This window comes from Ferrimonas lipolytica, from assembly GCF_012295575.1.
GTDB classification, from domain to species: domain Bacteria; phylum Pseudomonadota; class Gammaproteobacteria; order Enterobacterales; family Shewanellaceae; genus Ferrimonas; species Ferrimonas lipolytica.
The window spans coordinates 1,268,773-1,326,443 of record NZ_CP051180.1 but is presented as its reverse complement, the minus strand read 5'-3'; the positions used below and the strand labels follow the sequence as shown (position 1 = coordinate 1,326,443).

Here is a 57,671-nt window from a genome sequence, read left to right as displayed (position 1 = left end):
TGTCTTTAGTGAAGCCACTAGTTATAAAAAACTGTGCCATTTGCAGATTTTCAATAGCGCCATCATGCTCATATCTAAGTCGGTAGATAGTGGCTAATCCAGTATCTATCGCGGCATTACTCTCCATCTCATTCGCTTTAATCAATATTGACTCAAGGTGCGTAAGCTGGTCCAAATCGGTAATAAGTTGCTGCTGAATAGCCGCCAGCTCACCATTAACTTGGGTCATAAGCTTAAAGGCTTCGAGGCTAGCAAAAGAAGCGCTCGGTGTAAGAGCGACCGCCTGTTCTAGTGGTATCTCGAGAAACAAGGCTAATTCACTACGAAGATCTTGCAGCACTAGATTTGGATGAACCGATGCAGTGTGTCGTAACCAACGGCGATAGGGCTGCTGCTGGTCGTTAGTCGCAGTCAACTTAGCAGTGAAACCCGCTTCTAGGTGCTGCACCGATAGAGTAAGCCGAACATTCTCACCCTCCAGTGGTTGCTGATTAGATTCGATACCAAGATAACTGAGCTTAGGGCTATTGCCGTCAACAAATTTGAGCCATTGGTTGAGTTCGAATATGAACGCTTGCTCAGCTTTAGTCGGCTTAGCTTCAACATAAAGGCTAACCACTTTGTGGCTTGGGATCGGCGTTTCAACTGGTTCCAGCGCTAGCGCGCTAATCGATATAACCACGGCAGCAACAGCGGCTGAATACCAAGGTCGTATATTAGCGAACAGTGCCAACAACACACTAGCGCTAGGTTTACTAATCGCCGCGGGTGTCGCAACTCTTAGCTCAGCATCTAAAATCAACAGTTGGTTTAATAGCTGCTGAAGCCATTGCGGCCCACGATTGCTACTAATCGCCGGATTCTGCGCCCAGGTATACGCGTTAACCCTATCAAGCCACCCCACCGACACTGCTAATTCCAGTAACACCACACCCGCAGACCACAAATCAGTCGCGTGGGTTATTGGCTGCAGGCGGATCTGCTCGGGACTCATATAGGCGGTGGTGCCTTCGCCTTGTCGCACGGCCCCATCATTGCCATTTATCGCTAATCCAAAATCTAGGATCCTAATGCTGCCATCTTCGGTAACCATAAGATTGCTTGGCTTAATATCGCGATGAATGAGCCCATGCTGGTGCGCATGTTTGAGGCCAGACAACAGCTGCAGTACCCAAGCGTGAATCTTCGCTGGTTCAATACTGTTGTTATCGAGTTTTTGTTGAATAGTCTCGCCACGGTAATACTCCATCACCATAACGTCTTGCTGACGCTCAGATGATGTTATGCCGTAAGTGATACCAATATTTGGATGACTTAAACGGCTAACAGCACGGGCTTCTCGTAGTAATTGTTGCCGGCCGACTGCGTTATGGCCATCGGTGCTGATAAGTAGCTTTAGTGCCACGGGGCGCTGCAACTGCATATCCAAGCCGCGATATACAACCCCCATACCGCCGCTGGCTATCACTTCAGTTACGCGATAATCGCCGATGCTCGATCCACATAGATCAAAAGGATCGGCCTTGATCACCTCTTCGGCTCCAAAAATAGATTCCGAAACAGACTGAAAATACGCCCGGGAGCAGGCACTTTGATCGACCAGCTGTTGCACCTCATCACGGATATCCACTGGTAGTGCATCCAAAAAAGGAGCTTGCTGCTCAGCGGTAAGCGCAGCCACTTGCTGGAAGTATTTCTTTATCAGTGCCGGCTGTGACTCAATATCCACGGCGTTGGGCTTCAACAGCGAGTGATATTCTTATAAAGCCAACTTTGCGCAAACGCCCAATCGCGTTTTACCGTTGCGATTGATACCCCTACAACATTAGCAACCTCAGCCACGGTCAATCCACCGAAGATACGGTAAACCGCAACATCGTGCTCACGCTTGTAATGGTGTTCAAAACGTTTAAGGGCATCGTCGATTTCAGCAATTTGATCTAATTGGCTCTCGCCAATGAACTGGCTGAGATCGACCCCTTCACTATCACGTTTACTCGCTTGTTTTTGACGAAGGTAATCAATAAGTACATGTCTCATCGCCGTGCTGGCGACCGCAAGAAAGTGGTTTTCATCGTTATAACGGCGACCATTGACCGCAAACTTAGCGTACGCCTCATGAATGAGCGCCCGCGAATCGAGTGTGGCACATTGTGGCAGCCGACTTTTAACTGAACGCGCTCGCAGCCGCAGTTGCTGGTACAGCAATACAGCCATTTGTTGACCATCGTCGCCGTTAGTTGTTTGCGACGCTAGACCGAGTTGGGAGTCTTCCACTGATGATAAGTTAATCATGAACATTCCTTGTCACTTGATTAAGTTAACATCTTGGCAACATTATCGGTAATGTAAAGTACTATTTTTAAGTGGATTTAACTGGTCATAGGTTGCCCAAGCGGATTTATAATGTGCGATCTCTGCTGCAATATGCCATTAAGGTGATGGACATCACGTTTGAAGGCCATTACATTTCGCCGGTTAATCTATTATTCGGAACGCAGTTCTTCGCAGAGAACGGTTCGACACAGAGGTAGCTCCCATGATCCACGTATTCGGCCACTTAAGCCCAGACAGCGACAGTATTTGCAGCGCAGTAATCGCCGCACATTGGTTAAACCACCGCGGTATGGACGCAACCGCGTTTCGTCCAGGCGAAGCGAGCCGTGAGACCCAATTTATCTTCGAAGCTGCTGGCCTAGAACTGCCGCCGGTTCTTGATAAACCATTGGCCGGTGAAAAGGTATACTTGGTCGATTTCTGTGAACAGGAACAGGGCCCTAGCGATTTGCCCCAGGCGCATATCGTTGGTCTGGTCGATCACCACCGCATGGGTACGCTGCAAAGCCATGGCCCATTGGAAGCATGGATGATGCCACTTGGCTCTACCGCTTCTGTACTGCACGAGTTGTACCAGATCCACGGCGCACAGCTAACTCAACCGTTGGCAGTGTTGATGCTTGCGGCATTGCTATCCGACACCGTTGGTTTGAAGTCGCCTACCACCACCGCTCGTGACGTTGAGTTAGTTGACCTGATCGCGCCAATCGCACAAGTTGACGTTGAGCAGTTCACTGCTGATCTGTTGGTTGCCAAAACTGATCTAAACGGCATGAACGCCAACGAGTTACTCGATAAAGACGTTAAGAGTTTTGAGTTTGGTGGTAAAACATTGACCGTTGGTCAATTAGAACTGGCTGATTTCGCACAAACTGCGGCGATGGAAGCAGATCTGCAAGCGGCACTGGAACAGCGTGTCGCTGCTAACGGCAAAGACGTTGCAGTACTGATGCTGACAAATATCCGTAGCGAGCAAACGCGCCTACTAGTTGCCGGCCCAGCAGCGCAGATGCTAATCGATGCGAACCCAGAGTTGACCTTTGACAACTGCCTGAGCCGTAAAAAACAGATGTTACCGTGGCTAAACGGCGTATTTACTGGCTAACCACTCACTTTGATTCTTAGTTAGCCCAGCAGCTAGCAACCGTTAATGAGTCACAGTAATAACAACGCACACTCCGTTATGGTTTGTGCGTTTTTTGATCTTGGCGGCCGTATTAGCCATTCAATACCGAATTCCACCTGGTTACAGCCCAATTCGATGCTAAACTAAATCTAAGTATGTAGGCATCTACGTCACTCTAATCTGCTGCTTGAAGTAATATTAATGATAACGACAATCAACTCCCCCATACTCACTGCCATCGACTCGCAGCAATTGCATGATAAGTTTGCTGCCAGCCAACAACTGCGACAGCGACTGGTCGAGACATTGGCCCAACGAGCGCCATTGCAGCAACTGTTGTGTAAACTCCCTGGCAGTTTGCAAACGCAACCACTGCATCGGTTTGAACAGATCAACGTCGCTGCAATAAACAACAGCTCTGCTCACGGGCTTATCACCGATGCCATTAAGGATCTGTATCGCAACGGCGATGATGTGCAAAGTCAACGTGTAAGACGTTACCCCGGATTAATTCGTTTTAACCCATCCCCAAACAGCAAGCTAGCTGAGCTTTGTCAGCAACTAGATCAAAGCATTGATACCTTTAAAGCCTCGCTACACCGCATTACCGCTGCGGCACCAAACAAGCAGGATCTGCGTTTCGAAATTCTTCACGATATCGCCCCAAACCTAATCACCATGCACTACTACCGTAGTCCAATGATGATCGGCCAAGGGATCAAACGAGTAAGGTTTGGTTGGGTCGCAAAGCGAATTGTCGCCAAAACCAGTAAGCATGAAATCCTTACCCGACTGCACAACAGCCTTAGCAGTCCAGGCAAAGTTATCGCCGATATGCCGGCCTGGCGGCAAAACATTGAGCAGGAGTATCGTGCTGTAGATTCGTTGCCCGCGAACGTTGAACTTCGAATCGACAGAGAAGGTGGACTGCGACCAACCGCGTTTATCCAGTTTAGCCAAGGGGGGCGAACCCAAACCCCTGCCAATCTGCCGCTGCTTATTGAACAAGCAGAACCGATCGAGGTTGTGCCGTTACCGGATTGGCAGCAAAGCGACTACCCACCTGCTAAAGGCGAACTGCTTATTCCACGGCTACATTTATATCGGATCAACTGAGTGGTTTTGTTGAAACCGCCATAACTTAGTGTACGCCCCATCGCGTTCAAGCAGGCTGTGATGATCGCCCTGCTCTATTATCTGGCCCTCACCAATCACTAAGATCTGATCCGCATCAACAATGGTTGATAATCGGTGCGCTATCACTAGGGTAGTTTGCCGTTGCGATACATCCGCCAGCGCCGCAAGAATGCTTTGCTCGGAACGACTGTCAAGTGACGAGGTTGCTTCATCAAATACCATGATCTTGGGGCGTTTCAATACAGCGCGGGCAATAGCAACACGCTGCTTCTCACCACCGGAAAGCTTCAAGCCCCGTTCGCCAACCTTGGTTGCTAAACCATCCGGTAAGGTTTTAACAAACTCCTCAAGATGGGCAATTTTAAGCGCCGCCATTACCTCTGCGTCAGTTGCATCGAGGCGACCGTAGCGAACGTTTTCAAGAATCGTGTTATTAAATAGCACCGTATCTTGTGGCACCACACCGATCGCCTTGCGTAACGAATACTGACTAACATCGCGGATATCTTGGCCATCAATCTCAACACTGCCACTATCCACATCGTAAAAGCGCAGTAGCAATTTCGATATGGTTGACTTACCGGCGCCACTGGCACCGACTAGGGCAACCTTTTGCATCGGTTTAGCGGTAAAACTCAACCCAGTAAGGATTGGCCGTTGGGCTTGGTAACGAAAAGAGACATTGTTGAAAGTGACGCTACCATCATGAGCGTTAAGCTGGCTAGCCTTGGGTTTATCTTGCACCGTAGGAGCAACCGCAAGTAAACCAAACATCTTTTCAATATTGGCCATGCTGCCTTTCATCTCACGGTACACAAACCCTAAGAAGCCTAACGGCATAAACACTTGCATCATAAAGGCGTTAATCAGCGCAAAATCACCAAGGGTCATCGCCCCATTAAGGACATCACTAGCTGCCAGCACCATGGCGCTGGTCATGGCAATAGCGATGATCAGTGATTGGCCGCCATTAAGCGCAAACAAACTGAGGCGGTTTTTACGACGCGCTTGTTCCCACTTAGCTAGACCCTCGTCATAGGCGTCGGCTTCATTTTGCTCATTTGCAAAATACTTTACCGTTTCGAAGTTAATCAAACTATCGATGGCCCGGGTACTGGATGCGGACTCTGCTGCATTCATCTGCCGCACAAAACTGGTACGCCATTCAGTCGCCACTACTGAGAAACTGATATAAAGCACCACCGCGATAAAAACGATTAAGGCATAGCCGCCTTGATAGTTCTTCCACAGCAAGCCTATAACTAAGCCAACCTCTAGTAACGTTGGGCCGATGTTGAACACCATAAATCGCATCAAGAAGCTGATGCCATTAACCCCGCGTTCGATCTCTCGAGATAAACCACCGGTTTGTCGATTAAGGTGAAAGGCAAGATCAAGGTTATGAAGATGACTAAAGACCTTGAGGCCGACTCGGCGCATGGCTCGTTCAGTTACCCGACCAAACAGCGTGTCGCGCAATTCACCAAAAAGGACATTAGCAAAGCGAACTACGCCGTATGCCACTAACAGTGCCAGTGGCATCGCCACCACTTCCAATGTGCGCTGGCCATCAAGGTTGTCGATAACCTCTTTGAGGATAAACGGTAAGCCCACACTGGCGACCTTAGCTGCTACCAGACATAACAGCGCCAACAGCACTCGGCCACGAAACTCCATCAAATAAGGCAACAAACTGCCCAATGTGCGCCAGTTCACCTCAGAATAGTGAACATAAGTACCGCTTCCGCGCATGGTAAATCCCTTTCTACTGCTTATAGCACCACGTTATCACACCAACCGTGGCGCCCGCATCGGCGCCATGCAACATAAGCGGTCAAGGAGACTCGTTTTTGGCAACTGAGCGGGCATGATCGACAGCAACACAGATCTGTTCTAGCCCATCGAGAGAACGTGGCCCGCTGCGATGTACCCAATCGGCATTGATCTCAATCATCATCTCATTCTTTACTGCAGGCAGTTCCGGCCAATCACTCCATAGATCAACCTCACTTCGATACTGGCTCGCTGCTACCGGCAGTAAAATCAGTTGCGGCGATCGCACTATCACCTGCTCTAAACTGACCTGGGGATAATCGGCAATGCTTTGAGCAAAGACATTACGGCCACCACATCGATTGATCATATTATCGATCCAACCAGAGGATACCGTTGTCAGTGGCTCTGGCCATACCTGATAAAACACCGACACTGATGGCTTATGCTGATATTTTTCGGTGATATGTTGCAATCTTCGCTTAAATTGCTGTGCCAGTTGCTCACCATGTTGTGGCATGTCCGTAAGCTGAGCCAACTCAACTAAGCGCTGCGGTAACTGGTTTAACTCGGTTACGCTCGAATCAATAATAGGAACCCGCAGCATTTGTAACTGCCCCAACAACTGTTGATTGGTGTCAGCAAACGCAACTACCACTGCATCAGGCTGCAATAACAGTAACCGCTCCATATTAAAATGATCATAACTGCCAACGCGTTCGATCTGCTGTGCTTGTTCGGGGTAATCGGCGTACTCGACGGTAGCAATGATGTTGTCACCAGCGCCAACAGCAAACAGCAACTCAACCGAACTTGGCGTCAACGCCGCAATCTTAATCGGCGCCGCCAGTACCGATTGGCTTAACAGCATCACGACAATGAATACAAAATTAGCTCGTCTCATTAGGGCCTTCGTCGTTTAGCCAGCAACACAATAAAAAACAGGCTGCCCATAATCGCGGTAACCACACCAACGGGTAACTCCTGCGCCGGTAACAGTTGCCGTGCCAACAGATCTACCCAAACCATCATCACCGCTCCGAACAACGCGGTCACTAGCAGAGATACACGACTGGCACCACCAATAAGCATGCGGACAATATGGGGCACCATTAAACCAACAAAGCCGATGCCACCGCAGTACGCAACAAGTGATGCGGTAACTAACGCCGTAATCAACAACATCCCGAGCCGCAGTGGTACCACCGCAACCCCTTGGGTATGGGCGCTTTCATCACCGGCCAGTAAAGCGAGCAAGTGACGTTGAAACATCGACACCAGCGCTAACGCTACGGCCACCGCAATAAATGGGTACGGAAGAATCTCCCAACTGGCTCGGGCAAAGCTACCAAGGCTCCAAAATAGAACCGCTTGGGTTGCTTGGCTGTCACCAAAATAGAGCACTAAACTGGCTAACGAAGAGAGCAAGAATGAGATCGCTACACCGGCTAGGATTAACCCTTCGATTTCGCCATCACGAGCCATCACCATCACCACTGCAACCGCTACCAGTGAACCGAGAAAAGCACACAATGGCAAACTAAAGCCGGCAAAACCAAAACTGATGGCGACAACAGCCCCCAATGAGGCTCCAGCAGAGATACCAAACAAATAAGGGTCCGCCAACGGGTTGCGAGTGACACTTTGTAGCACCGAACCTGACAACGCTAAACCGGCACCACAGATGAGCGCGAGCAACACCCGTGGTAACCGCAACTCAATGACAATTCTATCTGAAATAGCCATAGCGGCAGGATCGCTCAAGCCACGCCAGAGCGCCATTGCCACCTGAGTCAATGTTAGTTCAGCACTGCCAATCGATATTGCCACCAACGGAGATACGACTAGGGCAGTAAGTAACAACAGTAATAGCCAACGAGGATTAACCATTGGCGTCACGATTTGGCTTAGGGTGGTATTGAAAAGTAACTCGTTGATACCTTTGAGTAGGGTGCTGATCGACAATGGCATCAACATGATAGATCCGTTGCAGGTTATCGCTGGTCAACACTTGCTGCGGTGTACCTTTAGCAACCAACCTCCCCTGTTGCAGCAACAGCAGTCGATCACAATAGCCCGCCGCAAGATTTAGATCATGAATCGAAGCGATCACGGTGATCCCTAATGAGCGAACTAACTGCAAGATCTCGATCTGATAGTAAACATCAAGGTGATTAGTTGGTTCATCGAGGATCAGGATCTGCGGTCGCTGCAGCAATGCCCGAGCGATAAGTAATCGTTGCTGTTCGCCGCCAGAGAGGTGTTCATATCTCTGCTCCGCCAACTCTAATAAGCCCACACGAACAAGAGTGGCATCAATCTGAATTCGTTCCGCCCGTTCATTACGACGGTGCCAAAAACGCTGTTGGGCCAGCAATCCGGTCGCCATAAATTGGCGCACCGACATCGAAAACCCCAACGGTGTATGTTGAGTCACCACCGCAACCCGCTGTGCCAATTGTTGCTGCGATAGCTGCGACAACGGCTGACCATTGAGCCGTATCCCCCCGGTGGTTGGCTGGAGGTACCGGTAAAGGCAGCGTAACAACGTGGATTTGCCGGCACCATTAGGACCAAGTAAGCCCACAAATTGGCCAGCTTGCACACTGAAGCTCACATCCGCCAGCACCAACTTTTGCGGACAAGCCCAGCTTAGTTGCTCAACCTCGATAACTGGTAGATCTTGAGTCGATTCGGTTCTTACCGCGTGCAGCATAAGCTTACCGTTACATTACGTAATAGCTAAGACTGAGATACCATTCTCGCCCGGGGGCATGGTAGCCCTCGACGCTGGTTGTCTCTTGATCAAATACATTGTTGAGTTTGGCACGAACGATCAGTTCGTCTGTTAGTTGGTAGCCAAAGCTTAGATCCACTTTGTGGTACGCTGATAAGAAGTCACCGCTGCCATCATAGTTACTGTCACCAGCAAAACGCTTGCCTTGATAATGGTAATCAAGACGCCCATCGAGTTGCTGCCATTGATACGAAACGGCGTAATCAGCTTCATGCTCAGAGCGGCTAACCAATTGCTCTCCAGACGATTTATCCTCAGTGTCTAAGTAGGTGTATGCCAACTCATGAGTTAAACCCCAAAACTGAAATTGGCTGCCAAACTCAACCCCACGCATTTGCGCATCAGCAACATTACTCGGCCGGTAGATCTCCCAACCAAACTGATCAAACTCACCGCTACCAGCCCAATCAATAAGATTTTCAATCTCGTTTTTGAACACGCTCAGGTACGCGCTAGCGCCGATTCGACTGTAATTAAGGGTAATTTCGGTATTTTTCGAGGTTTCCGACAACAGATCCGGATTGCCAAGCTCAGGCCAGAATAGGTCATTGAAGGTCGGCGCCTTAAAGCCGGTGCCGTAACTGGCACTGATCCGCCAATGAGAGCTGAGGTGATAGGCACTACTTAGATTGTATGAAGTTTCGCTATCAACATCTTCGACGTCATCAAAGCGGACTGCCGCTTCCAGTAACCATCCACCAAAGCGAGCACGCGCCAACCCATACACACCAATAAGATCACGGTCGCTAGTGGCATAATCACCATTGACCGACTCATTGTTATAGTCAACTCCGCCTATCGCCGTAACAGTGTCGTTAAAATGATATTGGTTGGTAAAATTGAGTTGGTCACGATCGGTTTGAAAACGCGATTTAGCGGCGACGCCATCTCGAAACTGGTCATTCCGATCACGGGACTGACCCACGCTAAATTGTGATTCAAACTGCTGTCGCTGATAGCGACTGGCTATATTCCAAAAGAAGTTATCAAAATCCGATTGGTCTGGACCCGTCGCAGCAAATATGTCGTCGTATTCGCTGTTGCCACTATTGTATTGGCCCTGCCACGCTATGCTCCAGCTTTGATTTAATGGCTGTTCACCGTTCAAACCAACAGTAATCCGATCGTAACCATCATCATCTGCTTCATCGGTATCCCGATACACATCAAAACCATCACTTGCTTCAGCGGCAACAGTCACGCTAGTTTGCCCTTCACCATGGCTAACCCCTGCACCAGCAGCCAAACGGCCATAATTGTCACTGCCAAGTTCAGCGGCAGTAAAGTACTGACCACTTTGCAGCTGTCGAGTGAAAATCTGAATCACACCACCGATGGCATCACTGCCCCACACTGATGCCCGTGGGCCTTTAACCACCTCAATCCGCTCAATCTGTTCCGGTGATACCGCTGAGAAATCGGTGCTGCCTAATGTGGCGGAACTCACTCGAATGCCATCAATTAGCACTAACACATGATCAGAATTGGCACCACGAACACTCACCGAAGCGGTTTGTGCACTGCCGCCACTTCGAGTAACACTTAAACCCGGTAAACGTTCAAGTAGATCCACCACTGATTTGGGCTGCAGAATTTCGATTTCAGCTCGTTCGACCGTATTTACCACCGCCAGCTGATACTCAGCGGCAGTGTCGAAACGAGAGCCTGTCACAGTAATGGTTTCTATATCAGCAGCGAACGCCGCAGATGAGGCAGCTGTGGTAATAGCAACAGCTGCAAAGCGCGTTTTTAAACTCATGATGTTCCCTATTAATTGAGTTAAAAGCGCGGGAAATGGTTTGAGGTAGCAATCACATCATGGTGACAGCAACAGAATAGCGTCGTCTTTATTGTTTAAGCACAACAGTGCGTACAGCAAAATTCAACCACCTGCTCAAGTAACCCGCTTGAGTCAAATCGGCAAATTTAGGCAGGTATCCTGGCTTTCAGCGTCTAGGGGCGCCCCTTCCCAGCGTAAGCCAGTGGTAACGACACCCCGCTCTGATCACAGTTGCGAGTACAGCCGCGGAATTTAACCGCGTTCCCTATTAGTCCCATTGGGCACCAAAATTCGAAGCGTTTGTTAACACTTAGTGCTAAGTGTGACAGAGTTGGCCATCAACTCAAGCAGAAACTCATAGGATTTCAGCAGGGTTCTGCAAACCGGTTAATTCGCATCGGCGCAGCCAGCTCCGCTAATGGCATGACATTAGTGCTGCAGTACTAACGGCCAATAACTCAGCAGTCGCTCACGAAATTACTAACTAATAACAGTAATTGGCGCAGTCTATTGCTAGCATTAAGCTACTTTACCCAATGAACGAAAACGATGATTGAGCAAACTTTTACCCCGAAAGCTAAAGATGAACTTATCTGCCTGATCCTGCACGCGCAGCACCTGATCAACGCTCAAACACTCTATCGTCAAGATGTGTCGGAGCAATTTGAACAAATCTTCCAGCCTGAAGGTGATACGGTTACCTGCCCGATTAGTGACGAAATCGTCAAAGCAGAACAGTTGGAAGCTTGGCTTAACGACAACCTCAATAGCGAACAGCGCGCCGAACTCGGTGACATCACCTTCGTAGCCATTGGCACAATTTTGCAGCTCTGGGCAGTTTGTAGTTAAGCCTCATAAGGCTGCTCAATAAGCCCGCTATCGCGGGCTTTTTAGTGGCTGAATGCCAACGCCGAAGCAAACTTCTACGACAAAATTTCGTTTGTTCCTCAGGAAAAGATGAAGTCGACTACAACTGTAAGTGAAGTATCTTCCAAACCAGTCACTATTACTGCAGTCACGGCCGTTTTCTAATATAATTTAGGATGACTATTGGCACGGATCGCCAATAACACAAGGTAGCAAGCTACCTTAGAACCATCAGATAAACGTTTGGAATGGAATGAATCCTCTACTCAACTATAGCCAGAGCGATAATACTCAAGGCGCCGACTTTGTCGAACATGAAATTGAACAGATAATTGTCACATTCGCAGTTATTGGCATCGTGGCGGTGGCATTAATGGGAACGCTATGTGCTTATTTAGGCAACTATCAATTAGTGTTCTTTGATTTAATTGCCGGAACCATTTTTCTGCTGGTATTGAAATTTCGTTCGAACTATCGTCTCGCCTCAACGATACTACTATTTAACCTTTATGGGTTATTAATTACGTTAATATACTCCGGCGGTTTTGGCGGTACTGGCCCTATCTGGATGCTGATCGCGCCACCGGTCACCTTTTTCCTCTCTGGCTTAACCCTTGGCGTAGTTAACATCAGCTTATTCCTAGTTGGCGCTATCGTTGCCTACTTCTTCGGTTATGTTGGCCAAGCCAACCAAATACTCTCGCCGGAACTAGCGTTACGAGTATTGCTATGTTTCATTCTTGTTACGCTACTCAGCGCTACCTATGAGTATTTCAAGCACAAATACAGTTCACGCTTATCACAGCTGGTTAAGTATAATGAAGCGCTCGCTAATCTTGACCCATTAACTAACCTAAGTAATAGGCGTTTCACCCTAAAACGGCTCGAAGAGCTATTTCAACAAGAGAAAGACTCCACGGCTTCGTTCGCATTGCTGTTGATTGATGTTGATAATTTCAAGTCAATTAATGACCGCTTTGGCCATGACGTCGGTGATCAGGTCCTTATACAATTAAGTAGCATCTTTCAAAAAGCCGTTCGAAAAAGTGACATCGTGTGCCGCTGGGGGGGCGAAGAGTTTCTGATAGTACTAACCGATGCCAGTAAATACAGTGCGGTGCAACTCACCGAACGGTTGCACCATGCAGTTAACAGCCATAACTTTATCAATGAACAGCAACTGGCGGTCACGGTAAGTGTAGGCGTACAACTGGTAGAGGAAGCCGATGCCAGCATTACTGAGAGCATTAAACAAGCGGATCTGCACCTATATAAAGCCAAGGCGATGGGCAAGAACACCAGCAAATATAACTTTGAAAATGCCTAATTATTGGCTGTGTCACAGTTAAGTATTGAAGTTTATCTCAAGCCTTCGGCTTCACCGATTACGGTGCTTTAGGCGAGGATGTCGCAGTGGCGACGGCACATTCTTGTATGCATTAGGGGGGAGCTCCGCCCCCTTTGGAATCCCCCTTACCATTATTCAACTAGCCAACCAGCCAGCCAGCGTTGCGCCATTTACGTGGTTTGATATAAAAGTCGTACTATTGTTGCCTCTGTTGGTTTTACTTGGTTACCACTCGACTAGGCCATTTAACCCACATGTATTCAGGACGTGCTCTGATATAATCCGTGCATAACGCTGATCCTATGGATCGTACTCCCCTAGCTAGCTGAGACCCTTATGCCATTCTCCCGCCTTGGACTTATCGAACCGCTCGTGCAATCAGTTACCGATGCCGGCTATAACAAACCTACTTCGATTCAAGAGAAAGCCATCCCAGTCGTTTTACGGGGTGACAACCTTATCGCTGCCGCACAAACCGGTACCGGTAAAACAGCCAGCTTTGTATTGCCAATCTTGCAGCAACTATCAAGCGCTGAAACCAAGCGAAAGAAACGCATTAGAGCGTTGATCATCGCCCCAACCCGCGAGCTAGTGGTTCAAGTTGCGGCCAGCGTAAACACCTACGCTAAGCACCTCAACCTAACCGCTTTAGCAATGTATGGTGGCGTTGATGCCAAACAACAACGGCAGGCATTGGTCGACGGTGTTGATATCCTAGTGGCCACACCTGGTCGGCTACTGGATATGTACACCCGCCGCGCGGTTCATTTCGACGAAGTGGAAGTATTGGTACTCGACGAAGCCGACAAGATGCTCGATATGGGCTTTATCGACGACATTGACGATATTGTTGCCAAGCTGCCAAGCGAACGTCAGTCATTGCTGTTTAGCGCAACATTATCCAAAAAAGTCCGCGCATTGGCGAAGAATGCGGTTGATCACCCGGTAGAGATCAGCATCGCCGCGGCGCAGGCCAGTAAGCCAAATATCGAACAATGGCTTACTACCGTTGATAAAGACAAAAAATCTGCCCTACTGAGTCACCTAATCCAAACAACGCCTTGGCAACAGGCACTGATCTTTATCGAAACCAAACACGGCGCCGCCAAATTAGTAAGCCAGTTAGAGAAACGCGGGATTGTTGCCGACTGTATCCACAGTGGCCGCACCCAAGAGATCCGTGAGCAGATCTTGGCGGACTTTAAAGCTGGCAAGATAAACTATTTAGTGGCTACTGGGGTTGCTGCGCGCGGTATCGACATTGATAACCTAGAGCGAGTGGTCAACTACGATCTGCCTTTTCCTGCCGATGAATACGTCCACCGTATAGGACGAACTGGCCGTGCCGGTGCCCAAGGTGAGGCGGTATCGTTAGTGTCTAAAGATGACTTCAAGAACCTGTGCATGATCGAAAGTCGTCTGGATCATTTGATTGAACGACGCCAAATAGAAGGTTTTGCACCACGCAAAGTGGTGCCAGTTTCGGTACTTAACTTCGTCCCGAAGGCTAAACGTAAGCCCACCGCCGAGTAAACAAAGCTTTTTATTCACAATAAAAAAGAATGCGTCGTAGTTAGCTGTTGAAGTTTATCTTAAGCCTTCGGCTCTGCCGGCTGCAGTACTCTTAAGGGGTTATGTCGCAGTGGCGACGGCACATGCTTGTATGCATTAGGGGGGAGCTTCGCCCCCTTTGGAATCTCCCTTGCCTTAAATCGCCGTCCAGAACGCTTCGCTGAACTGCTCCAATGCGGCAAAAGATCGGCGACGGTCGTGCTTTGCCCTTGTATCAACACTCACCTAGCCGGTGCTTAACAGCATAGGAAAGAACAACACTTAGTTGCTACACAGCCTAAAAAAATGCCACCGCATTACTGCGGTGGCATTAACTGACTTATCGCTAAGACAAACGGCCTGAGGATGATGAGAGTCGAGCCATACGCCTTAGGTTGCTAGTCGGTATCAGTACTGAACCTTAACTGGCCACTCTTTCTGCACACGCTCTTCTAAGAACTTCTTCTTTTGCGCGTCTAATTTGGCTTTATCCAAACCAACCAATACCTGCGCTTTGGCTTTAGTGGAGTAATCCGGGTAGGTCACTTCATTAACGCCGTGCTTAGCCAAGATAGCCTTCAGTTTAGCGCGGGCTTGCTCGCCAATCGCTTTCGCTTGAGCCAACTGCTCCAGCGCTAAGCTTGGGTTGTGAGCGTGGATGCCATGCGAAGCAATAGCGTAATCCCAACGCCACTGAGCATGACGAATATCCATCAACGATGCCTTCATCTCTGCTTCATCAGCACCAGCTTCCCAAGCGGCAGCTGCATCGAAGTGAGCCTTAGTAATTACCACTTCAGCCGCAGCTTGAGCAGAGTGAACTTCAGCTTTGTTAGCACGTAGCAGCTCAACCATGTCAGCCTTGGTATCATGACAATCGGCACAAACCGCTTCAAAGTTACCAATGGCATTACCAACGTTGTGGTTGCTGAACTCAACACCCTTTGCGTTTTCCTGTTTCGGCATATGACAATCGATACAGGTAACGTCCATTTCGGCGTGTACTGAAACCTTCCAAGTTTCCCATTCTGGGTGCTGGGCTTTCAGCATTGGAGCTTTAGAGATCTTGTGGGTCCAATCTTTAAAGTTCTTGGCGTCGTAATAAGCCAACATCGCATCAGGGTTTTGACCGCCATCCCAAGGGAACTTCACTTTCTTGTGGTCGGCGCCATCAAAGTGATATTCGACGTGACATTGGGCACAGGTCATTGCCGCTTTAATGTTGTCTTCTTGGTCTTCAAACTTTTCGCCCGCAGCTTCAAAACCGCGCATCGCAAATGGACGAGCCGGTGTTGGCTTGCCCGTTTCAGCATCGTGACAATCGGCACAACCGATGCTGTTGCTCATTTCGTGGCCCCAAGCGCCCCACTTTTTATCGGAGAAGTCAGCTTCGCCCACTTGGTCATACATACGGATCATGTCTGGTGTTTTACAACCCCAGCAGCTTGCAGCCATCGGTCCTTCGCTGCTATCCATTGGCCCACCAGTACGCAAACTGCGGGTTAGATCGGTAACAGCGTATTGGTGACCGCGAGGCTTGTTGTAGTCTTTTGCGAAGCCATAGCCGCCAAACAGAATTACCGCATTCGGGTTATCAGCCAGAATATCGCCCTTATCGGTCGATTCTTCTGTGCTCGCCCACGACGCGTACTGCTCTGGGTATTTATCTTTCCAGGTTGGGTTGCTGTAATCAGCAGGACTATTTTTGGCTATCGCGCTACCACAAATGGCTGCGATGGCTAATGATAAAGCAAGCTTGTTAAGGCGCTTCATGATCATCTCCGTTGTTAGTATGTGAGGCATACTAAGCGGGCTGACTTTAGCACCATATACCCCCAAAGGAGTAGGTGAGCAAAACTTAACTGTAGCTCCAATATTTGCTCTACCACAACGAAGCTTTTTGCTTTTCTTAAATAGAGTTAAATTTTAAACAAAAAACTCAAGACACTGATTAATATAAATTAAATCACCAACAACTTATTTATTACCAGTTCTGATGGCGCTATTTCATGGTGTTTCCCAGCCAAGTTCAGAGTTACAGCAATGATTGAGTAAACCGTTTCACCCAAGAGGCACCAAGTAGCTGCACTGCCCACAGTAATGAGCCGTAACCAGAGTTAGCCCCATCGGTTTGGTGCAGCAATGTTGGCAATGATAGCGATCAAAAAGCCAATTGCATTGCAATTGGCTTGGATATCAATATCAACACCTTGTTGCAGATAAACGCTAGCCAAAACGACCGCTGATGTAATCGGTTGTCAAACGATGTTTAGGGTTGTGGAACACCTCTTGGGTTGAGTTCACCTCGATCAAATCACCCAAATGGAAATACGCGGTTCGATCCGACACCCGCAGCGCTTGCTGCATCGAATGGGTAACCATCACTATACTGAACTGCTGTTTCAAGTCGTAAATCAACTCTTCAATAACCTCAGTTGCAATGGGATCCAACGCCGAGCAGGGCTCATCCATAAGAATAACCTCGGGGCTAATCGCGATGGTACGGGCGATACACAAACGCTGCTGCTGACCACCTGAAAGGCCGGTGGCCGGTGTATCTAACCTATCTTTTACCTCGTTCCACAATCCCGCTTTGGTTAATGACTGCTCCACCAGTAGATCAAGATCTGCCCTCGCCTCCACCAATCCGTGCAGCTTAGGCCCGTAGGTGATGTTGTCGCGGATAGACTTCGGAAATGGGTTGGGGCGCTGGAACACCATGCCGACTTGCGAGCGCAGCTCGACAATCTCCTGCTCTTTGCTATAGATATCTTTGCCATCAAGAGTAATTGACCCTGTGACCCGACAGCCGTCAACGGTGTCATTCATCCGGTTCAAACAGCGCAACAGGGTTGACTTACCACAGCCTGACGGACCAATCATTGCCAATACTTCACGCTCACCGATATCCAGACTGACGTGATTGATCGCCTGTTTTACTCCATTGTCGTAAAACACATTGACGTCTCGCACCGCCATTCGCGGGTTTTCAATAAACGGCACACCAACGGTCAACCGTGACTCATCGGTGCGATGGTGTACTGACGACTTAGGCTTTACCTTAGCCATTATTGGGCTCGGCATCGCTCGAATAATTTCACTCATAAACAATAACTCCTACCAACGACGCTCTAAGCGTTTGCGCAGCAGCACCGCACAAGTATTCATAAAGGCAAGGAACGCCAGCAATACCATAATTGCCGCCGACGTATTCTCTGCAAATCCTTTTTCTGGGTTTTCTGCCCATAGGTAGATCTGCACTGGCAATGCGGTAGCAGCGTCGAGTGGCCCCTGCGGTACATCGACGATAAAGGCCACCATACCGATCATAATTAGCGGTGCGGTTTCACCCAGTGCCTGTGCCATTCCGATAATAGTACCGGTGAGCATGCCCGGCATCGCCACCGGTAACACATGGTGTGTAACCGACTGTACCTTCGACGCACCAACCCCTAAAGCGGCGTCCTTGATTGATGGCGGTACCGCTTTAATTGCCGCCCGTGACGAGATGATAATCGTTGGCAAGGTCATCAACGACAGTACCAATCCACCAACCAATGGGGCTGAGCGTGGCAAATCAGCCAAGTTCAGGAAGATTGCCAACCCCAATAGACCAAAGACAATCGAGGGCACTGCTGCAAGATTGTTGATGTTTATCTCGATCATTTCGGTCCACTTATTCTTCGGCGCAAACTCTTCCAAATAAGTTGCCGCAGCAACGCCGATAGGAAAGCTTATTAAGAAACAGACCAACAGAGTGTAGAAAGAGCCTACAGTGGCACCCCAGATCCCAGCTAATTCAGCATCACGACTATCACCATTAGTGAAGAAGTTACGGTTAAAGACCGTACGCACCCGTCCCTCGTTAGCCAACTGTTTGTACCAACCAATCTGTTGGTTTTTGAATGAACGAGAGCCCTCTTCGACGCTGGCATCAACATTACCTTTGTTATATTGGTTAAACAGATCGCCAGCTTGGGCCCAATAACTGAGGTTTTGGCCTAGCAAGGAAGGCTGTGCAACCACCATGTCACGCAAGTCATATTCAGCCCCAGTTGAGATAAACGAATACAGTGCCTTGCGCTCTTTACGGCCTGAGATTGCGATCTCCTGTTTTATCGCCTCTCTTAACACCCTACTGTAATCAGCTTGGAACAATGCCTGTTGAGTTAGTTCTCCCTCAGCAAGATCCAGCGTCTCTTTATCTAACGAGATGTCTAATTTTATCTCGGTGGTGTAGAACGCAGTGTATCCCTGCGAAACGATAGCGCTTAATAACACCACTAGAAACAGGATCGCGGCGCTGATAGAGATAATGCCGTAGTAACGAAATCGACTCTCTTGCGCTTTTCGCTTAGCCAGTGAAGCACGAACCTTTTGCTGCTTGGTCTTGGCTATTTGGTTCAAAATATCAGTCATATTGTTCTCGATACTTTTTGACGATGCGCAATGCCACAAAATTCAGAGCCAACGTCACCACAAATAGCGATAAACCCAGAGCAAACGCCGCCAAAGTTTTAGGGCTATCAAACTCCTGATCGCCAATTAGCAAGGTGACAATTTGCACGGTGATGGTAGTGACCGACTCAAATGGGTTAGCAGTAAGATTGGCCGACAAGCCTGCAGCCATCACCACAATCATGGTTTCGCCAATAGCACGGGACACGGCGAGCAACAAGCCACCGACAACACCGGGCAACGCCGCCGGTAGCACCACGCTCTTAATGGTTTCTGAGCGTGTTGCTCCTAAGCTCAGAGCCCCGTCTCGCAGCGACTGCGGTACAGCGGTGATAACGTCATCAGATAGTGACGAAACGAACGGGATGATCATTACCCCCATAATCAAGCCGGCGGCCAACGCACTCTCTGACGACACCGATTCGATGCCAATGGCGGTGGCACTATCGCGGATTAGCGGGGCAACCACCAAAGCAGCGAAAAAGCCGTAAACAACGGTTGGGATCCCAGCTAACACCTCTAGCAGCGGTTTACAGATGCTCCGCACTCGGGGCGACGCGTATTCCGCTAGGTAAATTGCACTCATCAGCCCAATCGGTGCCGCAATGGACATCGCGATGAATGAAATCATCAGCGTTCCGGTCAATAGTGGAATAAAGCCGAATGCGCCGCTGGCACCCTGTTGGTCAGCTCGCAATGCCACTTGTGGCGACCACTGCAAGCCAAATAGAAAGTCCGTCAGCGGAATAATATTGAAAAAGCGGATCGCTTCAAATAACACCGAAAGAACGATGCCGAAGGTGGTGAGGATCGCCAAAATTGAACAGATCAGTAGGAACCCGCGCATAACGCTTTCTACGTGGGGCCGAGCCCGTAACTTCGGTCCCACCAGCTTCCAGCCGAAAATGAGCCCCGCTACGGCGAGTGCAATTAAGGCGGCAAATTTGATGTTGTCACCTAAAGCGAGCAGATGTTGATAATGCGCCGACGCGTTGATTAGCCAAGCGTGGTCGGTCACCTTGATGCCACTGGCAACATGTTGGATCTGGCTATAGATGAGTGAGTGGTTGGTTCCATCGCTGAGCACCGAATCAGGAACGCCCGCCATCACCAGTGACTGAATAATACTCGCTGAAGAGATGCTCCAGACAAACAGTATGAGCAGCGCCGGGAGCGCTGTGACAATGGCCGCGAGCATGCCGTAATAGCTAGGCCGGGAATGGAGGTATCGAAGACCGCCATTGGCGCTGGCTAGTTGCTGGGCGCGCTTGCTGGCGATCACGTATGCACATACGGAAATACATACCAATATGACTAGAAGCAATGAATTCATAAAACCTCAGACTAGTCATGGGACGACTACCGAAGTAGCCGTCCCGTATCCTAAACAACTGCTGGTTTAGCTAGCAGCCGTTACAGGTTTGGGGTCAAGCTTTTGCCAGCCGAACGCACCAGCTTCCACTCATCTGCAGCCAGTGGAATCAGCCCACGGTCGGTTAGGTAACCCTCATCACCAATCGCTTTCTTGGAAGTGAACGCATCGACGTACTCTTGCAGCCCAGGAACGGTATCTTTGTGGTCTTCTTTAACGTAGAAGAATAAAGAACGAGAGATCGGATACTCTCCGGAACCGATACTGTCAAAGGTAGGTGCTATCCCCTTGATGATTGAAGGCTGTACTTTGTCGGCATTCTCTTCAAGGAAGGAGAAACCAAATACCCCGACTGCATTGGGGTTTGCAGCCAGCTTTTGCACAATCAGGTTATCGTTTTCGCCAGCTTCGATGTAGCCACCATCTTCACGCACAGAGCGGCAAACGGCTTTGTACTTTTGCTTATCGGTTTTCTTAAGTGCTTTGATCTCTGGGTAGGTTTTACAGCCGCCCTCTAACGCCAATTCGGCAAATGCGTCACGGGTGCCAGAGGTGGGTGGCGGACCTAATACTTCAATCTTGATGTTAGGTAGCGCTGGATTTACTTGCTGCCATGTTTGGTAAGGGTTTTCGATGAGGTTGCCGTTCGCATCAGGAACCATCTTGGCAACGCCGTTATAGACATCGCGCAACGAAAGTTGAAACTGCTGCGCCTTCTTAGAGTTAGCCAAGACGATACCATCGTAACCAATCTTGATCTCAACGATGTCGTTAACCCCATTTTTGGCACAAAGCTCAACTTCAGAGGCCTTAATCTTGCGTGAGGCATTAGTAATATCTGGTGTTTTGTCACCGATGCCAGCACAGAAAAGCTTTAAACCGCCGCCAGATCCGGTCGATTCAATCTTTGGAACGGCAAAGGCGGTTGTTCGGCCGAATCTCTCAGCAACCACCGTTGCGAATGGGAACACCGTTGAAGAACCGACGATGCTAATGTAATCACGAGATGCGGCACTTGCAGGCCCACTTGAAGCTACCGAAAGCGCTACGGTTGTCGTAGCAATTAGCGCTTTAATGTTCACATCAACCTCCTGTTGACTGGGTTTATAGAGAGAATCCGAACCACGGAACCTAATAGACCACAGCAAAATTGCAGTTTTATGACGTTAAATAGCAAACACTAACAGTTCGCATTTTGACAGCAGAAATCGATTTATCCCAGCTGGGGAACAATGAGAAAAAACATAGGATAATATAATTTAAATTAATAAAATTAGTTACTTAACCAAGTTTTCCGTTTCATTTTGGTTGAACCTAACTCAATATTGTCGGCTAATGTCGTGACCAATTGAGGCTGTGTATCGACTAAGTGTTTAGCTAATCAATTCGGTCAAGGCACCGGCTAGACAGTTCTGATACAGGGGTTAAGCACTATCGCTATTGATCTTCTGCCGCATTGGAGCAGTCCAGCGAAGCGTTTGGGGCTGCAACCTAAGGCAAAGGGGGACTTTTAAAAGGGGCAAGGCTTCCCTTTGGATACCGTCGCCACGCCATCTTGCTTAGCTAAAACAGATTAACTAGCCGTGCCTATGGCAAACCTAAACAGCGAATTACGACACAGTTAACTAAAATCGCTTAAGGCTATTACCCCTAGAACGACAAAACCCGCTAACTTATTGCTAAGTTAGCGGGTTCGCCTAAATATGGCGGAGGGATAGGGATTTGAACCCTAGAGGAGCTATAAACCCCTGCCGGTTTTCAAGACCGGTGCATTCGACCACTCTGCCATCCCTCCGGCGGAAACGAACTATAGAGATCCACTGCGCTACTGTAAAGAGGCAATTCAATACTCTTGCGCCGTTTGCTGCGGATTTAACCAGTCCAGCAGCTAAACTAAGATAAATCCGTTGTTACAAGCACAATGTTGATGAAACTAAGCGAAACTGCGATAGTCTAACGCAGTGAATCAAATTTTTACGCTAACGTCTTAGGAGCGAGTATTTATGGAAACCCGTCGTTTTGAAACGGCTCAGACCCAAGGGGTCGAAATTAACCGTGTATTGCGTAACACCTACATGCTGCTGTCAATGACACTGCTGTTTGCTGCTGTTGTTGCTGGTACCGCCATGGCATTAAACCTACCTCACCCAGGTTTGATCATCACCCTGGTTGGTTTTTACGGTTTACTCTTTTTAGTAGCTAAAACTCAAGACAGCGCGGCCGGTATTCCAGCGGTATTCGCTCTTACTGGATTTATGGGTTACACCTTAGGTCCAATCCTGAGCATGTACTTAGGTGCCGGCATGGGCGACGTTATCATGATGGCCTTTGGCGGCACCGCGTTGGTGTTCTTTGGCTTATCTGGTTACGTATTGATGACCGGCAAAGACATGTCGTTCATGGGCGGCATGATGCAGGCTGGTTTCTGGGTGATCATCGCAATGTTCATCGCTAACCTGTTCCTGAACATTCCAGCACTGAGCATGGCAATGAGCGGTATGTTCATCCTGTTCTCCTCTGGAGCCATTTTGATGCAAACCAGTGCCATCATTCACGGTGGTGAGCGTAACTACATCAACGCAACCGTTACCCTGTTTGTTTCTATCTACAACATCTTCGTTAGCTTGCTGAGCATTCTTGGCATGGGTGGCGACGACTAAGACCTGAAAAATCAGGTACAATAAGGCCCCATTAGGGGCCTTTTTTAGGCTGTGTACCAATTAAGTGTTGTTCTTTCCAGTGCTGTTAAAGCACTGGCTAGGCGAGTCGCGATACCAAGGGTAAAGCACTACCGCTATTGATCTTCTGCCGCATTAGAGCCGTTCAGCGAAGCGTTTTGGACTGCGACCTAAGGCAAGGGGGATTCCAAAGGGGGCGAAGCTCCCCTTGGGATGCCGTCGCCACCGCGACATCCTCCCCTAAAAGCACCGAAATCGGTGAAGCCGAAGGCTTAAGATAAATTTCAACAGCTAACTACGACACAGCCCTTTTTATGTCTATCCAACATTAGTTGTTGAAGACGAGCGTAATAAGTACTGTTACCAGCCTTATTGCGGCCCCGTTGGCATGGCCACATAGCCACTTAAGCTACATTTGTGGCAGTAGAGTTGGCCGCCATATGTGGTACCAACAACATATTTATGTTTTACCGGTTTTGAATCTCAATGAGTCAATTTGTAGTTTTTGTAAACGGGCCAGCCTATGGCAGTCAGCATGCCTATTCGGCACTGCGTTTTTGCCAAGCAGCAATTGCTGCCGGTCACCAGTTGCGGCAAGTGTTCTTTTATCAAGACGGCATCCACAACGCTTCTGCCTTGCTCTCGCCCGCCAGCGATGAGTTCAACATGGGTAGTGCATGGCAGCAGCTTAACCAGCAAGGGGTTGAGTTGGTTTGCTGTGTGTCTGCGGCGCTTCGGCGCGGTGTAGTTGATGATCAAGCAGCAGCGGATATTGATGCCAGCGGCGGTAATGTGGCATCGCCTTTTAGCCTTGGTGGTTTAGGTGAATACGTAACCGCAGCTGCAGACGCGGATCGGGTGGTGCAATTTGGCTAATTCAACTCAACTGACGGTGTTATTTCAGCGCGCACCCCATGGCAGTGTCAGTGGCCGTGAAGGACTGGATCTGTTGCTATTAAACGCCAGTTACGACGTGGTTAGCGCCGCTGCCTTTGTCGGTGATGGTGTCTACCAACTGCTGGCCAACCAACAACCTGAAACCGTTGCCAGCAAAAACCACATTGTTACCTTCAAGGCTCTGCCGATGTACGACGTCGATACTATTTTGGTCTGTCAGCAGTCATTGCAAGAGCGTGGCATTAGCGCCGACCAGTTAATTGTCGACGCCACCATTGTAGCGCCAAGCGAAATCGCTGCGCTGCTTGGTCACAGTAAAGAGGTGCTAACATTTTGAGTTCCTTAGCTAGCTTGCCAACACTGCATACGTTAAGTCAGATCTGCGCTAACCCCGACGCATTGATGCAGCAGCTGCGCTACCGTAATAATGGCGACCCAGTATTACTGCTGCAAGATGCAGTATTGATGGCGCAACAGCCTCGATTCAGCGACAGCCTTAACCAGCTGCAGCTCTATATTTTAAATGATGATCTGGTCGCACGCGGTGTCACTATTGCGCCTAATGTAAACGCGACCATCATCGACTATTCCCAATTTGTTCAACTAACGTTGAACACCCAGCAACAAGTAGCATGGTGAAACAATGATCTTTAACGGCGAAGAGTTCGCAACAGACAAGCAGGGCTACCTGCTAGATAGCAGTCAGTGGGTCGAAGCAATGGCGCCGATATTGGCCGCTGAGGAAAACATTGAGTTATCTCCAGCACACTGGGAAGTAGTAAACTTTGTTAGAGAGTTTTACCTCGAGTTTAATACCAGCCCCGCCATCCGAGTGCTGGTAAAAGCCATCGGCCAAAAGCTAGGCGAAGACAAAGGCAACAGTAAGTACCTGTACAAGCTGTTCCCTAAGGGCCCAGCTAAGCAAGCGACCAAGATCGCCGGGTTACCCAAACCCGCTCGTTGCATCTAATCGCAACTTCATCCAAACGCCGGCCATTGCCGGCGTTTTTGTTATCTGCAGCGGTAATCACGATCCTTTTATCATTCCGCCGCGTTTCAACTGCTATGGCCGCAGTTGTTTAAGCGGCCTCAACTCACCAAACCATATTCGAATAGTCATTCTACACTTAGAGCTAAACACGTGAATTGAGGTCGATTATGGAGTACCACGTCACTAGCCTGATCCTGCAACTGCAGCCAGATCAACGTGACTCGGTGTTGCAATACCTCCACTCCATTGAAGGAGCTGAAGTCCATGCCGAATCTATTGATGGTCAATTGGTGATTACGCTTGAAGGCGAAGGTCATCACCCTGGCATTGAGTCGCTTCACACCATACCCGGTGTTCTTTCAGTCAGTTTAGTTAGCCACCATATTGAGCCGTTGAAATAACCTGTGAGGACATTAATGAGCATTGATCGCCGTCAGTTTCTCAAAGCCAATGCCGCTGCCGCCGCCGCATCCGTTGTTGGCATCTCCCTTCCCAGTGCAGCTGCACAAGCTCCCAGCGCAATGAAATGGCAAAAAGCACCTTGCCGCTTTTGTGGCGTTGGTTGCTCGGTATTAGTTGGTACCCACAACGACAAGGTTGTCGCTACCAAAGCCGATCCCCACTCACCGGTTAACCAAGGCAGAAACTGCATCAAAGGCTATTTTTTGCCAAAAATCATGTACGGCAACGATCGCTTAACCCAACCACTTTTGCGGATGAAAGATGGTCAGTTCGACAAGTCTGGCGAGCTAACACCAGTAGATTGGGACACCGCCTTCGATGTGATGGCCGACAAATGGAAGACTGCACTAAAAACCAAAGGCCCAAGCTCAGTCGGCATGTTTGGTTCTGGCCAGTGGACTATTTGGGAAGGTTACGCGGCCTTGAAGCTGATGAAAGCGGGCTTTCGCTCAAATAACTTAGAACCCAATGCGCGTCATTGTATGGCCTCGGCTGCCGTTGGCCTGCTGCGCTCGTTTGGCATCGATGAACCAATGGGCTGTTACGACGATTTTGAACACGCCGATGATTTTGTGCTGTCGGGATCAAACGCCGCCGAAATGCACCCTGTGCTATGGCAACGTTTAGTTGCCCGCCACCTCAGCAACCCCAATGGGCGGGTGCATGTGTTGTCCACCTACACCAACCGCAGCTTCGATCTTAACGACAACAACATGGTAATGAAGCCGCAATCGGATTTGGTGATCCTTAACTACATCGCCAACTACATCATTGAAAATGACGCAGTAAACGTCGATTTTATTGAAAAGCATACCGCTTTTAAAACCACAGCCACCGATATTGGTTATGGCTTACGGCCGGAGGATCCCCGTGAGCAAGCGGCCAAAAATCCCGGCAGTGGCGAAATGTCGTATATTAATTTCGCCGCATACCGCAAACAGATGGCCGGTTACACCCTCGACTATGCCCATGAAATCTCTGGTGTACCCAAACAAGCACTGGAGCAGTTAGCTCGGGCCTATGCCGATCCAGATCGCAAGGTGATGAGCCTATGGTGCATGGGCTTCAATCAACACGTCCGTGGTGTCTGGGCCAATAATTCGGTCTACAACCTCCATCTGCTCACCGGCAAGATATCGCAACCTGGCAACTCACCGTTCTCACTTACCGGCCAGCCCTCAGCCTGTGGTACCGCCCGCGAAGTTGGTACCTTTGCTCACCGCTTACCCGCTGACATGGTTGTCACCAACGAAGCGCACCGAGCCAAATGTGAAAAAACATGGAATGTACCTGCTGGCACCATTGATGCTAAGCCCGGCTATCACGCGGTGTTGCAAACCCGCATGCTCAAAGACAGTAAACTCAATGTCTATTGGATCCAGTGCAATAACAACATGCAAGCAGGGCCGAATACTAACGACGAAGCCCTACCAGGCTACCTCAATCCCGACAACTTCATTGTGGTCTCCGATCCCTACCCAACAGTTACCGCGATGGTTGCTGATCTGGTGTTGCCAACAGCAATGTGGGTAGAAAAAGAGGGCGGCGTGGGCAACGCCGAGCGCCGTACCCACTTTTGGCACCAGATGGTTAACGCACCGCGAGGGGCTAAATCCGATCTATGGCAGCTAATGGAGTTTTCCAAACGCTTCACCACCGACGAAGCATGGCCGCCAGAATTACTCGCTAAGCAGCCAGAGCATAAAGGCAAAACCCTTTACCAAGTGCTGTTTGCTAATGGCACCATCGATCAATATCCACGCTCCCAGTGTAAGTCGCCTCTTAACGACGAAGCCGATCATTGCGGTTTCTATGTGCAAAAAGGATTATTTGAAGAGTACGCCAGCTTTGGTCGAGGCCATGGCCACGATCTGGATAAGTTCGATAATTACCATGAAAATCGCGGTAAACGCTGGCCAGTGGTCGACGGTCGCGAAACTCGTTGGCGCTACACCAACGCTGATGATCCTTATGCCAAAGCTGAGTTCGACTTTTACGGCCAAGGGGATCATAAAGCGTTGATCATTGCCAACCCCTATGAACCCGCGGCGGAGGAACCAGATAAAGAATACGATTTATGGCTACAAACCGGCCGCGTGTTAGAGCATTGGCACACCGCCACCATGACCGGACGGGTGCCAGAACTGCGCAAAGCGATGCCAAACGCCCTGCTCTATATGAGCAAAGCCGACGCCAAAGATCGCAAGCTAAAACATGGCGATGAGGTAATTATTACCAGTCGCCGCGGCAGTATTCGTAGCCATATCAGTACTAAGGGTCGAAATAAGCCGCCGCAAGGACTGGTGTTTATCCCGTTCTTCGATGCGACCCAGTTAGTCAACAAGCTGTTACTGGATGCCACCGATCCGATCGCCAAGGAAACCGATTTTAAAAAGTGTGCCGTCAACGTGAGGAAAGCCTAATGCAGCGATTAACGTTAACCTCAGCTGTGGCCGCCAGCTTGTTGCTATTGGGTTGCAACAACCCCAATGCCGTGGACCCATTTCATCCGCCAGAATCGATTGAACCGGTCTACTCCCAGCGCGGCCCAACAGCAGTAGCGGATCCATCACCGTCGCTACCGATGGCAAACTACCCCAATAAAGGTCATACCCTGCCACGGGCTTTCGAGAATCAACCACCATTAAATCCGCATAAGCCGAATTACCAGATCAGCGCCAAGCGTAACACCTGCCAAAGTTGTCATGGTATCAATGCCAAAGCCGATGTACCGGTAACCCACAGCTCCCATCGGCTTGATAATGGCGAGCTAGATCCGCACTACTACTTCTGCGTGCAGTGCCATGTTGGCCAAGCTGACAACATCGAACCTATGGTTGGTAATAGCTTCAGTGCCCCGGGTTACCCCAATTAAGGGCTGTGTACCAACTAAGTGTTGTTGTTCTTTCTAATACAGTTAAAGCACTGGCTAGACGAGTCGCGATATAAGGGTAAAGCACTACCGCTATTGATCATGTGCCGCATTGGAGCAGTTCAGCGAAGCGCTTTAGACTGCGGCCTACGGCAAAGGGAGAGTCCAAGGGGGCGAAGGCTTAAGATAAACTTCAACAGCTAACTACGACACAGCCCAATTAAGCTAAACCTTAGCGGCGATATACGCCGCCAGCCTGCTATCAAAAACAGTGTTATATTTGATTAATTATCAAATAAAAGAGCACTAATTATGTTGCTGGAAGATCTAATAGTGGTTCTAAAGGTTGCTGAATTTCGCAGCATCACTGCCGCGGCGACCAACTTAGATATGCGAACCGCTACCGCCAGCGCGGCGGTAAAACGGGTAGAAGCGTATTTAGGTGCAGAGCTGTTTGTACGAACCACTCGTCATCTGCGGGTATCTAGTGCTGGCGAGCGATACCTGCCCCAGTGCGAACAAGCCCTAAAGGTGCTCGAACAAGCAAAGCTAAATATTCGCGCTGATCTCGATATTATCGATGGTGAGCTGCGCATCTCAACGTCATCGGATCTTGGCCGCCACCTTGTTACGCCGTGGCTAGATGAATTTATGGATACTTACCCAAAGGTGTCCCTTCGCAGCGTTATCAGCGACAGTAATCTCGACTTTTATCGCGATGCGGTTGACGTGGCATTACGCTACGGCTCACCGACGGACTCCAATATGTTTGGCTTCAAAATCTGTAACGTGCCACGGCTGTTATGTGCCAGCCCCGCCTATATTAAGCAATTTGGTGAACCAACCAATCCCGATGAGTTAGCCAGTCACAATGGCTTGTTCTACCAGCTTCACGACACACTGCAAGATGTGTGGACGTTCAATCAGGGAAAGCAGCAACAAAAGGTTCGTCTCACAGGCAATCGCGCCTCCAACGATGGTGATCTGGTTAGACGTTGGTGTGTTGGCGGTAAAGGGATCGCGGTTAAATCCTGCCTAGATATGTCGACGGATCTGTTAGCAGGTCGGGTCGTGCCAGTAATGCAAAACTACCAACCTAGCGCCACCGAGCTGTGGTTGATCTGTCCGAGCAGACAAACCATTACCCCTGCGGTGCGAGAGTTACGGCAACTGTTCCGTGCTAAAACCGAATCGATTTTACAGCAACTGCTGCAGCAAAAAATGATTGAACCTAGCGCATTACTACTCAATGGTTAATGGCACCCACGGTATTGTCTTGTTATAGACGCGACCAATGAAAGCGCCTCGCGCTAGCCGGTGCTTGGCAACATGATGGTTACCCGCAACCCCGGGTGATTGTCTGCCAGTGTGATTTCGCCATGATGCAAACCTGCCACCGCCTTAGCCAACGACAGGCCAATTCCCAAACCGCCATCGGTACGGCTTTTATTAACCCGATAGAGGCGTTCGAACACCCGCTCTTTCTCCGTATCAGTAATACCCGGGCCGTTGTCGGCTACTTGCAATATCACCGTTCCTGTTGAGCTATCATAACCACTAGTTAAGTTGATCTTGGCTCCCGCCGAGCAATAACGCAGTGCGTTTTCAATTAAGTTAGCAAGCTGCTGGGTAAGCAGTTCTCGGTCGCCATTGAGCAGCAACGGTGTAGCAGTGCTATCGACACTAAGCTCCATCCCCGCATCTTCGGCAACGTCGGTGTAGATTTCGGCAACGGTAGCAACAACCTTGTTGATGTCTATCTCGCTAAAGCGACTGCGCCGAGCACCAGACTCAATTTGACTTATCCGCAACAGCGCATCAAAGATAGCCGCTAGCCGTTGCGATTCAATCAACGCTAACTCCAGATCGTCAACCAACTGTTCCGAACCGCAGTTGTTCTGCGCGTCCAGCTTTAAGGTAATCAACTGATGTTGTAGCCGGGTAATTGGCGTTTTGAGCTCATGGGCGATGTTCGCGGAGATATCACTCATGGCGGCAACTGAACCTTGCAAGCGTGATAGCATCTCGTCGGTTGCCACGGCTATCCGTGCTAGATCATTGTGGGAGTTTTGCTCGCCAGTGCGCTGGGATAAATCACCATCAGCAGCAGCTGCGAGTACCTGTTCGATACGACTAATGCGGCGCTGACTCCGGCGTGTAACCGCCACCACAATGGCAGCAGTAAACAGGGTTACCAGCACCCCAGAAAGAACAAATGCGGTCGTTAACACCGCAAGGATCTCGTCGTCCTCAATAGGGTCGTCGTCGACCTTGCTCTGCTTGCCCCGCACCAGCTTTTTCGATTCTTTTACAATCTGTTTGTTTTGCTGCCCTAGCTCGTAGTCTACGTAAACAAGGCTGGCGCTGGCCATCAGCACAATACTGAGTAAGGAAACCAACACAAACATCAGCCCTTGCTGAGTTGCTGAGCTGCGGAGCCACTGCGGCAGCTTTACATAGCGCTGCAAACGCAAGCTGACTGCAGCAAACGCTGCAATCACAGCCTCTGTAATACGCATCTATTTGTCCTCGTTCGGGCGCAGTTCCAATTTGTAGCCTGCACCACGAACGGTTTGAATCACGCTGTCGCCAAACGGCTTCTCAAGCTTATTGCGGAGACGACTAATGTGCGTTTCTACCACGCTGGTTTGTGGGTCGAAGTGGATGTCCCAAACGTGTTCCAACAACATGGTGCGGGTTATCACTCGGCCAGGGTGACGCATAAACAGTTCCAAAATCCGAAACTCTTTGGGCTGCAGATCAAGCGCCTGTCCCTGCCGCGTTGCCCGATGTTCAAACAGATTGAGCACCAGGTCGGCAACCGCCAATTCAGGCTTGGTTTCGGTTGAAGTTAATGAGGCTCGGCGTGACAGCGCGCTGACCCGTGCCAACAATTCAGAAAAAGCGAACGGTTTGGTGAGGTAATCGTCACCACCGGCTTCCAACCCTTCAACCCGATCGTCCACGCCACCAAGGGAGGTAAGAAACAGTACCGCAGTACCCACTTGGGCAGCACGCATCGCTTTAACCAACGACAGGCCGTCCAGCCCCGGTAGCATCCGGTCAACGATAGCAACATCGAACTGTTCAGTTAGGCACAACGCCAATGCATGTTTGCCGTTATCGGTCACATCAACGTGGTGGCCTGCTTCACGCAGCCCTTTCTCAACAAAACTGCTCAAGCTGACATCGTCTTCAACCAACAATAGGCGCATGCTGTTCTCTTTATCTCAAATTGGTAGCGGTAACCGAGCCTGCACTGCGGTGTGGCTAAACGGCAGCGACAGGTTCGTCGCTGCTGCGGCTATGGTCGTTGGTTGCACTGTTGGCTTTATCAGGTTGCTCAGCGGTTGCATCGATTGGGCGCTGCTGCCACTTGTCGAAGGCGACTACAATCAGCCCAACCAACAGGCATGCGCCCAGTGTAACCAGTCCAACAACAAAGAAAAGTGAAAAGGCCAGTAACCCAACAACAGCGGGTAAACCATTGTGCTTTATCGCCTTTAGGTGCTGCTGCAATCGCTGCGACAGATTTTTATAGAGGGGTAAATAACTCATTTTGGTACTCCATTGAGGAGGGGCTTACCCCTCCCCATAATAGCTATTGATTGGTTAAACGTGGCGGCCATTAGTAGTAATTACTTGGCAGCAATGTGGGCATTAATCTCGACCTCAATCTCTTTGCCGGCGGCGTTAACCAACTCGATTTCGTAGATTAAGGCATCGTCCTCATCTTCTAGCTCAATGCTGTAAGCTGTGGCGTCATACTGCGCTTGAGCTTGCTTCACCACATCCTCAACCGAAAGGTACAAGCCGCGGTTAAGACCAGATAACCACAATGCATTTTCAAGCTGGTCGTCGTTGCCTTTATGGTGCTTCTTATTGCGACTACGACGCTCTTTGGTTAGCAGTACTTCGCCGGTTTCACTGTGAATCGCGGTGTAGATGGTTTGTCCTTCGGTGCCAACCAGCTCAATCTCATAAAATGCCTGACCCATCTCGCTTTCGCGTTCTACCTCAAACGCTGTGGCACCAGTGTTGCTCTGCGCCAACGACACCGCTTGCAGCAGCGAAATCTTATCGGTAGTTGAGGTTGCAGGGGCATCGTTAGCGTAAGCCGCGCCGATGGTAAACAACGCGCCGAAACTAAACGCTGTGGCTAGAGTAATGGACTTAGATAATGATGACTTTTTCATAGTGACTTCCTTTAATAACGCTTAATCCAGCAAGCAGGTTGCTTGTCGATGGAGTCACTATACAAATACCGATTTGCAGCAAGTTTTCGCCAACTTTACATTTATGTAAGGTTGGCCTTTGCGTTCCACAATAATCGCCAAAGGGCCCACTAGGGGCCCTTTGTTGATTAATGCGCAGCGGAACAGTGCCAACAGAGTGTACTGTGTGTATTGACGCTACTCGCGACTACCGTAACCGCGGATCAGCACATCGATCGCCACGTTAAGTCGCCGCTGCTGCGCTGCCACATCCACCGGCTCATTAGGATGGGTTAAGCTAATCATATGCGACTCGTTGCGGATCAAGCCGACGAAAACCTCGGCGGCCTCCTCTGCACTGTGGCCCCCTAACGCGAGCTCATTAGCTGCTACGCCTTGGGCAAGGTACTTTGCCACCTCGGTTTTCACCACTAGAGGGCCAGTTTGGTAAAACAGCTCGCCCACCTCGGGAAAGCGTGGAGACTCAGCTACCACCAACCGATACAGCGCTAGCGCCGAATCAGATAGGGCGATATTAAGATAAGCCTGCCCCATTACCTTTAGGGTTGCTGCCAAGTCACCCGGCACAAATTGGATCTGCTGCACCGACGCGGTAAATTTTTCGCATTCACACTTAATTACCTCCAAAAACATGGTTTCTTTGTTTTTAAAGTGCGCATAAACAGTCGACTTCGATACCCCAGCTTGCCGTTGAATCATGTCGGTGGTGGCGCCATTAAAGCCGTGACTTAGAAAGATTTTACGCGCTGCCTGCAACACCACCTTCGCCTTGGGCCCAAGCGACATTTCGGTGGTTGAAATTGGAGTTGGGGCCATATTGGAATCATCAATCATGAAGGACATTACCTTGACAGCGCATTAAATTAGGTTCATTATATCGAACCGAGCGGTACAGTTCAATTGTTAATCCAGTCAAACACCCAAAGCGAAGCTGCAGCTAAGAAGCCAACTCTCTCCCATAAAGGGGTTGTTGAGTTACTTACGCCTAAACACCGAACCGAGCGGTACAGTTCGATAGATACTTGCATTATTAGGAACACAAACAATGAATCACTCCCCTATCAATCAAGGTTCAAACGGATCATTTACCAAGAAAATGATCGCCGTGCTCTCTATCGCCATTCTCTCCGGTTGTGCTGTTGGACCAAACTTCGAAGCGCCGCAGTCGCCGTTAACCACAACCAATATCTTGGCGGATATCGATTACGGCGCCCAAGCCAACGCCAATAATGATGGTACTGTGGTGCCGTGGAACTGGTGGTCGATCATCAACGATCCTGTGTTGGCGCAACTTGAAGCAACAGCACAGCAAGGCAACCTCGACTTACAAAGCGCAAGCAGCCGCATTATGCAAAGCAGAGCGGCACTGGGATTAGCCACTTCAGAGCTGATGCCAACGGTGTCTGCCAACGGCAGTTATGCTCGCGAAGGGTTGAGCGAAAACGGTCACTTTGCCGCCTTGGGTGCGCCTACCGCCGCAGATAACTTCTGGACAAGCGGACTAACCGCCAGCTGGGAACTGGACTTTTGGGGCAAGAATCAACGCGCACAAGAGAGTGCTGCAGCTACATTGGAAGCTGCTATTTATCAGCGCGAAGCAATTCGAGTAAGCCTAACCGCCGACATTGCCAATACCTATTTGCTGCTGCGCAGTAGCCAAGCCCAGCTCGACATTGTTGTTGAGCAACAGCAAATCGCCGCCACCATGGTGGAGCTAGCCAAGAGCCGCGAACGCAACGGCGTAAGCACCCATTTAGAAACCATTACCGCACAAACCAAGTTAGCTACGGTTACCGCCCAAGTGCCAACACTAACCCAACGTCGTAACGCCTTAATGAACGCGTTAGCGCTGTTGGTGGGTGAACAACCTCGGGCGTTGAACACCCTGCTGTTGGAACACAACGCTAGCCCTGAATTTCCGCACGGCGTGCCGGTGGCGCTGCCGTCCGATCTGGCTCAACAGCGGCCGGACATTCTTGCAGCCCAAGCTCGTTTACACAGCGCCGTAGCGGCCATTGGTGTAGCCGAAGCCAACTTCTACCCAAGTGTTACCCTTAACGGCAACATTGGCGTTGAAGGCTACGACAGCAGCGATCTTTCCAGCTGGGATTCTCGTGTGTTTTCCGTTGGCCCAAGCATCTACTTGCCGATCTTCCAAGGTGGCAAGCTGAAACGCAAGCTGGAGCTAACCAAACAACAACAAAAGAGCGCGGCCTTGGACTACCGCCAAACCGTGTTGCAAGCGTGGCATGACGTCGACAATGCCATGGACGCATGGTCTGCCCAGCAAAGCCACCATGAAGAGATAGCCATCGCCCACAGCTACAATCAGCAAGCACTGGCCACGGTTAGCCGTGCTTATGAACAGGGGGTAGCGGACAAACTCAGTGTGTTGAACGCCAAGAACCAACTACTGCAAAGCCAGTTAACCCTTAACGACAGCGCAACCAGTGGCTCCCTAGCGGTGGTTAATCTGTTTAAAGCAGTTGGTCGCGGTTGGGACAACAGCGCAGTAGTAACCACAGCGAGGCTCGACCAATGAGTAGCGCCAGCACAACCGCTCCAGCGGCAACACCAGCCCAACCAGCAGGCCTTTCGGCGCAGATCATCGCTGGCTTACTGGCTATCTTTATTGGCGCAATGATGTCGGGGCTAAACAACCGCGTCGGCTCCCTTGGTTTAGCCGACGTACGTGGCGTTTTTGGGGCAAGTATTGATAGTGCCTCGTGGTTATCTACCGCCTACTCTGCCGGTGAGTTGATAGCCATGCCATTTGCATCGTGGTTTGCCATCACCTTGTCGGTGCGCCGCTTTCATTTGGCGATGGTCAGCGTTTGTGCCGTTATTGCACTAATCTTGCCATTGGTCGAGCAACTCAATTTACTTATTGGCCTGCGTTTTATTCAGGGACTTGCCGGTGGTGCCTTAGTGCCTATTCTAATGATGGCCGCGCTCAAGTTTTTGCCAATAAACATTCGTTTACATGGTTTAGCCCTGTACGCGATGACCGCCACCTTCGCCCCTAACCTTGCGGTATGGCTTACCGGCCAATGGACCGACGGCCTAGCTGATTGGCGCTGGATCTACTGGCAGATCATTCCTATGTGCATCGTTGCCGCGGCGTTAATGAGCTGGGGCTTACCGAAAGAAGAGGTAAAGTACCAACGCTTTAAAGAGGGTAACTGGTTAGGCATGGTGTGCGGTGTTGCTGCCCTTGGCCTGCTTACCGTCGCACTCGATCAGGGCGGCCGCCTCGATTGGTTTAACTCGCCGATTATCGTGGTTTCTCTGGTTGCCGGCGTCGTAATGCTTGGTTGCTATCTGCTAACCGAATGGCACCACAAAACGCCGTTTATGCAGCCGCAACTGATTGGCCGCCGCAACTTAGGTATAGGCTCGATACTGCTTACCAGTTTGCTGATTGTGCTGATGTCTGGCTCGATGTTGCCATCAATGCACTTGGCCAGTCTGCAAGATTACCGCGCCTTACAAAGCGCCCCAATTGGGCTATTAATCGCGTTACCGCAGTTGGTCTTGGGTTCGGTAGTGGCGTTGCTGTTATACCGCAAGTGGGTCGACGCCCGCGTGGTGCTTGGCTTGGGTTTGTTTGTTATCGCTATGGCCTGTTTTTCAGGGGCGCAGCTAACAGCTCAATGGGCACTGCAGCAATTCGTGGTAACCCAATTGCTGCAAGCTGTCGGCCAACCGCTGGCAGTAGTGTCGATACTGTTCTTAATGACCAGCGTACTGGCGCCCCATGAAGGCCCCTATTTCTCTGGCACCATCAATACTCTGCGTGCCTTTGGCACCTTGATTGGCGGCGCCGTAGTTGGCCAATTGGTAACCGAGCGCAGTGGATTGCACAGCGACATGCTGCTCGACCACGCCGCGTCTATTACCAATAACGTAGCGGCAACGCTGGAACCTGGTGCACTGGCGCAAGTCGTTGCCCAACAGTCGTTGGTGTTGTCGATCGCTGATGCCTATATCGGCCTTGGGATCCTAGCGCTCATTTTAATCCCGTTAGGGTTAATGATGACCTACGTGCCAGCACCAGACCAACAATAAGCATTCCCTTTTTACCTAATTCGAGCAAATCACTATGGCATTACCTACCAGCATCAAAGTAACCGTTTCCGCAGCGATTATTGCCGTGATCGGCGCTAGCGCGGCGTACCTTAATCAACCGGAGTCCGCTGCGGCTGAGCAAACCACTGACAACGCCTACATCCAAGCAGACTTCACCGTCGTTGCCTCACAGGTGGCCGGTACGGTTAAACACGTTTTGGTGGAAGATAACCAACTGGTACAACAAGGCGACGTGCTAGCGACGATTGCCGACAAACAGTTTGTGGTTGCGGTTGACGCGGCCAGCGCTCAAGTTGCCAGTGCAGCAGCGGCGATAACCAGCTTAAATGCCAACTTGCTGCAACAAGATTCGTTAGTGCAGCAGGCTCAAGCCACGGTAATGGCCAGCAAAGCCGCGTTAACCTTAGCCAACGTCAACCTAACTCGTTACCGCAACCTTGCAACCGATGGCTCAGGCACCGTGCAAGCGCTGCAACAAGCACAAGCCAACCTCAATATTGAACAGGCTAATCTAAACAAAGATGAAGCCGCGTTAGCAACCCAACAGCAGCAAAGCAATATCATCAAAGCTGAAATCGAACAGGCAAAAGCCCAGTTAGCGGCAGCGCAAGCCAGCTTAGCGAATGCCAAGTTGCAGCTGTCTTACACCACTATCGTTGCGCCAATAACTGGCACCATAGGCAAAAAATCGGTGCGCGTGGGTGGCTACGTCAATGCCGGTAACCCATTGCTGATGATAGTGCCGCTGGATGAGATCTACATCGCTGCCAATTTCCGCGAAACTCAACTTGCAAAAATGGCAGTTGGCCAGCCGGTAACCATTAGTGTGGATGCGTTTCCGGGGCAACAGCTGCTGGGCAAAGTAGACAGCTTAAGCCCGGCCAGCGCCATCAGCTACTCCGCAGTAGCGCCACACAATGCAACCGGTAACTTCACCAAGATTGTGCAGCGTTTGCCAGTCAAGATAAGCATCGATGCTAACCAACTGCTGGCAACACAGCTGCGAGTTGGTATGTCTGTAGTGCCAACCGTCAAGGTTGAATCACAGCGCTAAGCGCGGCAATGGTAGCTACTGAAGTGTGCAGCCAAGGATTGCTATAAACACTAAAAAGGCGCCGTTAAGGCGCCTTTTTGATCTGATTACGCATCACTTAGCTCGGCTAATACGCTGGATCTCAGCGGAGTTGCAGTACTGCACTCCGGCTTGCGCCGTAGCGATATTGGCATTGATAGCGGTTGCAACCTGCTCAACTTGAATTGGCTTCCAGCGGTCGGCTTTGGGTAACCACGAAAATAGCCCCATTACCTTACTTGCCACGGTTTCGCCCAAACGAAACTCATCCCGTGGTGCTAGCAGCAACGATGGCTGATAGATATAGAGCGACGGCAGCCCCAGTGCAATTAGCCCCTGCTCCATCTGATATTTAGTTTGCAGGTAGAAGCCGCGAGCCTTGGCATTAACCCCAAGGCTACTAACAACGTGAAACTGCTCCACCTGCTGCTGCTTTGCCCATGCGCCAAGGGTTAGCACCGCGTCTAAGTCCACTGCGGTAAACGCCGCTTTGCTGCCTGCGGTTTTAATGGTGGTACCCAAGCAGCAGCACACCGCATCAACGCCGTTAGCCACCTTGAGTTTATTTATATCGTTGAGCGGTAGAATATGTTCAATGATTTGCGGGTGCTGTTGCCACTTGGTCGCCCGCCGGCTAAGCAAGTGAACGGTTATCTCATCGGGGTGGCGCAGCAGTAACTCAACCAGTTGTTGCCCTACTGCCCCTGTTGCTCCTGCAACCAATACTGCTTTCATCCCTAAATCTCGATTGTAGTTGTATGTAACGTACTGCTATACAACCCTGCTTGCACTGCAACATCCTGTAGTAGCCAAGCACTGAGCTGTTACTCAAGTGTTACCATTAATCATTCGCTCGATAAGGTCAATACGTTCCTCTTGGCTAATGTTGACTTTGATTAATCGGCGTACAATTACTGCCCAACTGCTGCTTTAAAGGGCTGTGTCGTAGTTAGCTGTTGAGGTTTATCTTAAGCCTTCAGCTGTACCGATTGCAGTACTCTTAAGGGGTTATGTCGCAGTGGCGACGGCACATTTTTGTATGCATTAGGGGGGAGCTTCGCCCCCCTTTGCAATCCCCCTTGCGTTAAATCGCAGTCCAAAACGCTTCGCTGGACTGCTCCAATGCGGCAGAAGATCAATAGCGATAGTGCTTTACCTTTGTATCGCGACTCGCCTAGCTAGTGCTTTAACAGCCTTGGAAACAACAACACTTAGTTGGTACACAGCCCTTTAAAGGGCTTAAACTGCAGCGCTTTCAAGCGAACGTATAGGCATATTAATTCAAACAAAGAATGGACGAACTATTCAGCTGTACGTAATTACAAAGTAAAGGTGCTCTGCACTATCGAGAGAGCAATCCAAATCGATAAATCTTGCTGATTAGCGCAGTTCGCGACCTAACATTAAAAACCTGCTTCAAACGGTCGATGTGGTAACTCACCCCTCGTTCACTAAGGTGCAATGTGCTCGCGATCTGAGCATTGTTATAATCGTCAGCCATCAGCTCAATTATGTTAAAAGACTTTTCTGACAGGCATTCAAAATTGGCGATCGGATTCAGCTGAGGCATATAAAGCTGACATAAATGACTACTATAGAGTTGTAATTGCCACGCCAAATGGCTTTCATTGCTACTCAATAAGCTCTGGACTTTACTTGGTTCCTCAGAAGAAAATAGATTAAATACCCCGTGCCACCCCTCAATACCTGCAAGTTCAACCCGAAAGTTAACCACACAAGTTAAGCCATGTTTTTCCTTGAAATAGGCTATTCGCTCAGCATTCTTCGTGGAATGGCTCTTTCCCAGCCAAAGATTAAACCCCAACGAATTATTATGGCTTTCAACATCAATCTTTGAGACTGTTCTATAATAATCTTCCCTAATCGCCTTACTTCTATCATCCCAATAAACTAGGTGCTTTTGCCTAGCTGCATAATTTCTAAAGAGCTTAGACAACCGCTTAATATCAGGTAACGGATTCAATGATTCAATAGGCCTAATAGAAAAACAAAAGCCATCAAATCCACTTTGCTGGGCCAATTTGGACAGCTCATTCATCAAGCGTTCGTCTTTAATTTTAAGGTTCATCGTTATCTAGCACTAGCAACTCTTTGTATACAATCCTATCAATAGCCACCATCTTATTCTGTGATTCACCACAGTCTTCAAAAGTAAAGAGCGCCGAAGCGCTCTTTGAATAACTATCGTTTAGTCGTTGGGATGGCAACTTAGACAAGAAAATGGGTCTGGGAATGTTTGCCCGAGGTGGTAATTACTGTTACCCGAGGTAGTGACAGACTCATATTTTTTGTAATTACCTAGGGCATCAGATGGATAACCCTGATAATTCGGTATATTACCGTAGCGATCAAGGTCGTTTGCACGAATATCATCACCAGTCACTTGATGCTTAAGTGAGGCTTCACCGTGTTGTTTGCCTTCGAGGTCACCATCATGACACCAGAAACAGGTATCCAATTCACCATGGCCAACTGGCGCACCGTTAGTACCGTGACAACTTGCGCAGTAAGCTGGTTGAGTATTGTCAAAACCATCAGCGTATGGGGTCGGCCAGTTATGACCACCGTGTCCTAGAGGCTGTTTTTCTTCGTTGTGACACAGCGTACAGTCAGCTATATTCCAACCAAAATGCGCTTCGTTTAATAGCGGAGCGTTGCTTCCAGAGGTCACATCAGCGGCTTTGAATGCACGTAAAGTTCTTACATCACTACCATCTTTGGCCACAGAGTAGTCATACTGCAGCGTCTCTGTGACACTTGTGTAATCTGCGTCGTATTGGCGGCTCTCGATGTCTGGATTCCAAGAAGCATATTGGTTGCCATAACGAACGACTGCGTTCTCTGGCAAATAATTATGCACGGCAATATCGGACATAATGTGGATCAAGGTACCGCCGAAAGTACCACTCCACTCTTCAAAGCATGCCTCTTTAGGGATCTTATCGCTGCTGTCGGCAGCAACAGGTTCACCGTTGGCGTTCCAATTACAGCTCGGCTCAAAAAATACATCGCGGTTGGTTTCAGCTGCGGTTTGGTAATCTTCGCCTTCTACGTAATAGGTTAGCCAGCCTCGCAAACCTTTATTTCGTATCCCCAAGAATTGGGTAACTGCGTAGTTTCCTACCTCTGCGCCAGTATGAAGAACGTTCCAAAAGGTATAAGAGAAGTCGCCGTAACCCTGCGCTTCTGACTCTTTACCCGCTGCAACAAAAATATCCATACCAGTAATAACACCAGGTTGGAAGATATCAGGGCGATGGTTATTCGCCGTTACCGGGACGTCATGTAGTTTGACGGTTATCTTCTGGGTTCGGCCATCAGGCGCCAACTCTGTTGCATTCTGGTCAATAACTGGAGAGTCAGCCTCAAATTGCTGAAGCACAAAGCCTCGTTCCTTTTGACGTTCAACCTGCGTTTTCTGTACCCAGTGGCGTCGAGCGGTCATGTATTCGCTAAATGGTTGTAGGTTATAGCGGGTGTTAGGGTTGGCCCACATTTCGTCCATTCGCATGTAGTTCAGCTCACCACCAGCGTGGAATCCTTGACTGTTAGAAATTGCCCTGGTGAACTCATCACCCATAGCAAACAATCTGAAGTGCCAGTTCTCATTGTCAACTTCATCAGCATCGAATTGGCCATCACCGTTTTGGTCCCACGAAACGGTGTACAGGGGCGTACCTAGCCCTGACTCGTTGTGGTCTTTAACTATCGTTAACTCCAAATCATCGCGAGTAACCGCTAGATAGCGCAGCACGTCAAATACCGAGTATCGCCCCTCAATAAAGATATCCGGACGGTAACTACCCGCGCCGAGGCCGTCTGGGTTTTCACGTAACACGCGATCGACATCAGCGATCTCTACATTAAAAGCATGACCCTCTGGCCAGTTCTGATTGACGACACCTGCATCAGCTGCATTTTTGATTGAGGTTTTGCCATTTCCCTTATCCGGATCGCCTATACCTGGGTTCTCATGCAGCCAAGACGTAATGTTGTCTTGGTAGGCACCTAGGCGGACCTGGACGGTGCCATCCATTGGTGCCTGCGGAGACACAGCGACATCGATATAGTCCGGCTTTTCCTGAACCGGTGGTTCAACAACCGGAGCCTGCACACTATCACCGTCGTTATCACTGCCGCAGGCAGCCACACTCAGTGCTAGTGCGATAGTTAATGCAACTTTATTAAAATTCATCATATATCCCTTTTATCTGCAGCTTTAGGTACTGCTTTGCTATTCAGATAAAGTGTAAGAAAGGCGACTATTGGAATTCCCTGTATGAAAGTGCACAGTTTCTTGCAGCTGAACGAGATGAGACAACGATCACCAAATTCGTAAATACATTCGGTATATCTCGCCTGGTGACGATACAAAGGTAATCATTATTCTGTGTTTGCTATCGAGTCTTTGATGTCTGTTGTGTAGCAAGTAAACTCACCCAAAACTAAAAGTAGTGGCGTTAACAACCACTTTAAAAGGCGATGTTATATCTTCTGTTCAATTAAACCGATGAACTCAGACGATTTTTGTTTAATGGTGCTAATAACCATTGGATTTTTATCAGTGTGAGTTAACGACCAATACTTATTTTCGTTCCATTGCATTTGCCGAGTGTTGCCCGTGCCCTTTTGCGTGATAAAACCCCAAAACCACAAGTCATCCCACACCTCAAGCTCGTTACCAACATAGTGCTGCTTTAACAGTTTATTAATCTTATCGAAGTTGGGTTTATGCATGCCCAGCTGCTCAAATATATGAATAATCACCGCATCAACGGGTAACCATATCTCATCTTGCGCCGATATTTGGCTAGGAGTATCAGCCCAAAATGCACAGTTTGCACTCAACCTGTTATGAGCTTGGTAGACCACTTTGGTAAATAGCGCCGCCGTCTTTTTACCCCAGCCTCTTTGCTCCCGTAAGCCGCAATAAAGGTCATTAAATAACAGACTTTCCTTGCCAGTTACTAACCCAACAAAGCTGGCAAAACCCTCAGTCTTATCAAGATTGCGGTACACACTGCGGTAAAACTCAGCCAACGGGTCGATTTTAGGCTGACTTTGCGTATTCGCTACATGGTACAACAGGTTAACAACCTTAGGGTTAACACTGCCATTAACACTCAATACCGGAAGAAAGAATTGCTCCTGTAAACGAAGGTTAAACTCTCTATTGGCCTTAAGAAAATCAAATATTTGTTCTAGTTTTATCTTCATTGAATTTATGATTTGGTTGAAAAGATTAACACCTCAACAAGAGGCAAAATAGCTGTTTAAAATAGGCGAAGAAGGAGTAAAAGCCAACTGTTATGTGTCCTTTTGAGTTACTTGTTATACGAATTAAGCTCAATCACTAATACCAAAAAATATATTTAATAGCGTAGTTAAAAACCAGCCACTAACACCACCAACTAATAAACCTGACACCTGATTTTTTAATTTGCTTTTTTCTTTTAATTCCTCTCTCAACTCATCGACTTTTACAGATTGCTTTGTGATTTGCTCTGAAATCATATTTATTAAAGAGGAATCGACACCTAAGCCTAATTTTTCAATAATTTGTCTTTCAGAAATTATTGCCGGTTTACCATTTTTCAAAATGTATGGACTGTCATCTGCAAATGCTAATGAGTCACTATTTTCTATTTTTAATAAATAAATATTTTGTAAGCGTTCTTTATACTGGCTAATCTGAGGATCAACTCCTTTAAGGAGCTTTAGAGAATTATTAATCAAATTGTTATCAACATTTTCGAAGCCTGAGCCATATCCATCTTTTGAAGATACCCCAACCAATATATACCCACCACTATTATTAGCTAAGCTAGATATATATTTAGACAAGCCTAAAGGCGTTATTGATGCTGATAAGATTAATTGATCCTTATTATTAGAGGAACTAATGAAATTTAGAGCCCAATCTTGAATTGATGTGTCGATTTCGTTAAGCACTAAAACTCCATTTAAACTTAATTTTTGAATTGAACGCAAATCTACCAGATTCGTATAACGCCTAAATCAGGTGCGCCGTAGGCGTCACCTAGATTTACTTGTTAGGCTAGCGCACAGGCTTAGCTAAAATCTAATGTTCTGAATGACATTATTATTGAACTAATCATCATTTCATCAGGTTTTGGATTACCTGATAATTGTTTGTCAGATTCATTCCATGTGAAATAATCGAAGGTTTTACCCTCATCATCAGTAATCTTAGTGATAATACACCTTCTATCTTTTGGGTTCTTTACCAATGCGACATGGTTTGCTTCAATTATTTTTATATCAACTCTTTGACATAGCTTACCCAAATAAATTTGGTTTTCTATGTGATCGCATAATGCAAAATTTTTATGGCATATAGAACATTTGCCAATAGTTTCTGTATGACCTGGACTATTATATAAAGTCCAATCTGGAAAGATTGAATGTTCTATAGAGGCTAGCTTGGACTCAAAATTCCGAATGCCTTCGTAGTCAGCGACCTTTAGGGCAACTTCAACGTACTCTTGGGCATCAATTAGTAAACACCATGCTTTTTCAAACTCATCTTCTTTGATCTTTACCCACATATCCAATGTGGATTTCATTGCATTCATCATGCACTGCATGTGAAAGAAATGATTTGCTTGATATTCAGCGTTTCTTTCAATCACTTGAAATTTATATGACTTTATCAAGTTTATATACTGTACGCATTCATTTGATTTTTCTTTCTGTTTCTCTATGGAACGAGTAAAAAAACAGAATTTAGCACATGAATCTATGAAGTTATCATAAATCTCTTTGATCTCTTCAAAACTAATTTTATCGCTGGTCATTTTTTAGCAACTTCCAAAATAGCTTCTTGAAGCTTGGAAAGATCTTCACCACTACCTTGGTATTCAATTTCTGTTATTTTTTCTTTTTCAGTCTCTCTATAGACAACTTTCAAAGATACCTCTGGATTTTTCTGCCCTTTAAAAAAGTCAGTTAGGTAGTTTGAAATTACACCACAGGTTATAGAAACTATTTCTGGGTTCTGTGAAATGAGTGATGAAGTAATTAAAATCACTGGGCCAAACCATTCTACAGACCTTTGCTCATATAAAATTTCTGGATCAGTATAAAAGGTTATTTCTGTTTTATCTTTCGCATATTTGAAAAATGATAATGAAGTGGACTGATACTTATAGTCTTCTTCCTCCCTATAGTTTATTGGTAATAAAGTAATTCCATCAGTTTTAGCTTTGATATGATTTACAGTAATTTCCTTTTTAGTGATTCCCATTTGCACTCCGAATTATGAGAAGGGCCTAACGCCCGCATAAGGTGCGGACAATGCTTGGCTATAATTAGCGAAGAATGAGCGTCAGCCAAGCGTTGGACGTCACTCTTTATGCTCTTGTTAGGTAAATTTACTTATTAGCAGATTCTAATGGAATTCCGCGTGCGACCCACTTATATGTCCGATACAACGCGAAACCACCATACGAACTACTTTGAAAAACAACTTGGTGTGCAGTTATTTTTTTTATATTAGGTATAAAGTTTTCTTTATGTGCATTAGTGTTAATAATTTCAACCTTCGGGGCCTCCTTAAATGGAAATGGAAACTCAATAGCTACCGGTTCGTTTTCAGATACTGAAAACTCACCTCTTTGGATGATTAGATTTTTACTTGGATTTTCAATTGTAGGTGATTGATAAAAAGAAATATTTCCAGCTACATTTTCTACTATCGAACTTGGAAAAAACAGAATGTAAGCAGACCAAATAAATGCTAAGGAAAATATGTATTTACAGGTTGTTTTATATTGCTCATTCAACCCCCAAAATATATAGATAAAGCCCAATAGGGATGCTGTCCCTGTAATTATTGTGAAAATTGTTATAAAAGTTAACACTGATACTCCTATTTACCTAACAGCGTTCTTATAATGCCTGAGGCTTAGTTAGCCACCATGCTTGAGGCATTGTTTGCCAATGTTATAAAGCCACGGCTAGCTAACTTTACCGATTAATATCAAATTCATTTTCGCAGTTTGACTATCACCCTAGTACTTTTTATGCGTGATAGAATGCCCGCCGCTGTTGAAACCATGCCTAGCCGTTTTTTGCTAACGCCCCTTACCATGGCTCAGCACTTAGTTGCTGTTATTGGTGCTAATAGCGTTAAAGCACTGCCGCTTTTGATCTTCCGCCGCATTGCAGCTGTCCAGCGCAGCGTTTTGGACGGCGACCTAAGGCAAAGGGCGATTGCAAAGGGACGGAGCTCCCCCCTAATGCATACAAGAATGTGCCGTCGCCACCGCGCCATAACTCAATTAAAGCGCAGTAATTTTAGCGCCGCTCGCATAACCCCAACCTCAGCAGCACAGTGGCGACACAGCCCTACGAAAATATACCGCTGTTCTAGCCGGTATTACGCACTCTTACGCAATTGGTGCACAACTTGATTGCTGCTACCGCGCCACTTCAGCGACAGATCCTTCAACTCTTGGTCAAACTTACCGTCCACCATAACGTCTACCAGCTCAATTACCTGCCGCTGGGTTGGGTTAAGCTCCGCTAAGGTGTAGCCACTCCATAGCCAAATATCTTTGCCCGGTGCTTCGGCGCGTACCCGCTGAACCAACGCTAAGATCTCGTCGACGTTGCTTGGGTGCAGAGGGTCGCCACCGGATAACGATAAACCACGGCGTTTAATGCGCGGATCGGTTAGATCGCTGATGATTTTATCAGCAAGCGCTTGGGTGAAATGGTGGCCAGAGTCTGGGTTAAGGGTCGATTGGTTATAGCAACCGCGACACTGATGGACGCAACCGGCAACAAACAGGGTGCAGCGCGTTCCTGGGCCATTAACAACATCAACAGGATAGTAATTATGGTAATTCATACAGCCTCACACGAACCACAGCGCCCACACCAACATGTGGGCACTGGTTTAAACCAATTACAGGTGCTTAACCCGACGCTTAACCTCTTCCTGCTTGCCTTCGTTAAACGGGCGAGCATCTGGGCTGCCAAGGTAACCACAAACTCGACGGGTTACCGACACGCGGGTTGAGTCGCTGTTGCCACAGTTAGGGCAAACAAAACCCTTACTGGTGCACTCAAACTCACCGGTATGGCCACAATCGTAGCATTCGTCGATTGGTGTATTGGTGCCGTAGTACGGAACACGTTCGTAGGCGTAGTTCCACACATCTTCCAACGCTTCCACGTTGTTCTGCATGTTCGGGTATTCGCCGTAAGAGATGAAGCCACCGCTGGTGATCTCTGGGTACGGCATTTCGAAATCGATCTTGTCGTACGGGTTAACCTTCTTTTCCACATCTAGGTGGAAGCTGTTGGTGTAGTAACCTTTGTCGGTTACTCCATCAACCACACCAAATGCTTTGGCGTCGATCTTACAAAAACGGGTACAGAGGTTTTCACTTGGGGTGCTGTAGAGGCTAAAGCCGTAACCGGTTTCGCTCTTCCACTGGTCAACCGCAGCGCGCAGGTAGCTAACTACCTCAATCGCCTTGGCACGCAGCTGTTCACTGTCGTACACATGCTCGTTATCGCCGTAGAGGGCGTTAATGGTTTCATGCAGGCCGATGTAGCCTAGCGAGATTGACGAGCGGCCATCTTTAAAGATTACTGAAATGTCGTCATCTGGCTTCAAGCGCACACCACAGGCACCCTCTTGGTACAGGATTGGCGCTACTTTAGCTTTCACCCCTTCCAACCGTTCGATGCGGGTCATTAGTGCCTTGCGGCTCAGTAGCAGGCGTTGATCTAAGATCTGGTAGAAGCGCTCGCTGTCCCCTTCGGCCTCAATCGCAATGCGCGGCAAGTTAAGCGATACCACACCAAGGTTGTTGCGACCGTCGTGGATCAAGGCGCCATTTTCTTCGTGGGCGCCTAAGAACGAACGACAACCCATTGGGTTCTTAAACGAGCCAGTAACCTCTACTACTTTGTCGTAGTTGAGGATATCTGGGTACATTCGCTTGGTGGCACACTCAAGCGCCAGTTGCTTGATGTCGTAGCTTGGGTCAACCGGGCGTAGGTTTAAGCCATCTTTAATGGCAAACACCAGTTTCGGGAACACTGCGGTTTTACGGTTCTTACCCAAACCGGCAATGCGGTTTTTCAAGATTGAGGATTGGATCAATCGTGCTTCCCAAGTGGTACCTAAACCAAAGCCAAAGGTTACAAATGGAGTTTGGCCATTGGCAGTATGGAGGGTGTTTACTTCGTACTCGAGCGATTGGAAGGCGTCGTAACACTCTTTCTCAGTGCGTGAGGTAGCAAAGCCTTGTGGGTCAGGAATGCTCCACTCTTGCGCCGTTGCAAAGTGCTTGTCGTAGCTGGCCTTAACGTACGGCGCAAGAATCTCATCAATACGGTTGATGGTGGTGCCACCGTAGATGTGCGACGCCACTTGGGCGATGATCTGTGCGGTTACGGCGGTCGCGGTTGAGATTGATTTTGGGGTATCAATCTCAGCGTTACCCATCTTAAAGCCGCCGGTTAGCATGCCGTTAAGATCGATCAACATGCAGTTGAACATTGGGAAGAACGGCGCGTAGTCGAGATCGTGATAGTGGATCTCACCGCGTTCATGGGCCTGCACGACTTCCCGCGGCAGAATATGACGACAGGCGTAGTGCTTGGCCACAATGCCCGCCAGCAGATCCCGCTGGGTTGGAATTACCTTGGCGTCTTTATTGGCGTTCTCGTTGAGCAGGTCATTGTTGCTCTGCTCCACCAAGCCTTGGATCTCACGATTCAAGCGACTCGACTTCTCACGAGCCACATCACGGTCGTGACGGTATTCAATGTAAGCACGCGCCAGTTCTTTGTGCGGGCCTTCCATTAATTGGAATTCTACCGCGTCTTGAATAAGGTCAATATCTACGTGTTCATGCACTGCCAGTTGTTCGGTTACTGCAGACGCAACTTGCACCGCGTAAACCTGATCTTCACATTGGTTCGCCTTAGCGGCGCGCATTACTGCTTGAGTAATTCGGGCACTATCGAACGGCAAGCGTGTTCCATCTCGCTTGATCACAACTGGTTTCATTGACTACTCCTGACAATCATGGTGAAAACACTACATATCAACAGCCGAGATCCCCTCGGCACTACATCTAGTGATTTAAAATATAGAAATGGCGACAAAGAACTTAGATCCAAATCAATTAAATGTAGATTGACGTCACATTTAGTTTGCTGATATGCGAGCGGGAAGGCTTTTAAGTTCGAGCGGACTATAGCCCAGTTTGAGCCGAATCCGCATGAACAAACACGGACTAACATCGGGTTATTTGGGCGAGATCACTGCTTAGAAAGATCAAGCTTGATCTCAAAAAAAAACATAATTTCAGCGTAAAAAAACGGTGTGTTTATATCAGTAAAAACTGAACTAGTGTCAGTGGTTAAATGGCTTCCAATTAGGGCAAAAAGAAGCCATTTAAGGATCGATAGATTCAATCAATAGCAAGAATATTGATGATCTTTTTAGGAATGTCGGTGTTGTCTTGGTAGCCAGTAAACTGCTCGGCGCCAACACCGTATGCCATTACTGGCACGTCCACTGCGGTATGGCCGGTGGTTGTCCAGCCGGTAAAACTGCGCACCGACAACATTTGGCCAATCTTGGCGGCAACGGTGTACATGTTCTCATTAGCAAGCAGCGCCAGTTCGGTTAACTCGGCATTGGTTAACTCAAAGTCGACGTATTTAGACCACTCCTGTGCATAATGCTCTGCCGTGGTGTGCAACAAGGCGTTGGCGATGGTCTCGGTTGAGGCATGCACCCGCTTCACCTCTAATGGCAGCCATTGGTACTCGCCGTCGGCGCCAAGGGTTAGCCCGCCGGTAGAGTGGTCGGCGGTAACCACCAGCAGCGTATCTGGGTGTTCATCAACATAATCTTTAGCCACGGTTACCGCGGCGGCAAAGTCTTCCATCTCTTTCATGGCACAGGCGATGTCGTTACCGTGGCCACACCAATCGATAAGGCTACCCTCAATCAACAAGCTAAAACCTTTAGGGTTAGATTCGGCCAAGCTCAGCGCGGTGAAGGTCATGGTGGCTAAACGTTGGTCGCGATCGCTGTCGATGGCATACGGAAGTGCCACCGGCGCCAATAACGCAGCGGCGGGCAGTTTCTCTATTTCATCCAGCTGTTGCCAGTTGGTCGCCAGCGCCACACCCGCGCGGTTCATGGTTTCTAATTGCTGTTGGCTGAAGTACGACAAGCCGCCACCAAACATCAAATCAAGCTCTGGTGTTGCTGCGGTCATGGCGTTGGTCATCTGGTTGGCTATCACCTCATATGACTTACGTGAGGCTACGTGCGCAACAAAGCTGGCCGGAGTAGCGTGGTTGATTTGCGATGTCGACACAACACCGATGGTTTTACCAGCGCGTTTACTGTTAGCAAGAATGCTTGGTAGCGGCTGTTTGTCGGTATCTAAGCCGATGGCACCATTATAAGACTTAACCCCAGAGGCAAGCGCCGTAGCGGATGCCGCTGAATCAGTTACCCAGGTGTCGTCGTCTGGATAGGTGCTGGCCGCGCCAACCAGCAATTGATCGAAGATCGTTGGGGCAACGGCATTGCCGGGCTTACCAGCGAGATAATAACGATACGCACTTAAATACGCTGGTCCCATGCCGTCACCTATCATATAGATAACGTTCTTTGCCGTTGGCTGAGACTGCGCTTGTGCCGGGACAGCCAACGCCAATGGGAGTGCCACCACACACACAAATCGCTTCATTAAAACTCCTTTTCGCATCAAAACTAATTGCTAAGTCACTAAATTGTATTGCTAAAGATCAACTAAACTGTAACTGACTATTGGTAATGGAGAACCGTTATAGTGCCTATTCTAAAGCGTGACACCACGATCCCCCTTTGTAATCCGTTGCAATGGTATAGCCTTAAGTTATGAGCTGCCAACATGTAACCAAGCACCATTGTCACGGTACTGCCTATTTTGTTGGTGACATTCATGGTGAGTATCACCAACTGACTCAATCTCTCGCTAAGGTGGGCTTTAAACCGGAGCAAGGCGACCAACTCTATAGTGTTGGCGATCTGGTTGATCGCGGCAAAGACAGCGCTCGCTGTTTAGAGTTTTTGGAGAAGCCTTGGTTTCATGCAGTTAAAGGCAACCACGAAGCGATGATGCTCGAGGCACTAAACGGCACTGAAGCAGCCAAAGAGCTGTGGTTTAGCTCTGGCGGCAAGTGGTTTGAACAACTGAGCAGCGCCGAGCAACAGCAGTTATCAAACCGCTACCGGGCGCCACTTAACAGCCTGCCTATTGGCATGGAGATCTACGTTGAGCAGCAACAACTCACCTTTGGCGTGGTTCACGCTGACTTCCCATTTAACCACTGGGACGCCTTTGTTCAGTCTGGTAACAATATAACCGAGCAACAACTTGCCAGTTGTTTGTGGTCGCGGGCCACGCTAAGAGCGATCAATAACGGTAATTACCCCGACCCCATTACTGGCGTTGATGCGCTGATTATGGGCCACACCCCCCACCCTATTTTTCGTGGCCACGGCAATCGGGTTTGGCTCGATACTGGTGCAGGCTACCCCAAAGGCACCATTACCATTTTATCTGCTCATCAAATTGTCCATATGCTGTTGCGTTAACAGCATCTGCTCTTGTCTTTACCAAGGTAACCATGATTGAACTCGAAACCGAGCGACTGATTCTGCGGCAGTGGCGTAACGACGACTTTGAACCCTACGCCCGACTCTGTGGCGACGAAAAGATCATGCGTTATCTAGGTGGCAATGTGCTCTGCCGCGAAGACTCGTGGCGCCATATGGCGATGCTGGTTGGCCACTGGCAGCTAAAGGGGTTTGGCCACTGGGCGGTTGAGCTAAAGCACAGCGGCGAGTTTATTGGCCGTATTGGTTGCTTAGAGCCGGAGGGCTGGCCGGATTTCGAATTGGGTTGGACCATCTGTTCCAACCACCAACGGCAGGGGCTTGCTAGCGAAGGCGCCCGAGCCGCGCTGCAATGGGCCTTTGCCGATCCCAATCGACAGCAAGTTATTAGCATTATTCACCCAGATAACATCGCTTCGAAACAGGTCGCGCTGAAGCTTGGTTTGCGCTTTTGGCGCAAGGCAACGGTAAAAGGCATTGAGGTTGTGATCTATGGCATAACCAAAGTTGATTACCAAAATCTCAGCTAACACTTGTACGCCCAATAACAAATCGCTAGCATAAGCAAAAAATAGATGAGACTACCAAACAGATGACTACAGCCAACTACAGCATTGGTGAAGAGATCGCTAATGCCGTTACTCATGGACTCGGCGTGGCTGCCGCCATCGTCGGACTCACCTTAATGCTGGCCAAGGGGATCCCAGTATTAAGTGGCGCAGAGATTGCCGCCATCAGTATCTACGGTGCTACCTTGGTATTGATGTTCCTTAGCTCTACCCTTTACCACAGCATTACCACGCCCAAGGCAAAAGCGGTGCTCAAGCGCATTGACCACTGCGCCATCTATCTATTAATTGCCGGCAGCTATACTCCATTTATGTTTATTGGTCTTGCTGATCCCGCCGCGTACTTGTTACTTGGGGTTATTTGGGCGCTGGCCATTGCTGGGGTTTTGTTCAAGGCACTGTTTGTCGATCGCTACAAGAAGTTGGCGCTGGCAACCTATCTGGCGATGGGATGGTCGAGCTTATTGGTGATTTGGCAACTGATGGAGGTACTTCCCAGCGGTGCTTTCAAGTTATTGGTGATCGGTGGAATCTGTTACAGCATCGGCACGATTTTCTACGCGGTCAAAACCCAACCCTATTTTCATGCTATTTGGCACCTCTTTGTGTTGGCCGGAGCAAGTTGCCACTGTGTTGCAGTTTCGATATTTCTCATCCCCTAATTGCTTAGTAAAACCGCTTATGTAACTAGTTTATGAGACTAAAAGTGGTCGGTTTGATTACAAATCTAACTGAAAACTGATCGTAACTTACCAAAACCAAACATTTTTCTCGCAAAGCGCAAGCTGATATGCCAATCTTTGCGGAGCGCATTAATAACCACCCAAAGATGTTAATGTCGCACTAAAATTGAAACAGGATTTGTTTTGGTGAACTGTTCACCGCTTTAAGGAGATGACATGAAAGTTAAATTGCTGGCCGGCTTGGCCATGAGCACCATGCTGTTTGGTTGTGCTAACACTGCTGATTTGGAAGCTCAAGTTTCTGCACTGAGCAACAAAGTTGACTCTTTGTCTACTCAAGTTGGTTCTCTAAGTGGTCAACAGGATTCTCTGGCCGCTGATATCAAGGCTACTAAGAGCGCAGCTATGGACGCACAAGACGAAGCAGCTCGTGCAAACAGCCGTATCGACGCAATGGCTTCTGACTACCGTAAAAAGTAACTAGAGCCTGTTGCTAACGCAATTAAGCCTTAGCAACAAATTTAGAGGGCGATGACTACTTCACGTAATCATCGCCCTTTTTGATCCTAGCGGCCACGCCGTCAAGGTTTGTAACGGTCAAGCTTTGTAACGGCAAGACGTATAACGACCACAATTTCTAACGGAGTCGGCTTGGCACACCGCTTTTATCGGCAATCGCTTGCGCTAATCGAACCGGATCTGGCATTGCCACTGCTAATTGCTTTTCAACACTTAGCGGAATGGTTAGCTCCTTCTCATCGCGCCCCAGCTCAACCAAGTCTGATAATGGTTCGTGCACCTCAATCAACCAACCGTCAGGCTCATTGGCAACCTTAACCGCATCGTTAATGATCCGTACCGGCTCACCAACTCGAACCATATCGAACAGCGTTTCAATGTCGTCGTAGCGTAACCGCATACAACCAGCACTTACCCGCATGCCGATACCAAACTCTTGGTTAGTGCCGTGGATTAGGTATTCGCCATTACCAAAGCCTAATCGCAACGCGCGGTGACCAAGTGGGTTATCGGGCCCAGCAGGAACCACACGGGGCAGCGCTTCACCATTTTCCTCAATCCACTTTTTACGGGTGGTTGCGGTTGGGGTCCAGGTTGGATTTTTGCGCTTCTGACTGATGCGCGTCGACACCACTGGGGTTTCTCGGCCAACAACACCAATACCGATAGGGAATACATGCACCCGTTGGTTGGCGTTGTCAAAGTAGTACAATCGTAATTCAGCTAAGTTAACCACAACGCCTTTACGAGGAACGTCTGGCAACAGCATCTGCGAAGGCAGCTTGATAATGGTGCCAGGAGTAGGTAACAGTGGGTCAACTTCGGGGTTAGCTGAGGCCAGAGCGAGGAACCCCATATTATAAAGCTGAGCTATCTGATCCAGCGTTTGCCCTTCCTCAACTCGGTGCTCCATCGGAAATCCAATTAAGCGGCTCTCACCCTGAGGCAATGAATAGATCGCAGCGTGTGCTGGCAATGCCAGACTCACCGCTAAGGCCATCACTTTAAATACAGCTCGAACCACACCCATACTCCGTAAACTGGTTATTAGCATTAGCATACCATTCTCCTGCGGGGATGCCGATTTTCACTTACAAAACAAAACGCCTGCAGGTAGCAGGCGTTGGAAGTTTCAAGCATAAGCCGATTTAGGCGGCTTCAACCTTAACCGCACACACCTTGAACTCAGGGATCTTAGCGATTGGGTCAAGCGCGGCGTTGGTAAGCACATTGGCCGCAGCCTCAACAAAGTGGAACGGCATAAATACCACTCCCGGACGGATCCGCTTAGTCACAAAGGCTGGTACCTCTAACTCACCACGGCGTGTAGTCAGCTTCAACATTTGCGAATTGCTGATCCCCATCCGCTCGGCATCAGCTACAGACACCATCACCATCGGCTGCGCCAGTTCATCCATACCAGCAGTCTTACGCGTCATGGTACCGGTATGGAACTGCGCTAACTGACGGCCTGTAGTTAGGATCAACGGGTACTGCTCATCTGGCAGCTCAGCGGAGGTGCGATAAGGCACCGGTGCGAAGTTGGCTTTGTCCATCTGGAAGAAGCCGACCTCATGCATTATCGGTGTGCCCATATCGGACTCGCTATAACAAGGCCACTGCAACGCTTCGGTTTCGGTACGCTGCCACGTAATACCAGCATATACCGGTGCTACGCTGTTGATCTCTTCAAGGATCTGTTGCGACGACTGATAATTCCAATCAGCTCCCATCGCATTAGCCACCAACTGGGTGATCTGCCAATCTGGTTTAGCTAAGCCAGGCCCCTTAATCGCAGGACGCAAGCGCTGTACTCGGCGTTCGGTATTGGTGATATGACCGGTTTTCTCGGCAAAAGAGAATGCCGGCAGCACCACGTCGGCCAACTGAGCGGTTTCGGTCATAAAGATATCTTGGACAACCAAGAAATCGATGCTGTTTAACGCTTCCAATACATGCACTTGATCAGGATCGGACAGCACTGGGTTTTCACCAACGATGTACATGCTGCGCAGCTGTTTAGTTAAGATGGCGTCAATCATTTCGGTTAGCTTCAGGCCAACCTGATTGTCAATCTCAACCCCCCAGTGGGCCTTAAAGTGCGCAACTGTCGCTTCGTTTGGCAGTTTGAAGTGACCCGGTAAGGTGTTTGGCAACGCCCCCATGTCCCCTGCCCCTTGAACATTGCTTTGGCCGCGCAACGGGTTGATACCAGCGCCAAGTTTACCGACATTACCGGTGAGCAGTTGCAGGTTAGAGATGGCTTTAACGTTGTTGGTGCCGTTACTGTGCTGGGTAATGCCCATGGCATAGAACACCGAAGTTGCCTTTGACGCACCAATCATCTTAGCCAACTGCTTGATACCAGCTACGTCGACACCACAAACAATCGCCGCGTTCTCCACTGAGTATTGACTGCGCATCACCTCATCATAAAGGGCGTCATATTGTTCAGTACGACCATCGATAAAGGCTTGATCTTGCCAGCCGTTACGGATGATCTCTTGTGCCAGTGCGTTCAGCAGCATGACATCGGTACCTGGGCGATGCTGCAGATACAGATCGCTATGAAACGCCATGTCGACCTTGCGTGGATCCGCCACCACCAACTTGGCGTTGCCATTTAGCGTTGCTTGGCGAATATGCGAGGCGATAACCGGGTGCGAGGTGGCCGTATCGGAACCGATGATAAACACCAATTCAGAATGTTTGATGCTAGCAATGTTGTTGGTCATTGAGCCGTTGCCGATGGTTGGCTCCAAGCCAGTACCGGTTGTGGCGTGACACAAACGAGCACAATGGTCGACGTTATTGTTGCCCACCACCGTACGAATAAACTTCTGGAACAGGTAGTTCTCTTCATTGGTGGTTTTAGCCGACGACAAGCCCGCCAACGCCCCACTACCAAACTCGGTTTTCAATTCGGTGAAACGTTTGGCTATCAAACTAATGGCGTCGTCCCAGCTGGCTGGTTGTAGCTCGCCATTCACTCGAATGTATGGCTGGGTTAAGCGCTGTTCCGAGTTTACAAAATCAAAGCCGAAACGCCCTTTAACACAAAGCATACCTTGGTTTACTGGAGAACCTTCAACACCGCTAACCTTAACCACTTTATTAGTGTTTTCATCAACGTGCATGGTGATACCACAGCCAACACCACAGTATGTACAAACCGTATTTACCTGTTTGTAGTTGTTGGCCAATCCATGTTGGCTGACGTTCTTCTCAGTAATGGCACCCACCGGACATGCTTGGACACAGGCACCACACTGGACGCAATCCGACGCCGACAGCAGTTCGCCATTGCCAATCTTAACCTTACAGCGTTGGCCATTGTCAGCCAGATCCAATACGTTATGCACGCCTTCATCGCGACAGGCTTGAACACATTGACCACAGCCAATACAGCGGTTGGCGTCAAAACGAATGAACGGCGACGATTCATCAACCGCGTACTTGCTGTAGTGATCCTTGCCTAAATCATCATCATTGATGCGGTATTCGGTGGCGTAATCACGTAGATCGCAGCTTTGGCTTTTCTGGCAGCCACACTCCAAACAGCGGGCGGCTTCAGCAATGGCGAGATCACGGTCGAAACCGGTCTCGACCTCACCAAAGGTACTGGTACGGGCATTCACTGCCAACTCTGGCATTTTTAGCCGTGCAGCAACGGGAACATCACCGTAGTAACGGCTTTCAACGTCTTTTAAACGCTCTGCTTTACGGGAGTTAAACTCGCGATCTGCTACGGCGATCTTGCCTTGGTTAAAGAAGTTAAGCATCACTTCAGCACAGCGACGGCCTTCGCCTATCGCTTCTACGGCGGTAGCTGGACCTAAGCGAAAATCACCAATGGCGAAGGTGTTGCCACCGGTGTGGAAGGTCGAATCTGGCGCATCGGCGGTGTTCCAACGGGTCAGCGCAATGGCATCGCCAAGTGCACTCGTATCAGGCTTTTGGCTTACCGCTGGGATAACGGTATCAAACTCATGCCAACTGAATTCGCCGGTTGACTCAGGACGACGACGACCAGAGGCGTCTGGCTCACCCAGTTTAAGCGCTTCAACCTTAACCTTGGCAATACGGCCATTTTCATCAGCGACGTTTTCTACCGGCACCGACATAAACATAAAGTCGATCCCTTCCACTTCCGCTTCGTGGATTTCGTAATCTTCCGCCGGCATATCCGCTTTGGTACGACGATAGATAATAGTGACATCAGCACCTTGGCGCAGTGCCGTCCGGGCGCAATCGATGGCGGTGTTACCACCACCGACTACGGCAACCTTTTTACCAACACTAACCGGCTCACCGGCTGAGAATGCCTTGAGGTAATCTACCCCTAGCAATACTCCATCCAGATCCGAA

General features: G+C 48.9%; 51 protein-coding genes, 1 tRNA gene and 1 riboswitch (2 of these 53 only partly in view). Of the genes, 21 read left to right on the top strand and 31 right to left on the bottom strand.

Annotation, left to right across the window (positions count from 1 at the left end; genetic code table 11):
• Positions 1-1,729: the 5' portion of a serine/threonine-protein kinase gene (locus tag HER31_RS06255; RefSeq protein WP_168659761.1), read on the bottom strand. 356 nt of this gene lie to the left of the window's left edge; the window shows 1,729 of its 2,085 coding nt (coding positions 1-1,729); the start codon lies at positions 1,727-1,729; the stop codon falls past the left edge of the window.
• Positions 1,730-1,740: 11 nt separating this feature from the next.
• The gene (locus HER31_RS06250; RefSeq protein WP_168659760.1) at positions 1,741-2,295 is read right to left on the bottom strand and encodes an ECF-type sigma factor; all 555 of its coding nucleotides are present in this window, start codon (positions 2,293-2,295) and stop codon (positions 1,741-1,743) included.
• 244 nt (positions 2,296-2,539) lie between these two features.
• Between HER31_RS06250 and HER31_RS06245 the strand changes: the two genes are divergently transcribed.
• Both HER31_RS06245 and HER31_RS06240 read left to right on the top strand, forming a co-directional pair.
• Entirely contained in the window at positions 2,540-3,442 is a 903-nt protein-coding gene (locus HER31_RS06245) for a manganese-dependent inorganic pyrophosphatase (RefSeq protein WP_168659759.1), read from the top strand.
• Between the two features lie 222 nt (positions 3,443-3,664).
• Positions 3,665-4,579: a DNA replication terminus site-binding protein gene (locus HER31_RS06240; protein WP_168659758.1), complete on the top strand. Its 915-nt coding sequence runs from the start codon at positions 3,665-3,667 to the stop codon at positions 4,577-4,579.
• On the opposite strand, the gene HER31_RS06235 is transcribed toward HER31_RS06240, so the two are convergent.
• The 5 genes from HER31_RS06235 to HER31_RS06215 form a co-directional block, all read right to left on the bottom strand.
• A complete protein-coding gene (locus tag HER31_RS06235) occupies positions 4,562-6,352 on the bottom strand; it encodes an ABCB family ABC transporter ATP-binding protein/permease (protein WP_168659757.1) in 1,791 nt (596 codons plus the stop codon). The two genes, HER31_RS06240 and HER31_RS06235, sit on opposite strands and share 18 nt — an antisense overlap.
• 82 nt (positions 6,353-6,434) lie before the next feature.
• Positions 6,435-7,277, bottom strand: coding sequence for a cobalamin-binding protein (locus tag HER31_RS06230; RefSeq protein ID WP_168659756.1), 843 nt, complete (start codon positions 7,275-7,277; stop codon positions 6,435-6,437).
• Positions 7,277-8,344: a FecCD family ABC transporter permease gene (locus HER31_RS06225; RefSeq protein ID WP_168663192.1), complete on the bottom strand. Its 1,068-nt coding sequence runs from the start codon at positions 8,342-8,344 to the stop codon at positions 7,277-7,279. Before HER31_RS06225 ends, HER31_RS06230 begins: the two co-directional genes overlap by 1 nt.
• The gene (locus HER31_RS06220; RefSeq protein WP_168659755.1) at positions 8,256-9,089 is read right to left on the bottom strand and encodes an ABC transporter ATP-binding protein; all 834 of its coding nucleotides are present in this window, start codon (positions 9,087-9,089) and stop codon (positions 8,256-8,258) included. Before HER31_RS06220 ends, HER31_RS06225 begins: the two co-directional genes overlap by 89 nt.
• Before the next feature lie 10 nt (positions 9,090-9,099).
• Positions 9,100-10,929 carry a TonB-dependent receptor domain-containing protein gene (locus HER31_RS06215; protein WP_168659754.1) on the bottom strand — a complete coding sequence of 610 codons (1,830 nt, stop codon included), beginning with the start codon at positions 10,927-10,929 and terminating at the stop codon, positions 9,100-9,102.
• Positions 10,930-11,082: 153 nt separating this feature from the next.
• A riboswitch (cobalamin riboswitch) is annotated at positions 11,083-11,254 on the bottom strand.
• 245 nt (positions 11,255-11,499) lie between these two features.
• On the opposite strand from HER31_RS06215, the gene HER31_RS06210 reads away from it, so the two are divergent.
• From HER31_RS06210 to HER31_RS06200, 3 genes are all read left to right on the top strand, one after another.
• The gene (locus HER31_RS06210; RefSeq protein ID WP_168659753.1) at positions 11,500-11,799 is read left to right on the top strand and encodes a hypothetical protein; all 300 of its coding nucleotides are present in this window, start codon (positions 11,500-11,502) and stop codon (positions 11,797-11,799) included.
• A gap of 271 nt (positions 11,800-12,070) precedes the next feature.
• Complete coding sequence (locus tag HER31_RS06205) at positions 12,071-13,144, top strand: GGDEF domain-containing protein (protein WP_168659752.1); 1,074 nt, start codon at positions 12,071-12,073, stop codon at positions 13,142-13,144.
• A gap of 357 nt (positions 13,145-13,501) precedes the next feature.
• Complete coding sequence (locus HER31_RS06200) at positions 13,502-14,698, top strand: DEAD/DEAH box helicase (RefSeq protein ID WP_168659751.1); 1,197 nt, start codon at positions 13,502-13,504, stop codon at positions 14,696-14,698.
• Between the two features lie 426 nt (positions 14,699-15,124).
• On the opposite strand, the gene HER31_RS06195 is transcribed toward HER31_RS06200, so the two are convergent.
• The 6 genes from HER31_RS06195 to HER31_RS06170 all read right to left on the bottom strand — a co-directional run bounded on the left by HER31_RS06195 (position 15,125) and on the right by HER31_RS06170 (position 22,341).
• On the bottom strand, positions 15,125-16,489 hold the full coding sequence (locus HER31_RS06195) for an ammonia-forming cytochrome c nitrite reductase subunit c552 (protein WP_202983612.1): 1,365 nt from the start codon (positions 16,487-16,489) through the stop codon (positions 15,125-15,127).
• 453 nt (positions 16,490-16,942) lie between these two features.
• A complete protein-coding gene (gene pstB / locus HER31_RS06190) occupies positions 16,943-17,785 on the bottom strand; it encodes a phosphate ABC transporter ATP-binding protein PstB (protein WP_238786927.1) in 843 nt (280 codons plus the stop codon).
• Between the two features lie 48 nt (positions 17,786-17,833).
• Complete coding sequence (pstA, locus tag HER31_RS06185; protein ID WP_168659749.1) at positions 17,834-19,135, bottom strand: phosphate ABC transporter permease PstA; 1,302 nt, start codon at positions 19,133-19,135, stop codon at positions 17,834-17,836.
• Complete coding sequence (gene pstC, locus HER31_RS06180) at positions 19,128-20,507, bottom strand: phosphate ABC transporter permease subunit PstC (RefSeq protein WP_168659748.1); 1,380 nt, start codon at positions 20,505-20,507, stop codon at positions 19,128-19,130. The genes pstA and pstC overlap by 8 nt, the downstream gene beginning before the upstream one ends.
• Before the next feature lie 80 nt (positions 20,508-20,587).
• Positions 20,588-21,628 carry a substrate-binding domain-containing protein gene (locus HER31_RS06175; RefSeq protein WP_168659747.1) on the bottom strand — a complete coding sequence of 347 codons (1,041 nt, stop codon included), beginning with the start codon at positions 21,626-21,628 and terminating at the stop codon, positions 20,588-20,590.
• Positions 21,629-22,250: 622 nt separating this feature from the next.
• Positions 22,251-22,341, bottom strand: a tRNA-Ser gene (locus tag HER31_RS06170).
• A gap of 208 nt (positions 22,342-22,549) precedes the next feature.
• Between HER31_RS06170 and HER31_RS06165 the strand changes: the two genes are divergently transcribed.
• The 9 genes from HER31_RS06165 (at position 22,550) to HER31_RS06125 (ending at position 29,703) form a co-directional block, all read left to right on the top strand.
• On the top strand, positions 22,550-23,206 hold the full coding sequence (locus HER31_RS06165) for a Bax inhibitor-1/YccA family protein (RefSeq protein WP_168659746.1): 657 nt from the start codon (positions 22,550-22,552) through the stop codon (positions 23,204-23,206).
• Positions 23,207-23,710: 504 nt separating this feature from the next.
• Positions 23,711-24,100 (top strand): sulfurtransferase complex subunit TusD, encoded by a 390-nt coding sequence (gene tusD / locus HER31_RS06160; RefSeq protein ID WP_168659745.1) that lies wholly within the window; start codon positions 23,711-23,713, stop codon positions 24,098-24,100.
• Positions 24,093-24,458: a sulfurtransferase complex subunit TusC gene (gene tusC, locus HER31_RS06155; RefSeq protein WP_168659744.1), complete on the top strand. Its 366-nt coding sequence runs from the start codon at positions 24,093-24,095 to the stop codon at positions 24,456-24,458. The genes tusD and tusC overlap by 8 nt, the downstream gene beginning before the upstream one ends.
• Positions 24,455-24,760, top strand: coding sequence for a sulfurtransferase complex subunit TusB (gene tusB / locus HER31_RS06150; RefSeq protein ID WP_168659743.1), 306 nt, complete (start codon positions 24,455-24,457; stop codon positions 24,758-24,760). Before tusC ends, tusB begins: the two co-directional genes overlap by 4 nt.
• A gap of 4 nt (positions 24,761-24,764) precedes the next feature.
• Positions 24,765-25,091 carry a TusE/DsrC/DsvC family sulfur relay protein gene (locus HER31_RS06145; protein ID WP_168659742.1) on the top strand — a complete coding sequence of 109 codons (327 nt, stop codon included), beginning with the start codon at positions 24,765-24,767 and terminating at the stop codon, positions 25,089-25,091.
• Between the two features lie 188 nt (positions 25,092-25,279).
• Positions 25,280-25,513, top strand: a complete 234-nt coding sequence (locus HER31_RS06140; RefSeq protein ID WP_168659741.1) for a chaperone NapD — start codon at positions 25,280-25,282, stop codon at positions 25,511-25,513.
• A gap of 15 nt (positions 25,514-25,528) precedes the next feature.
• On the top strand, positions 25,529-27,997 hold the full coding sequence (napA, locus tag HER31_RS06135; protein ID WP_168659740.1) for a nitrate reductase catalytic subunit NapA: 2,469 nt from the start codon (positions 25,529-25,531) through the stop codon (positions 27,995-27,997).
• A complete protein-coding gene (locus HER31_RS06130) occupies positions 27,997-28,449 on the top strand; it encodes a nitrate reductase cytochrome c-type subunit (protein WP_168659739.1) in 453 nt (150 codons plus the stop codon). The genes napA and HER31_RS06130 overlap by 1 nt, the downstream gene beginning before the upstream one ends.
• Before the next feature lie 309 nt (positions 28,450-28,758).
• Positions 28,759-29,703, top strand: a complete 945-nt coding sequence (locus HER31_RS06125) for a LysR family transcriptional regulator (RefSeq protein WP_168659738.1) — start codon at positions 28,759-28,761, stop codon at positions 29,701-29,703.
• 53 nt (positions 29,704-29,756) lie between these two features.
• Here HER31_RS06125 and HER31_RS06120 read toward each other — a convergent pair whose 3' ends face one another.
• The 5 genes from HER31_RS06120 to HER31_RS06100 all read right to left on the bottom strand — a co-directional run bounded on the left by HER31_RS06120 (position 29,757) and on the right by HER31_RS06100 (position 33,515).
• Positions 29,757-30,965, bottom strand: coding sequence for a sensor histidine kinase (locus HER31_RS06120; RefSeq protein WP_168659737.1), 1,209 nt, complete (start codon positions 30,963-30,965; stop codon positions 29,757-29,759).
• On the bottom strand, positions 30,966-31,661 hold the full coding sequence (locus HER31_RS06115) for a response regulator transcription factor (protein ID WP_168659736.1): 696 nt from the start codon (positions 31,659-31,661) through the stop codon (positions 30,966-30,968).
• A gap of 55 nt (positions 31,662-31,716) precedes the next feature.
• Entirely contained in the window at positions 31,717-32,004 is a 288-nt protein-coding gene (locus tag HER31_RS06110) for a hypothetical protein (RefSeq protein ID WP_168659735.1), read from the bottom strand.
• 80 nt (positions 32,005-32,084) lie between these two features.
• On the bottom strand, positions 32,085-32,642 hold the full coding sequence (locus HER31_RS06105) for a PepSY domain-containing protein (RefSeq protein WP_168659734.1): 558 nt from the start codon (positions 32,640-32,642) through the stop codon (positions 32,085-32,087).
• A 216-nt stretch (positions 32,643-32,858) separates the two neighbouring features.
• On the bottom strand, positions 32,859-33,515 hold the full coding sequence (locus HER31_RS06100) for a TetR/AcrR family transcriptional regulator (protein WP_168659733.1): 657 nt from the start codon (positions 33,513-33,515) through the stop codon (positions 32,859-32,861).
• A gap of 211 nt (positions 33,516-33,726) precedes the next feature.
• On the opposite strand from HER31_RS06100, the gene HER31_RS06095 reads away from it, so the two are divergent.
• Genes HER31_RS06095 through HER31_RS06085 form a run of 3 tightly spaced genes read left to right on the top strand, consistent with a single transcriptional unit; the run spans position 33,727 to position 37,824 of the window.
• Positions 33,727-35,223 carry an efflux transporter outer membrane subunit gene (locus HER31_RS06095; protein WP_202983611.1) on the top strand — a complete coding sequence of 499 codons (1,497 nt, stop codon included), beginning with the start codon at positions 33,727-33,729 and terminating at the stop codon, positions 35,221-35,223.
• Positions 35,220-36,749 (top strand): MFS transporter, encoded by a 1,530-nt coding sequence (locus HER31_RS06090; RefSeq protein WP_168659732.1) that lies wholly within the window; start codon positions 35,220-35,222, stop codon positions 36,747-36,749. Before HER31_RS06095 ends, HER31_RS06090 begins: the two co-directional genes overlap by 4 nt.
• 34 nt (positions 36,750-36,783) lie before the next feature.
• Positions 36,784-37,824, top strand: a complete 1,041-nt coding sequence (locus HER31_RS06085) for an HlyD family secretion protein (RefSeq protein ID WP_168659731.1) — start codon at positions 36,784-36,786, stop codon at positions 37,822-37,824.
• A 93-nt stretch (positions 37,825-37,917) separates the two neighbouring features.
• Here HER31_RS06085 and HER31_RS06080 read toward each other — a convergent pair whose 3' ends face one another.
• The 11 genes from HER31_RS06080 to HER31_RS06030 form a co-directional block, all read right to left on the bottom strand.
• Positions 37,918-38,577, bottom strand: coding sequence for an NAD(P)H-binding protein (locus HER31_RS06080; RefSeq protein ID WP_168659730.1), 660 nt, complete (start codon positions 38,575-38,577; stop codon positions 37,918-37,920).
• Positions 38,578-39,184: 607 nt separating this feature from the next.
• Positions 39,185-39,931: a response regulator transcription factor gene (locus HER31_RS06075; RefSeq protein ID WP_168659729.1), complete on the bottom strand. Its 747-nt coding sequence runs from the start codon at positions 39,929-39,931 to the stop codon at positions 39,185-39,187.
• A 120-nt stretch (positions 39,932-40,051) separates the two neighbouring features.
• Positions 40,052-42,061, bottom strand: coding sequence for a hypothetical protein (locus HER31_RS06070; protein WP_168659728.1), 2,010 nt, complete (start codon positions 42,059-42,061; stop codon positions 40,052-40,054).
• Between the two features lie 287 nt (positions 42,062-42,348).
• A complete protein-coding gene (locus HER31_RS06065) occupies positions 42,349-43,080 on the bottom strand; it encodes a hypothetical protein (protein ID WP_168659727.1) in 732 nt (243 codons plus the stop codon).
• A 129-nt stretch (positions 43,081-43,209) separates the two neighbouring features.
• The gene (locus tag HER31_RS06060) at positions 43,210-43,815 is read right to left on the bottom strand and encodes an AlbA family DNA-binding domain-containing protein (RefSeq protein WP_168659726.1); all 606 of its coding nucleotides are present in this window, start codon (positions 43,813-43,815) and stop codon (positions 43,210-43,212) included.
• A 119-nt stretch (positions 43,816-43,934) separates the two neighbouring features.
• Entirely contained in the window at positions 43,935-44,681 is a 747-nt protein-coding gene (locus HER31_RS06055; RefSeq protein WP_168659725.1) for a hypothetical protein, read from the bottom strand.
• Positions 44,678-45,130: a hypothetical protein gene (locus HER31_RS06050; RefSeq protein ID WP_168659724.1), complete on the bottom strand. Its 453-nt coding sequence runs from the start codon at positions 45,128-45,130 to the stop codon at positions 44,678-44,680. The genes HER31_RS06055 and HER31_RS06050 overlap by 4 nt, the downstream gene beginning before the upstream one ends.
• A 127-nt stretch (positions 45,131-45,257) precedes the next feature.
• Entirely contained in the window at positions 45,258-45,746 is a 489-nt protein-coding gene (locus tag HER31_RS06045; RefSeq protein WP_168659723.1) for a hypothetical protein, read from the bottom strand.
• 518 nt (positions 45,747-46,264) lie between these two features.
• Positions 46,265-46,738, bottom strand: a complete 474-nt coding sequence (gene nrdG / locus HER31_RS06040) for an anaerobic ribonucleoside-triphosphate reductase-activating protein (protein ID WP_168659722.1) — start codon at positions 46,736-46,738, stop codon at positions 46,265-46,267.
• A 57-nt stretch (positions 46,739-46,795) separates the two neighbouring features.
• Positions 46,796-48,916, bottom strand: a complete 2,121-nt coding sequence (nrdD, locus tag HER31_RS06035; RefSeq protein WP_168659721.1) for an anaerobic ribonucleoside-triphosphate reductase — start codon at positions 48,914-48,916, stop codon at positions 46,796-46,798.
• 406 nt (positions 48,917-49,322) lie between these two features.
• The gene (locus HER31_RS06030) at positions 49,323-50,621 is read right to left on the bottom strand and encodes an alkaline phosphatase (RefSeq protein ID WP_168659720.1); all 1,299 of its coding nucleotides are present in this window, start codon (positions 50,619-50,621) and stop codon (positions 49,323-49,325) included.
• 170 nt (positions 50,622-50,791) lie between these two features.
• Here HER31_RS06030 and HER31_RS06025 point away from each other — a divergent pair, with 170 nt between their 5' ends.
• The 4 genes from HER31_RS06025 (at position 50,792) to HER31_RS06010 (ending at position 53,264) form a co-directional block, all read left to right on the top strand.
• Positions 50,792-51,511 carry a metallophosphoesterase gene (locus HER31_RS06025; protein ID WP_168659719.1) on the top strand — a complete coding sequence of 240 codons (720 nt, stop codon included), beginning with the start codon at positions 50,792-50,794 and terminating at the stop codon, positions 51,509-51,511.
• A gap of 32 nt (positions 51,512-51,543) precedes the next feature.
• Complete coding sequence (locus HER31_RS06020) at positions 51,544-52,062, top strand: GNAT family N-acetyltransferase (protein ID WP_168659718.1); 519 nt, start codon at positions 51,544-51,546, stop codon at positions 52,060-52,062.
• Positions 52,063-52,124: 62 nt separating this feature from the next.
• The gene (trhA, locus tag HER31_RS06015; RefSeq protein WP_168659717.1) at positions 52,125-52,763 is read left to right on the top strand and encodes a PAQR family membrane homeostasis protein TrhA; all 639 of its coding nucleotides are present in this window, start codon (positions 52,125-52,127) and stop codon (positions 52,761-52,763) included.
• A 237-nt stretch (positions 52,764-53,000) separates the two neighbouring features.
• Positions 53,001-53,264: an Lpp/OprI family alanine-zipper lipoprotein gene (locus HER31_RS06010; protein WP_168659716.1), complete on the top strand. Its 264-nt coding sequence runs from the start codon at positions 53,001-53,003 to the stop codon at positions 53,262-53,264.
• A gap of 157 nt (positions 53,265-53,421) precedes the next feature.
• Here HER31_RS06010 and HER31_RS06005 read toward each other — a convergent pair whose 3' ends face one another.
• Positions 53,422-54,363, bottom strand: coding sequence for a L,D-transpeptidase family protein (locus tag HER31_RS06005; protein WP_238786898.1), 942 nt, complete (start codon positions 54,361-54,363; stop codon positions 53,422-53,424).
• A gap of 88 nt (positions 54,364-54,451) precedes the next feature.
• Positions 54,452-57,671 carry the 3' portion of a formate dehydrogenase subunit alpha gene (gene fdhF / locus HER31_RS06000; RefSeq protein WP_168659715.1) on the bottom strand. Its footprint extends 881 nt past the window's final position, so the window shows 3,220 of its 4,101 coding nt (coding positions 882-4,101); its start codon lies beyond the right edge, outside the window — the gene reads right to left on this strand; the stop codon is at positions 54,452-54,454.

Coding starts and splice junctions, on each gene's coding strand:
- HER31_RS06205 (WP_168659752.1), top strand. CDS start 12,071: ATGAATCCTCTACTCAACTATAGCCAGAGCGATAATACTCAAGGCGCC.
- nrdG (WP_168659722.1), bottom strand. CDS start 46,738: ATGAATTACCATAATTACTATCCTGTTGATGTTGTTAATGGCCCAGGA.
- pstC (WP_168659748.1), bottom strand. CDS start 20,507: ATGAATTCATTGCTTCTAGTCATATTGGTATGTATTTCCGTATGTGCA.
- HER31_RS06010 (WP_168659716.1), top strand. CDS start 53,001: ATGAAAGTTAAATTGCTGGCCGGCTTGGCCATGAGCACCATGCTGTTT.
- HER31_RS06075 (WP_168659729.1), bottom strand. CDS start 39,931: ATGAACCTTAAAATTAAAGACGAACGCTTGATGAATGAGCTGTCCAAA.
- HER31_RS06055 (WP_168659725.1), bottom strand. CDS start 44,681: ATGACCAGCGATAAAATTAGTTTTGAAGAGATCAAAGAGATTTATGAT.
- HER31_RS06070 (WP_168659728.1), bottom strand. CDS start 42,061: ATGATGAATTTTAATAAAGTTGCATTAACTATCGCACTAGCACTGAGT.
- HER31_RS06145 (WP_168659742.1), top strand. CDS start 24,765: ATGATCTTTAACGGCGAAGAGTTCGCAACAGACAAGCAGGGCTACCTG.
- HER31_RS06240 (WP_168659758.1), top strand. CDS start 3,665: ATGATAACGACAATCAACTCCCCCATACTCACTGCCATCGACTCGCAG.
- trhA (WP_168659717.1), top strand. CDS start 52,125: ATGACTACAGCCAACTACAGCATTGGTGAAGAGATCGCTAATGCCGTT.
- HER31_RS06210 (WP_168659753.1), top strand. CDS start 11,500: ATGATTGAGCAAACTTTTACCCCGAAAGCTAAAGATGAACTTATCTGC.
- HER31_RS06030 (WP_168659720.1), bottom strand. CDS start 50,621: ATGAAGCGATTTGTGTGTGTGGTGGCACTCCCATTGGCGTTGGCTGTC.
- HER31_RS06215 (WP_168659754.1), bottom strand. CDS start 10,929: ATGAGTTTAAAAACGCGCTTTGCAGCTGTTGCTATTACCACAGCTGCC.
- HER31_RS06095 (WP_202983611.1), top strand. CDS start 33,727: ATGAATCACTCCCCTATCAATCAAGGTTCAAACGGATCATTTACCAAG.
- HER31_RS06090 (WP_168659732.1), top strand. CDS start 35,220: ATGAGTAGCGCCAGCACAACCGCTCCAGCGGCAACACCAGCCCAACCA.
- HER31_RS06080 (WP_168659730.1), bottom strand. CDS start 38,577: ATGAAAGCAGTATTGGTTGCAGGAGCAACAGGGGCAGTAGGGCAACAA.
- HER31_RS06005 (WP_238786898.1), bottom strand. CDS start 54,363: ATGCTAATGCTAATAACCAGTTTACGGAGTATGGGTGTGGTTCGAGCT.
- HER31_RS06125 (WP_168659738.1), top strand. CDS start 28,759: ATGTTGCTGGAAGATCTAATAGTGGTTCTAAAGGTTGCTGAATTTCGC.
- HER31_RS06065 (WP_168659727.1), bottom strand. CDS start 43,080: ATGAAGATAAAACTAGAACAAATATTTGATTTTCTTAAGGCCAATAGA.
- pstB (WP_238786927.1), bottom strand. CDS start 17,785: ATGGCTAAGGTAAAGCCTAAGTCGTCAGTACACCATCGCACCGATGAG.
- HER31_RS06245 (WP_168659759.1), top strand. CDS start 2,540: ATGATCCACGTATTCGGCCACTTAAGCCCAGACAGCGACAGTATTTGC.
- HER31_RS06130 (WP_168659739.1), top strand. CDS start 27,997: ATGCAGCGATTAACGTTAACCTCAGCTGTGGCCGCCAGCTTGTTGCTA.
- HER31_RS06100 (WP_168659733.1), bottom strand. CDS start 33,515: ATGATTGATGATTCCAATATGGCCCCAACTCCAATTTCAACCACCGAA.
- HER31_RS06200 (WP_168659751.1), top strand. CDS start 13,502: ATGCCATTCTCCCGCCTTGGACTTATCGAACCGCTCGTGCAATCAGTT.
- HER31_RS06050 (WP_168659724.1), bottom strand. CDS start 45,130: ATGGGAATCACTAAAAAGGAAATTACTGTAAATCATATCAAAGCTAAA.
- HER31_RS06020 (WP_168659718.1), top strand. CDS start 51,544: ATGATTGAACTCGAAACCGAGCGACTGATTCTGCGGCAGTGGCGTAAC.
- pstA (WP_168659749.1), bottom strand. CDS start 19,135: ATGACTGATATTTTGAACCAAATAGCCAAGACCAAGCAGCAAAAGGTT.
- HER31_RS06140 (WP_168659741.1), top strand. CDS start 25,280: ATGGAGTACCACGTCACTAGCCTGATCCTGCAACTGCAGCCAGATCAA.
- HER31_RS06235 (WP_168659757.1), bottom strand. CDS start 6,352: ATGCGCGGAAGCGGTACTTATGTTCACTATTCTGAGGTGAACTGGCGC.
- HER31_RS06165 (WP_168659746.1), top strand. CDS start 22,550: ATGGAAACCCGTCGTTTTGAAACGGCTCAGACCCAAGGGGTCGAAATT.
- HER31_RS06025 (WP_168659719.1), top strand. CDS start 50,792: ATGAGCTGCCAACATGTAACCAAGCACCATTGTCACGGTACTGCCTAT.
- HER31_RS06120 (WP_168659737.1), bottom strand. CDS start 30,965: ATGCGTATTACAGAGGCTGTGATTGCAGCGTTTGCTGCAGTCAGCTTG.
- HER31_RS06110 (WP_168659735.1), bottom strand. CDS start 32,004: ATGAGTTATTTACCCCTCTATAAAAATCTGTCGCAGCGATTGCAGCAG.
- HER31_RS06230 (WP_168659756.1), bottom strand. CDS start 7,277: ATGAGACGAGCTAATTTTGTATTCATTGTCGTGATGCTGTTAAGCCAA.
- HER31_RS06195 (WP_202983612.1), bottom strand. CDS start 16,489: ATGAAGCGCCTTAACAAGCTTGCTTTATCATTAGCCATCGCAGCCATT.
- HER31_RS06115 (WP_168659736.1), bottom strand. CDS start 31,661: ATGCGCCTATTGTTGGTTGAAGACGATGTCAGCTTGAGCAGTTTTGTT.
- HER31_RS06105 (WP_168659734.1), bottom strand. CDS start 32,642: ATGAAAAAGTCATCATTATCTAAGTCCATTACTCTAGCCACAGCGTTT.
- HER31_RS06085 (WP_168659731.1), top strand. CDS start 36,784: ATGGCATTACCTACCAGCATCAAAGTAACCGTTTCCGCAGCGATTATT.
- HER31_RS06220 (WP_168659755.1), bottom strand. CDS start 9,089: ATGCTGCACGCGGTAAGAACCGAATCGACTCAAGATCTACCAGTTATC.
- napA (WP_168659740.1), top strand. CDS start 25,529: ATGAGCATTGATCGCCGTCAGTTTCTCAAAGCCAATGCCGCTGCCGCC.
- nrdD (WP_168659721.1), bottom strand. CDS start 48,916: ATGAAACCAGTTGTGATCAAGCGAGATGGAACACGCTTGCCGTTCGAT.
- tusD (WP_168659745.1), top strand. CDS start 23,711: ATGAGTCAATTTGTAGTTTTTGTAAACGGGCCAGCCTATGGCAGTCAG.
- HER31_RS06225 (WP_168663192.1), bottom strand. CDS start 8,344: ATGCCATTGTCGATCAGCACCCTACTCAAAGGTATCAACGAGTTACTT.
- HER31_RS06250 (WP_168659760.1), bottom strand. CDS start 2,295: ATGATTAACTTATCATCAGTGGAAGACTCCCAACTCGGTCTAGCGTCG.